The organism is Aliiruegeria lutimaris, from assembly GCF_900099935.1.
Lineage (GTDB): Bacteria > Pseudomonadota > Alphaproteobacteria > Rhodobacterales > Rhodobacteraceae > Tropicimonas > Tropicimonas lutimaris.
Window position 1 is genome coordinate 1 of record NZ_FNEK01000020.1, and the last position, 55404, is coordinate 55404.

57 protein-coding genes, 1 tRNA gene and 4 pseudogenes (1 of these 62 only partly in view) are annotated in these 55404 nt (G+C 58.7%); 32 read left to right on the forward strand and 30 right to left on the reverse strand.

The window, feature by feature from the left end; genetic code table 11:
* On the reverse strand, window positions 1-268 hold a 268-nt coding region (locus BLR85_RS29505), incomplete at its 3' end, for a hypothetical protein (protein ID WP_212635067.1).
* Window positions 269-419: 151 nt separating this feature from the next.
* Between BLR85_RS29505 and BLR85_RS11030 the strand changes: the two genes are divergently transcribed.
* The 4 genes from BLR85_RS11030 to BLR85_RS11045 all read left to right on the forward strand — a co-directional run bounded on the left by BLR85_RS11030 (window position 420) and on the right by BLR85_RS11045 (window position 4462).
* On the forward strand, window positions 420-1025 hold the full coding sequence (locus BLR85_RS11030; protein ID WP_093155465.1) for a PIN domain-containing protein: 606 nt from the start codon (window positions 420-422) through the stop codon (window positions 1023-1025).
* Between the two features lie 571 nt (window positions 1026-1596).
* Window positions 1597-2952 (forward strand): multiheme c-type cytochrome, encoded by a 1356-nt coding sequence (locus tag BLR85_RS11035; RefSeq protein ID WP_212635068.1) that lies wholly within the window; start codon window positions 1597-1599, stop codon window positions 2950-2952.
* Between the two features lie 33 nt (window positions 2953-2985).
* Window positions 2986-3639: a hypothetical protein gene (locus BLR85_RS11040; RefSeq protein WP_093155470.1), complete on the forward strand. Its 654-nt coding sequence runs from the start codon at window positions 2986-2988 to the stop codon at window positions 3637-3639.
* On the forward strand, window positions 3629-4462 hold the full coding sequence (locus BLR85_RS11045; protein WP_093155472.1) for a formate dehydrogenase subunit gamma: 834 nt from the start codon (window positions 3629-3631) through the stop codon (window positions 4460-4462). Before BLR85_RS11040 ends, BLR85_RS11045 begins: the two co-directional genes overlap by 11 nt.
* A gap of 382 nt (window positions 4463-4844) precedes the next feature.
* Here the strand turns inward: BLR85_RS11045 and BLR85_RS11050 are convergent, their stop codons facing one another.
* From BLR85_RS11050 to BLR85_RS11065, 3 genes are all read right to left on the reverse strand, one after another.
* Window positions 4845-5435: a c-type cytochrome gene (locus tag BLR85_RS11050; RefSeq protein ID WP_093155475.1), complete on the reverse strand. Its 591-nt coding sequence runs from the start codon at window positions 5433-5435 to the stop codon at window positions 4845-4847.
* Window positions 5432-6682, reverse strand: coding sequence for a PQQ-dependent sugar dehydrogenase (locus tag BLR85_RS11055; protein WP_093155478.1), 1251 nt, complete (start codon window positions 6680-6682; stop codon window positions 5432-5434). Before BLR85_RS11055 ends, BLR85_RS11050 begins: the two co-directional genes overlap by 4 nt.
* Before the next feature lie 499 nt (window positions 6683-7181).
* Window positions 7182-8105: a DUF6782 family putative metallopeptidase gene (locus tag BLR85_RS11065; RefSeq protein ID WP_139188365.1), complete on the reverse strand. Its 924-nt coding sequence runs from the start codon at window positions 8103-8105 to the stop codon at window positions 7182-7184.
* 433 nt (window positions 8106-8538) lie between these two features.
* On the opposite strand from BLR85_RS11065, the gene BLR85_RS11070 reads away from it, so the two are divergent.
* From BLR85_RS11070 to BLR85_RS11105, 7 genes are all read left to right on the forward strand, one after another.
* Window positions 8539-9141, forward strand: a complete 603-nt coding sequence (locus tag BLR85_RS11070) for a DUF1326 domain-containing protein (protein ID WP_093155487.1) — start codon at window positions 8539-8541, stop codon at window positions 9139-9141.
* A gap of 25 nt (window positions 9142-9166) precedes the next feature.
* Window positions 9167-9913 carry a DUF2182 domain-containing protein gene (locus BLR85_RS11075; protein ID WP_170844542.1) on the forward strand — a complete coding sequence of 249 codons (747 nt, stop codon included), beginning with the start codon at window positions 9167-9169 and terminating at the stop codon, window positions 9911-9913.
* Window positions 9914-10612: 699 nt separating this feature from the next.
* Window positions 10613-11914, forward strand: coding sequence for a tyrosine-type recombinase/integrase (locus tag BLR85_RS11080; RefSeq protein WP_093155493.1), 1302 nt, complete (start codon window positions 10613-10615; stop codon window positions 11912-11914).
* A gap of 7 nt (window positions 11915-11921) precedes the next feature.
* On the forward strand, window positions 11922-12383 hold the full coding sequence (locus BLR85_RS11085; protein WP_093155496.1) for a hypothetical protein: 462 nt from the start codon (window positions 11922-11924) through the stop codon (window positions 12381-12383).
* 343 nt (window positions 12384-12726) lie between these two features.
* A complete protein-coding gene (locus BLR85_RS30460; RefSeq protein WP_170844543.1) occupies window positions 12727-12903 on the forward strand; it encodes a helix-turn-helix transcriptional regulator in 177 nt (58 codons plus the stop codon).
* Between the two features lie 565 nt (window positions 12904-13468).
* A complete protein-coding gene (locus tag BLR85_RS11100; RefSeq protein ID WP_093155505.1) occupies window positions 13469-14374 on the forward strand; it encodes a DUF7146 domain-containing protein in 906 nt (301 codons plus the stop codon).
* Complete coding sequence (locus BLR85_RS11105) at window positions 14352-15875, forward strand: hypothetical protein (RefSeq protein ID WP_139188366.1); 1524 nt, start codon at window positions 14352-14354, stop codon at window positions 15873-15875. The genes BLR85_RS11100 and BLR85_RS11105 overlap by 23 nt, the downstream gene beginning before the upstream one ends.
* A 532-nt stretch (window positions 15876-16407) precedes the next feature.
* Here BLR85_RS11105 and BLR85_RS11110 read toward each other — a convergent pair.
* The gene (locus BLR85_RS11110; protein ID WP_093155511.1) at window positions 16408-19146 is read right to left on the reverse strand and encodes an Hsp70 family protein; all 2739 of its coding nucleotides are present in this window, start codon (window positions 19144-19146) and stop codon (window positions 16408-16410) included.
* A 153-nt stretch (window positions 19147-19299) separates the two neighbouring features.
* Between BLR85_RS11110 and BLR85_RS11115 the strand changes: the two are divergent.
* From BLR85_RS11115 to BLR85_RS11130, 4 genes and pseudogenes are all read left to right on the forward strand, one after another.
* Window positions 19300-19563 (forward strand): annotated as a pseudogene (locus BLR85_RS11115) (IS630 family transposase); the annotation flags it as partial.
* 357 nt (window positions 19564-19920) lie between these two features.
* Complete coding sequence (gene tnpA / locus BLR85_RS30240; RefSeq protein ID WP_093155513.1) at window positions 19921-20331, forward strand: IS66-like element accessory protein TnpA; 411 nt, start codon at window positions 19921-19923, stop codon at window positions 20329-20331.
* Window positions 20325-20492: an IS66 family insertion sequence element accessory protein TnpB gene (gene tnpB, locus BLR85_RS11125; RefSeq protein WP_093155516.1), complete on the forward strand. Its 168-nt coding sequence runs from the start codon at window positions 20325-20327 to the stop codon at window positions 20490-20492. Before tnpA ends, tnpB begins: the two co-directional genes overlap by 7 nt.
* Window positions 20493-20602: 110 nt before the next feature.
* A pseudogene (locus tag BLR85_RS11130) lies at window positions 20603-20800 on the forward strand (hypothetical protein); the annotation flags it as partial.
* On the opposite strand, the pseudogene BLR85_RS11135 reads toward BLR85_RS11130, so the two are convergent.
* The 7 genes and pseudogenes from BLR85_RS11135 to BLR85_RS11165 form a co-directional block, all read right to left on the reverse strand.
* Window positions 20757-21134, reverse strand: a pseudogene (locus tag BLR85_RS11135) (tyrosine-type recombinase/integrase); the annotation flags it as partial. The pseudogenes BLR85_RS11130 and BLR85_RS11135 overlap by 44 nt on opposite strands.
* 20 nt (window positions 21135-21154) lie before the next feature.
* Window positions 21155-21856, reverse strand: a complete 702-nt coding sequence (locus BLR85_RS11140) for an HhH-GPD family protein (RefSeq protein ID WP_093155522.1) — start codon at window positions 21854-21856, stop codon at window positions 21155-21157.
* A 107-nt stretch (window positions 21857-21963) separates the two neighbouring features.
* On the reverse strand, window positions 21964-23418 hold the full coding sequence (locus BLR85_RS11145) for a DNA cytosine methyltransferase (protein WP_212635069.1): 1455 nt from the start codon (window positions 23416-23418) through the stop codon (window positions 21964-21966).
* A 203-nt stretch (window positions 23419-23621) separates the two neighbouring features.
* The gene (locus BLR85_RS11150; RefSeq protein ID WP_093155524.1) at window positions 23622-24377 is read right to left on the reverse strand and encodes an MvaI/BcnI family restriction endonuclease; all 756 of its coding nucleotides are present in this window, start codon (window positions 24375-24377) and stop codon (window positions 23622-23624) included.
* Window positions 24377-26044: a DEAD/DEAH box helicase family protein gene (locus tag BLR85_RS11155; protein ID WP_093155526.1), complete on the reverse strand. Its 1668-nt coding sequence runs from the start codon at window positions 26042-26044 to the stop codon at window positions 24377-24379. The genes BLR85_RS11150 and BLR85_RS11155 overlap by 1 nt, the downstream gene beginning before the upstream one ends.
* Window positions 26045-28372, reverse strand: coding sequence for an ATP-binding protein (locus tag BLR85_RS11160; RefSeq protein WP_093155528.1), 2328 nt, complete (start codon window positions 28370-28372; stop codon window positions 26045-26047). It lies immediately after the preceding gene.
* Between the two features lie 187 nt (window positions 28373-28559).
* Window positions 28560-28762: pseudogene (locus BLR85_RS11165) on the reverse strand (IS3 family transposase); the annotation flags it as partial.
* An 811-nt stretch (window positions 28763-29573) separates the two neighbouring features.
* Between BLR85_RS11165 and BLR85_RS11170 the strand changes: the two are divergent.
* From BLR85_RS11170 to BLR85_RS11180, 4 genes are all read left to right on the forward strand, one after another.
* Window positions 29574-29999 carry a terminase small subunit gene (locus tag BLR85_RS11170; RefSeq protein WP_170844544.1) on the forward strand — a complete coding sequence of 142 codons (426 nt, stop codon included), beginning with the start codon at window positions 29574-29576 and terminating at the stop codon, window positions 29997-29999.
* 192 nt (window positions 30000-30191) lie between these two features.
* The gene (locus BLR85_RS29510; protein WP_212635070.1) at window positions 30192-30503 is read left to right on the forward strand and encodes a hypothetical protein; all 312 of its coding nucleotides are present in this window, start codon (window positions 30192-30194) and stop codon (window positions 30501-30503) included.
* Entirely contained in the window at window positions 30504-31409 is a 906-nt protein-coding gene (locus BLR85_RS11175) for a DUF3644 domain-containing protein (RefSeq protein ID WP_342028785.1), read from the forward strand. It abuts the gene before it with no gap.
* Window positions 31406-31675, forward strand: a complete 270-nt coding sequence (locus BLR85_RS11180) for a hypothetical protein (protein ID WP_093155534.1) — start codon at window positions 31406-31408, stop codon at window positions 31673-31675. The genes BLR85_RS11175 and BLR85_RS11180 overlap by 4 nt, the downstream gene beginning before the upstream one ends.
* Before the next feature lie 269 nt (window positions 31676-31944).
* Here BLR85_RS11180 and BLR85_RS11185 read toward each other — a convergent pair.
* From BLR85_RS11185 to BLR85_RS11210, 6 genes are all read right to left on the reverse strand, one after another.
* Window positions 31945-32019, reverse strand: a tRNA-Gln gene (locus tag BLR85_RS11185).
* A gap of 82 nt (window positions 32020-32101) precedes the next feature.
* Window positions 32102-32935 carry a 3-deoxy-8-phosphooctulonate synthase gene (gene kdsA / locus BLR85_RS11190; protein ID WP_093155537.1) on the reverse strand — a complete coding sequence of 278 codons (834 nt, stop codon included), beginning with the start codon at window positions 32933-32935 and terminating at the stop codon, window positions 32102-32104.
* A gap of 19 nt (window positions 32936-32954) precedes the next feature.
* Window positions 32955-34538, reverse strand: coding sequence for a KpsE/RkpR family capsule polysaccharide export protein (locus tag BLR85_RS11195; RefSeq protein ID WP_093155540.1), 1584 nt, complete (start codon window positions 34536-34538; stop codon window positions 32955-32957).
* On the reverse strand, window positions 34522-35175 hold the full coding sequence (locus BLR85_RS11200; protein ID WP_093155543.1) for an ABC transporter ATP-binding protein: 654 nt from the start codon (window positions 35173-35175) through the stop codon (window positions 34522-34524). Before BLR85_RS11200 ends, BLR85_RS11195 begins: the two co-directional genes overlap by 17 nt.
* A gap of 178 nt (window positions 35176-35353) precedes the next feature.
* Window positions 35354-36394 (reverse strand): permease, encoded by a 1041-nt coding sequence (locus BLR85_RS11205; protein ID WP_093155546.1) that lies wholly within the window; start codon window positions 36392-36394, stop codon window positions 35354-35356.
* Window positions 36387-36731 (reverse strand): ArsR/SmtB family transcription factor, encoded by a 345-nt coding sequence (locus BLR85_RS11210; protein ID WP_093155549.1) that lies wholly within the window; start codon window positions 36729-36731, stop codon window positions 36387-36389. The genes BLR85_RS11205 and BLR85_RS11210 overlap by 8 nt, the downstream gene beginning before the upstream one ends.
* 84 nt (window positions 36732-36815) lie before the next feature.
* Between BLR85_RS11210 and BLR85_RS11215 the strand changes: the two genes are divergently transcribed.
* From BLR85_RS11215 to aspS, 3 genes are all read left to right on the forward strand, one after another.
* Window positions 36816-37409, forward strand: a complete 594-nt coding sequence (locus tag BLR85_RS11215; protein WP_093155552.1) for a uracil-DNA glycosylase family protein — start codon at window positions 36816-36818, stop codon at window positions 37407-37409.
* Window positions 37406-38200: an SseB family protein gene (locus tag BLR85_RS11220; RefSeq protein ID WP_093155554.1), complete on the forward strand. Its 795-nt coding sequence runs from the start codon at window positions 37406-37408 to the stop codon at window positions 38198-38200. Before BLR85_RS11215 ends, BLR85_RS11220 begins: the two co-directional genes overlap by 4 nt.
* Window positions 38201-38542: 342 nt before the next feature.
* Window positions 38543-40324: an aspartate--tRNA ligase gene (gene aspS, locus BLR85_RS11225; RefSeq protein WP_093155557.1), complete on the forward strand. Its 1782-nt coding sequence runs from the start codon at window positions 38543-38545 to the stop codon at window positions 40322-40324.
* Window positions 40325-40405: 81 nt separating this feature from the next.
* Here the strand turns inward: aspS and BLR85_RS11230 are convergent, their stop codons facing one another.
* Window positions 40406-41125 (reverse strand): response regulator, encoded by a 720-nt coding sequence (locus tag BLR85_RS11230; protein WP_093155560.1) that lies wholly within the window; start codon window positions 41123-41125, stop codon window positions 40406-40408.
* 157 nt (window positions 41126-41282) lie between these two features.
* Here BLR85_RS11230 and mce point away from each other — a divergent pair, with 157 nt between their 5' ends.
* The 3 genes from mce (at window position 41283) to BLR85_RS30245 (ending at window position 42335) form a co-directional block, all read left to right on the forward strand.
* Entirely contained in the window at window positions 41283-41690 is a 408-nt protein-coding gene (gene mce / locus BLR85_RS11235; RefSeq protein WP_093155563.1) for a methylmalonyl-CoA epimerase, read from the forward strand.
* Between the two features lie 104 nt (window positions 41691-41794).
* The gene (locus BLR85_RS11240) at window positions 41795-42094 is read left to right on the forward strand and encodes a DUF1467 family protein (protein ID WP_093155566.1); all 300 of its coding nucleotides are present in this window, start codon (window positions 41795-41797) and stop codon (window positions 42092-42094) included.
* On the forward strand, window positions 42054-42335 hold the full coding sequence (locus tag BLR85_RS30245; protein WP_280138477.1) for a putative hemolysin: 282 nt from the start codon (window positions 42054-42056) through the stop codon (window positions 42333-42335). The genes BLR85_RS11240 and BLR85_RS30245 overlap by 41 nt, the downstream gene beginning before the upstream one ends.
* Here BLR85_RS30245 and BLR85_RS11250 read toward each other — a convergent pair.
* Genes BLR85_RS11250 through BLR85_RS11260 form a run of 3 tightly spaced genes read right to left on the reverse strand, consistent with a single transcriptional unit; the run spans window position 42322 to window position 44743 of the window.
* Window positions 42322-43044, reverse strand: a complete 723-nt coding sequence (locus tag BLR85_RS11250; RefSeq protein WP_093155569.1) for an EI24 domain-containing protein — start codon at window positions 43042-43044, stop codon at window positions 42322-42324. The genes BLR85_RS30245 and BLR85_RS11250 overlap by 14 nt on opposite strands.
* Window positions 43029-43607, reverse strand: coding sequence for a nitroreductase family protein (locus tag BLR85_RS11255; protein WP_093155572.1), 579 nt, complete (start codon window positions 43605-43607; stop codon window positions 43029-43031). Before BLR85_RS11255 ends, BLR85_RS11250 begins: the two co-directional genes overlap by 16 nt.
* Window positions 43608-43636: 29 nt before the next feature.
* Complete coding sequence (locus tag BLR85_RS11260) at window positions 43637-44743, reverse strand: class II histone deacetylase (protein ID WP_093155575.1); 1107 nt, start codon at window positions 44741-44743, stop codon at window positions 43637-43639.
* A gap of 62 nt (window positions 44744-44805) precedes the next feature.
* Here BLR85_RS11260 and BLR85_RS11265 point away from each other — a divergent pair, with 62 nt between their 5' ends.
* On the forward strand, window positions 44806-45063 hold the full coding sequence (locus tag BLR85_RS11265) for a DUF167 domain-containing protein (protein ID WP_093155578.1): 258 nt from the start codon (window positions 44806-44808) through the stop codon (window positions 45061-45063).
* An 8-nt stretch (window positions 45064-45071) separates the two neighbouring features.
* On the opposite strand, the gene BLR85_RS11270 is transcribed toward BLR85_RS11265, so the two are convergent.
* The 3 genes from BLR85_RS11270 to BLR85_RS11280 form a co-directional block, all read right to left on the reverse strand.
* The gene (locus BLR85_RS11270; RefSeq protein ID WP_093155581.1) at window positions 45072-46145 is read right to left on the reverse strand and encodes a 5-(carboxyamino)imidazole ribonucleotide synthase; all 1074 of its coding nucleotides are present in this window, start codon (window positions 46143-46145) and stop codon (window positions 45072-45074) included.
* Complete coding sequence (gene purE / locus BLR85_RS11275) at window positions 46138-46626, reverse strand: 5-(carboxyamino)imidazole ribonucleotide mutase (protein ID WP_068311559.1); 489 nt, start codon at window positions 46624-46626, stop codon at window positions 46138-46140. Before purE ends, BLR85_RS11270 begins: the two co-directional genes overlap by 8 nt.
* A 69-nt stretch (window positions 46627-46695) precedes the next feature.
* Window positions 46696-46914 carry a YdcH family protein gene (locus BLR85_RS11280; protein WP_068311557.1) on the reverse strand — a complete coding sequence of 73 codons (219 nt, stop codon included), beginning with the start codon at window positions 46912-46914 and terminating at the stop codon, window positions 46696-46698.
* Window positions 46915-47082: 168 nt separating this feature from the next.
* On the opposite strand from BLR85_RS11280, the gene BLR85_RS11285 reads away from it, so the two are divergent.
* Window positions 47083-47496 carry an Hsp20 family protein gene (locus BLR85_RS11285; protein WP_068311555.1) on the forward strand — a complete coding sequence of 138 codons (414 nt, stop codon included), beginning with the start codon at window positions 47083-47085 and terminating at the stop codon, window positions 47494-47496.
* 10 nt (window positions 47497-47506) lie between these two features.
* Window positions 47507-47740 (forward strand): DUF1150 family protein, encoded by a 234-nt coding sequence (locus BLR85_RS11290; protein WP_093155584.1) that lies wholly within the window; start codon window positions 47507-47509, stop codon window positions 47738-47740.
* Between the two features lie 150 nt (window positions 47741-47890).
* On the opposite strand, the gene BLR85_RS11295 is transcribed toward BLR85_RS11290, so the two are convergent.
* From BLR85_RS11295 to trxB, 3 genes are all read right to left on the reverse strand, one after another.
* Complete coding sequence (locus BLR85_RS11295; RefSeq protein ID WP_093155588.1) at window positions 47891-48229, reverse strand: hypothetical protein; 339 nt, start codon at window positions 48227-48229, stop codon at window positions 47891-47893.
* 227 nt (window positions 48230-48456) lie between these two features.
* Window positions 48457-50481 carry a bifunctional sulfate adenylyltransferase/adenylylsulfate kinase gene (locus tag BLR85_RS11300; RefSeq protein ID WP_093155699.1) on the reverse strand — a complete coding sequence of 675 codons (2025 nt, stop codon included), beginning with the start codon at window positions 50479-50481 and terminating at the stop codon, window positions 48457-48459.
* A 250-nt stretch (window positions 50482-50731) separates the two neighbouring features.
* Window positions 50732-51673: a thioredoxin-disulfide reductase gene (gene trxB / locus BLR85_RS11305; protein WP_093155591.1), complete on the reverse strand. Its 942-nt coding sequence runs from the start codon at window positions 51671-51673 to the stop codon at window positions 50732-50734.
* Between the two features lie 206 nt (window positions 51674-51879).
* On the opposite strand from trxB, the gene BLR85_RS11310 reads away from it, so the two are divergent.
* From BLR85_RS11310 to BLR85_RS11320, 3 genes are all read left to right on the forward strand, one after another.
* On the forward strand, window positions 51880-52380 hold the full coding sequence (locus BLR85_RS11310; protein ID WP_093155594.1) for an Lrp/AsnC family transcriptional regulator: 501 nt from the start codon (window positions 51880-51882) through the stop codon (window positions 52378-52380).
* Between the two features lie 394 nt (window positions 52381-52774).
* On the forward strand, window positions 52775-53203 hold the full coding sequence (locus tag BLR85_RS11315) for a type 1 periplasmic-binding domain-containing protein (RefSeq protein WP_093155597.1): 429 nt from the start codon (window positions 52775-52777) through the stop codon (window positions 53201-53203).
* 104 nt (window positions 53204-53307) lie between these two features.
* The gene (locus BLR85_RS11320; RefSeq protein ID WP_139188367.1) at window positions 53308-53865 is read left to right on the forward strand and encodes a hypothetical protein; all 558 of its coding nucleotides are present in this window, start codon (window positions 53308-53310) and stop codon (window positions 53863-53865) included.
* Here BLR85_RS11320 and BLR85_RS11325 read toward each other — a convergent pair.
* A complete protein-coding gene (locus BLR85_RS11325) occupies window positions 53862-54671 on the reverse strand; it encodes a division plane positioning ATPase MipZ (RefSeq protein ID WP_093155603.1) in 810 nt (269 codons plus the stop codon). The genes BLR85_RS11320 and BLR85_RS11325 overlap by 4 nt on opposite strands.
* A gap of 143 nt (window positions 54672-54814) precedes the next feature.
* Complete coding sequence (locus BLR85_RS29110; protein ID WP_170844541.1) at window positions 54815-54964, reverse strand: hypothetical protein; 150 nt, start codon at window positions 54962-54964, stop codon at window positions 54815-54817.
* A gap of 172 nt (window positions 54965-55136) precedes the next feature.
* Between BLR85_RS29110 and BLR85_RS11330 the strand changes: the two genes are divergently transcribed.
* Window positions 55137-55404: the start of a GNAT family N-acetyltransferase gene (locus BLR85_RS11330; RefSeq protein WP_170844545.1), read on the forward strand. It continues 596 nt past the right edge of the window; the window shows 268 of its 864 coding nt (coding positions 1-268); its start codon is at window positions 55137-55139; its stop codon lies beyond the right edge, outside the window.

A 55404-nucleotide genomic window follows, 5' to 3' on the forward strand; every position in this document is an offset into this window, starting at 1 on the left:
ATACTGACAAAACGAGAAGAATACCGGCAGCCAATCGCCTGATGCTGCCAAGAGATGCAAGACGCTTGATGTGATGATGCGAAATGAAGTCAACCAAAAGTAAGGACACTCCGTCGAACGGCATGGCCCTCGAGGTCGTTAAGCCGATTGGAACCTTACTTGCGGAACTCATCAAGGCCAGTGGCAACCGCCACACTAACAGGCCGGACACACGACTGTACTGACAGACCATCGCGACCACAGAAATCTCTTGCAATGCAGGAGCCATCCACACAGGCCACTCGCAACCGAGACAGAGAACGGCAGTAGCGCGCCCCAAAGCGGGCACAGCGGCTTCACATAGGGTTAGCAGAGAAACCAGCCGTCTTGACTTAATCCAACGTTCCGTTTTGCATCGGGTTCGAATTGGAGCATACCCTTTGAAAAACAACTACATCCTAATCGACTTTGAGAATGTTCAGCCCAAGAACCTCGAGTTACTTCGAGGGCATCCCTTCACGTTGATGGTATTCGTAGGGGCCAACCAAAAGAGTGTGCCTTTTGACTTTGCCAAGGCACTTCAAGATTTGGGAGAAAACGCTGGTTATCAGAAGATAACAGGGAATGGCTCGAACGCCTTAGACTTTCATATCGCGTTCTATATGGGAGAAATCGCAGCCAAGGATGCCAATGCGTACTTTCACGTGATTTCTCGTGACAAAGGCTTCGACCCACTGATTGTACATTTGCGAGAAAGAAAGATCCACGCGCTCCGTCATGTTGACCTGTCCGAGATCCCATTCGTCAAAATCTCTAACGCCAGCTCTCTGGACCAAAAAATCGAAGCGATTGTTGACAGCTTGAGGTCGAGAGGAACTGCGCGTCCAAGAAAGATCAAAACCCTCAAAGGAACAGTGAATGCGCTTTTCATGAAGACCTTGGACCAAGATAATCTGGAAGCGTTAGTTGATGAGTTAAAAAGACGTGGTCACGTTGTCTTGAATGAACAGTCCGTCAGCTATGGCCCTGGCATTGCCCGACATTGACCGGTTGTTGGGCTCAGGGTTGGCTCGTGACGGATGACCGTATTGTCCGTTGACCCGCCTTCTCTATGAACCGCCGCCAAGGTCCAGTTCTCGTTCAGCCTGCCGGAAAGGATGCGGCGAGACTTCAGTTGCTGCGATCGGTTGAATCGGCACGGCAAAGCTGCCGTTAGAGCAGCGGTCGGCGAAGTCGTCGGCTGCGCGAGCGGTACAGGTCCGCTCACTGCGCATAGCGGACACTGGGGTTCCGAGTGCATAGTCCGCTGTGAGAAACTTCCGGACCTTTGTCTCGGATCATTCAACCGTCGTGACTGGCACTGACCTGGTGTTGCACGGGCATCTCCCAGGCCGCGCTGCCGCATTTCGAATCCGGTGCAAATAGATGAGCGCAACGCGCGAAGTTCTGATCGTTTACGGCAAATTAAAATAGCAACTTGGGATGCGTATTTCCGTGCTGTTTCTGGTACCAGGGCCAATAATCCAAAAAGAATTTGAGGATTGACTCGCCTGCAAAATAAATATCTCCCAAGTGACAATTCCGACAGTCCAAAGGAATAGCTACAAATCGCCCCGAGTGAGAAAAATCGGTATTTTTCTGGTATTTATCAGTGTGGGTCCGATCCGGGCCTATATACTTGTAGCTATGAAAATGCCCGCAGGCACGCGGACAGGCAAAAATGGGGAGAGGCTCATGCAAGCCCAGAAACTACCCCTGATCGCCGGATTTGCAGCTCTCGCAATGACAAACCTGGCGATAGCTCAGGCGGAATTCGATCCGGACACAGCACTGGAAAACCCGAAAGAATATGTCGGTTCGGATGTGTGCCGAACCTGTCACCTGGAACACTTCGATTCCTGGAAGCGCACGCTTCACAGCAAGATGCTTCAGGACGCCAAGGCCAACGAGGATGTCTTTGTCACCGAACTTGATGAAGCGACTATCCGCGCCGATTTTGCCAAGCTGGAAGACAAACTGAGTGTTCCATCGGCGGAAGTCTACGTGCCGACCAAAGACGAGGTACTCTACACGATCGGCAGCCAGTGGAAACAACGCTACTTGGTCAAGAAGGACGGCACTTACTTTATCGCTCCAACTCAGTTTAATATCGATACCGGCCGTTGGGTGAACTATCACGAGGGCGATTGGGACAAGCGGCCCTGGCTTCTGAAATGCGGTGGCTGCCACGCCACGGGCGTCAATCTCGAAGAAGAGTCCTTTGTCGAGCCCGGTGTCGGCTGCGAGTCCTGCCACGGTCCCGGCTCCCACCATGCAGCTCTTCCGTCGAGCGAAACGTTTGAGAAGCGCAGCACCATCGTGAACCCCGGCAAACTGACCGGCGGAATCGCCACGCAGATTTGCGGCTCCTGCCATAACCGCGGCACGGCGACAAAGCATGAGGGCGCCGGCTGGCCGGTTGGCTATATGCCCGGCAAGGCGCTTGAAAGCTACTACGCTTCGATCCAGCCCGGCGACAAGCATCTCTATTCGAACGAGTTCTCGAAGGGACACCACCAGCAATACATCGACTGGACGAAGTCGAAGCATGCCGATTCCGGCATCGACTGCATCTCATGCCACGTTGTGCACGAGTTGGGGAACCCGCAATTCGAGGGTAAGACCAAGGTTCAGGGCGATCAGCTCTGCCTGTCCTGTCACGAACAGGTTCAGCAGGTGGGCGCGCATTCGGTGCATTCCTTCGGGAATTGTGTCAGCTGTCACATGCCGCGCATCGCCAAGAGTGCGGAATCGGGTGACATTCGCAGCCATGTCTTCGACGTCCTGCTGCCGCAGGCGACAATCGACGAGGAATTGCCGAACTCTTGTCAGGCGTCTTGCCACGAGGATGATGAACCGGCCGAGCTTCAAAAACGCTGGGATGATCTGACGGTCCGCGAAGCCGTCATACCGATCAGCAAAGTGTTGGAGTGACCTCCGGTCGAACCTGAAAAAACGGAGGTCATCATGCTCATTCGCCTGATAGTGCGGGCGGCAATACTGGCCCTCTTGTTCGTCCAACCACTGGCGGCGCAGACAGCGCCGCCAACAGAAAGCAACCTGAAAGGTTCGGGCTACTTCCGCGATCAGGACACTCTGCCGGGGTCCTACCGGTTGTACCTGCAGCAGCCCAGTAAACTGGATTGGTTGTCTTCTGTCGGTCCAGTCCAGGAAAAGGTGAAGAAGTCATCTTTCACGACAGACGCGCACGAGGGCGTCGCCAACTACTCTCCGCGCCGCCAGTGCACGGAGTGCCACACGAACCATTCGCGGGATCTGCATGTCTCGCGCATGGAGGTGCGCTGTACCCAGTGTCACCGCGATACCCCCATCGCCGGGATATACCACTATTACTCGGCAATGAACCCGATCCGGCGCCACGCCTACGTTTGCGCCAAATGCCACGAGGGCGCGACGCCTTCATTTGCATCCTACGTGGTGCATGAACCGAACCCACTTGCAATGGAAACCCGGGAAAGCTTCCCGGCCCTGTTCTACGCAACCTGGTTCATGGTGATCCTCGCGGGCGGCGTTCTTGCCTTCTTCGTACCCTTGGCGGTGCTCTGGGGATTGCGGGAGTTCATCTCGGTCGTGAGAGGGAGGTTCAGTCATGGCAGCTGAAGCCAAGCGTCTAAAACGCTTTTCTATCGCCCAGAGACTGTGGCATCTCGCTCTCGTCGTGATCTTCTTCCTGATGGGGATCACGGGGCTTGCCTGGATGTATATCGAGACAGGCTGGGGCAGGATGCTTGCTGCCCCCTTCGGCGGCTGGCAGGGGGCCCTCGAGTGGCACCGCATCGCGGGCCTGGTCCTTCTGGCGTTATTCGCCCTGCATATCCTCTACTCGTTGATGCAGATCGAGTGGCGACACCCGTTTCGCTGGCTGGCGGGGCCTGACTCTCTGATGATGCAGTTCGGAGATGTGAAGGGCTTCTTCCAGCACCTCGGCTGGATCTTCGGGTTGCGTGAGCATCCGCGCTACGACCGCTGGAGTTGGTACGAGAAGTTCGATTACTGGGCGGTCTGGTGGGGGTTCATGATCGTCGGAGTGACCGGGCTTGTGCTCTATAACCCGGTGCTTTCCTCAGATTACATGCCGGGCTGGCTGATCAACGTTGCCCTCTGGATCCACCGGATCGAAGCGTTGATGGCGATGGTGCACATCTTCACCGTGCACTTCTATCTTGAGCACTTCCGACCCAAAGCGCTGCCATTCAATGCCGCGATGTTCGACGGAACGATCCCGATGTCAGAGGCGGAGGAGGCACATGGAGCTTGGGTGGACCGTCTTGAAATGGAAGGAAAGCTCGAAGCCCACCTCGTGCCAGAACCGCCAGTCGCATTGCGGATCGCCTATTTCATCGGTGGTTACGCCCTGATTGCCTTGGGAATCTTCCTGTTGGTCTTTGCATTTGCAAATGTTGCTGCCGTTTCGCTGTTCTGACAGGGAAGATGCGTTCTAATCCAGCTGGCCCGGAGATTGCCGGGCCAGCTGTTTGGGGGCCTATAGTGAGAGCGGCCCGTCCGCGACGAGAATATACATCCTTGCACGACGGCTTACAGGCGCCAAGCCGTCATCCGAGCGTTTTGATCGGATGTCTCCAAGGTCGGCAAACTTGCCCTTCAGGCATCAGCGGTAGTGCCGGTGCGCCTTCGACGAGGCCGACGGCAGCTTCCTGCGCATTCCGGACGTTGCGCCTTATGCAGCGTTTCGCAGATGCAGCAACAGATCGCCGCTCGTGAACGGCCCATAGCCGAAAATCGACAACGAAGCAGCAAACGGCAGTCATGAGCCTGTTGCGGACAATGGCTTCATCCGGGAAGTGTCACTCGACTAGATCGATCCCCAATCCGATGTTTGCATACCACTCCGCAAATTTCCGTATCTCTTCGTCGGTTAGATCTGCCGCAATCCCCGACATGATCTCGTGCGTGCGCTTACCGAGCCGGAACGCTTTCAATTGCGCATCGATATATGGTACCGACTCTCCTGCAAGATTTGGGGCGTCCTCGACTAGCGCTATACCATCCTCTCCGTGACAGCCGATACAGTCTCCTGGTGCATCTATCGGATCGGCTTTTAGCGACGCCGTTGCCGTATGGCCCGAATACCAGGCGCCAAGGTCGGCAATCTGTTCATCGCTCAGCGACTTGGCCACGACGCTCATGATCTCGTGCTCACGCGTTCCTTCGCGAAACGCGGTCAGTTGGCGCGCGATGTAGGAGGCCGGCTCCCCGCCGATGTGGGGCGCAATCGGTATTAGAGCGAACCCCTCGAGGCCGTGGCAAGTACGACACTGGCCAGATAGTTTGCGACCCGCCTCGCGATCTCCAACAAGCTCCTGCGCACAAACAGGCGATAGGGCGGAGTTGGCGAGGAATATCCCGCCAAGCCCCATTGCGAGTAGCCGCTTCACTGCGCGGGCGCTGCGTAGCTGATGCGATAGAGCGCCCCAGCGAAGTCATCGGAGACAATGATCGATCCGTCGCCAAGCTGCGCGATGTCGACCGGACGGCCCGTATATTCGCCGTTTTCGTCGATCCAGCCTTCGGCGAAGGACGTCATCGTTGCGTTGCCTTCCTCATCGATCGTGGTGACCATGACCCGCGCGCCAACCGGCGTGGTGCGGTTCCAAGACCCATGCTGGGCAGAGAAGATGGCATTTTGGTATTCTGCCGGGAACATCTTCCCAGTGTAAAACATCATGCCAAGGTCAGCTGCGTGAGCCACTGTTTCTACTGCCGGATTGATCACGCCGTCGGGAACTTCCTCATCCATGTACTCGTTGGTTCGAACCGTACCACCGCCGTACCATGGGAAGCCGAAGTTCTGGCCCATTGCAGTCTGGTGGTTGAGTTCGCCTGGCGGGATGTCGTCTCCCATGCCATCGACTTGGTTATCGGTAAACCACAATTCTCCGGTTTCGGGGTGGAAGTCATGACCAACCGAATTTCGGACGCCCCGAGTGTAGACCTCGCGGTTGGAACCGTCACGATCCATTCGGATGATGCCGCCGATGCCCCACTCGTTGTATAGATCCATTTTCTCTTTAGGCGGTACGTTATGGGGTTGACCAAGCGAGATGTAGATCTTGTTATCTGGCCCGATCTTGCAGACGCGTGCGCCATGGTTGAAGCTTTCTTCCTCCGGCGGGATAAGCTCGCCCTGCGGGACGACCACATCGACCGCTACATCCGGGTTCTCCCAGAAGAACTCTGCCGCCGGGTAGACAAGGACGCGGTTTGCTTCAACGCTGTAAAGGAAGCCATCCTTGGAGATGCAGACCCCATTGGGGACATTGTAATCAATTGGCGACGCGTAAGGTTCGACCTCATCAGCCACGCGGTCGCGGTCACGGTCGGTGACAGTGTAGATTTCGGTCTTCCGCGTGCCTACCCACATCACAGTGCCTTGGGGTGCAACGGCCATGTGACGGGCGTCGGGGACAATTGCATAGAGATCGATCTTGAACCCTTCGGGCATTGTGATTGCCTCAAGGTTCCTGCGAAGTTGTTCGGCCTTATCGCCACCTTGTTCAATGAATTGAGGACCAAACGAAGTGCCGGTCGTCTGGACGCCCCTCATCTTGTCTAGGTTCGATTGTGCGGTGGCCGCTCCTGCAATAAGAGCGAGCACCGCCGCCCCGGCTGGTAATGATTTCATGTTCTTCCTCCCTTTCAGCGCTCTTGCTGAAGGAATAAAGATCACCGAGTTCGGGACCTCGGTCAACGGAATTCATCTGTCTGCAGTTTTTGGTGTTAGAAAAATCGAAGGACGCGCGCGATCCAAGGGCTTTGGCAAGCTGGCCCGCGGTCTCAGACGCGACATAACAGTAAGGGCGTTTCAGACAGGCATTGCACCGTCAAGTCTCTTGCGCGCGAAGAGCGGGATGTACATTAGGCAGCGGTTCATCCAGCGGCGATTTGCCCGCCCTGCCGCCGTAGAAATGGCGCGCGGTGAATGGCGGGTTTCTGCTCTTCGCGACCGGCGTCAGTCCTGCGGGTTCTGATTTCTCGCGCTCGCAGCGAATAACCGCTTGGTCGGCAGAGCCGCAGTTCAAACTCAACCACACGTGATTGATCGCATCTGTTTCCACTAGCTGGGCATTCCTGCCAATGGTTCTGTTTGAGTTGATGTCAGCTCTTCAGATGGCGTGAACTCTTCACCACGGGTTCAATTCGGTGGGAATGACACAGTTGTAGTTCTCACCGGTGGGCAACGTGCAGATTCGGTCGAACATTTCTGGGGAAGCCAATCCATACTTCGGGAGTGCATGTGTCGCGTCTTGGATATCAAGGTAGTCACTACAGGCAGCCAGGTAGTACTCTTCCCGACGCCAGTCGGAGATATACCATTGCGCGAATGCTTGAGCTGTGGCTCGTGCCACGTTCTCGCTTGCGTCCATCTCCTTCTCGAATGCATCGGCAATGTCGGAATGCGTGGGCCAGGCAGCAAGTGCGTTCCATGTGTCCGGGTTTCCGGATTGTTTGAGGTCCCACGCGAGTTGAAGGCTTACAGCGCTTGCGTCAGCTTCCATCGCCAAGGTCACCCGAGCGGTTTCATGCATCGACAGCATTGGCCCCGGGCAAACCCCGATACGAACCTGATGTATGTGACGCAGTTCATGAATGAGAACGGCTTGCATCATGCCTTTGGACAGGGTGCCATCAATTACAATCTTGCCGTCGTAAACGTCGAAAAACCCTTCGGCGCCAAAAACATAATCGGCCAGACAAATCTCGGGACGAACCGTATCCAGGGCACGCAAAAGGTCCGAGCTTTGATCAACAGACACTCGCAGCCAAAGCAACAACTCGCGAATTCGACTGTCTCTAACGCTCTCGGCTTGATCGTACGGATAAGAAAGACACTCAACCTCCTGTCCGTTTGCTCCCTGTGCGGCTAACATCGCGCAAGATGCCATTGCAAGCGCGACAAACCGCAAACCTTGTGCCAGCGCCTTGATCGCGCCGATGACCGCAAAAGTGGAGTTGGTTCTGCTCAACGCACCCCCCAGGATTTCGTGAAGATCAAAGATCTCCGTCCTCGGAACAGAAGGCATTGCATAAGCCTCGGATGCCAGCATCTGACCTCCTTGGTTGCAAAAATAGTTCCACAGACTGCACTGCACCATGACCCAAGTCATAACAGAGCGACGTTGGCCAAGGAGGCGTGCTCTCGCCAACGAAACTCAGTCGCGAAGTGCTTGCGAGCATTCGAGGCGCGGGATCGGGCATTCGTTCTTTTCGCCCCAACATCGGCAAGGTCGGCAACGCCGAAATGGCCGCTCGGTGTCTGTGTGCTCGGGCCTACAGGTCCGTTTTCTGCGCATTGGCGCCGTTCACTGGTTTTCTGCCAATGCGAGCTGCAAGTGAAGCTAATGCTTTCTGCGCCGTTGGATTTCATATCTTGCAGGCTAACAAGATTGCGAGCCCAGATATCTGCCAGTAGGCTCGAACTATGACCGGCTCTGATCTGGTTTATTGCCATAAGATGTTCAGCGAGGAAACGAGACCAAGATGGACCGAGCAGCAGAATATCGAATTTCCGGCAGTTATTATGAGGCTTGTAACTGCGAAGCTATCTGTCCTTGTCGGCGTCAGGGAGACATTCCAGGTGGAAGGTCCACTTACGGTGACTGTGATTTTCTGCTCTCCTGGCGAATTCAGGAGGGCTATTTCGAAGAGATCAACCTGGCCGGGCTCAACGTGTCTATTGCAGGAACCTACAATGACGATGTTGGCGACGACATCTGGTCGGTCTTCATCTACATCGACAAGAACGCAACGAACCTGCAGTTCGAGGCTCTGTCCCGGATCTTCAAAGGTGAGGCCGGGGGTAACCTGGGGGTCACGGCAAATTTCTCGAAAATACTTGGGATCAAGCCAGCTGACATTCGTCTCGATCACACCGCCGGGGTAGAAAACATCAGCATCGACTCTCTGGCTGCGGCCGACGTCGTACGCAATTACCGACACAATGGCCGCGTGTCATGTGGCATCCCTGGACACGATCATCCCGGTCAGGAATCGGTTTCCAACCTTTCCGTTAATGATGCACCGCTGTCGTTCAGCTATTCCGAACGCTGCGGTTTCGCGACCGACTTCGCCTACTGGAACTAAGAGAGAGGTTCGGGTTCTCCTCAAGATGCAAACCTTTATCGCTATAGAGCAACGTAGAGGGGTCGTTTTCCTTCTTTGCCTTGCAGCGCTCGGGTGGGTTCTCATCTTCTGGTCCTCGGCAAACATGTCATCGCCACTCGTGGCACTGACCATGCCGATGGATGCGACGTGGGCTCTCAGCGAGATTGTCGCGGTCTGGTTAATGTGGGCGGTGATGATGGGAGCGATGATGCTGCCATCGGCAATTCCGATGCTAATGGTGCATCGCCGCGTTGCATCGAAGAAAGACCCGAACACAAAGAACTCCCATCACTGGTTTCTCGCAGGCTATCTGGTGGGCTGGGCCGTCTTCAGTGCTGCTGCGGCGGCTGCGCAATGGGGCTTTCAGCGCGCGGATATCCTCTCGCATATGCTAAAGCTCCAAGACCCGGCTGTTGCAGGCGTCATTCTAATCGCCGCAGGGATCTTTCAATTCACACCAATAAAGGCTGCCTGCCTGCACAAGTGCCGAACGCCGATCGGGTTCCTGCTGACGGACTGGCGCATGGGTCGCTCCGGCGCATTCCTTATGGGGCTCAACCACGGCAAGTTTTGTATTGGCTGCTGTTGGGCGCTCATGATGGTGCTGTTCGTTGGTGGTGTAATGAGCCTGACGACTATTGCTGCCCTGTCCAGTATCGTGTTGTTCGAAAAGGTCCTTCCACGGGGCGAAACAGTCGCAAAGCTCGGTGGTATAATGTTGGTCCTTTGGGGCCTTTACCTTTTAACCTAGTTTCCGGTTAACACTCTCCCGATCCTAGGGCTTTCAACTGTGACGTTCGACCGTTCTGGGTTCAAAGTAGTCATCTGATTAAAATGGTCGGATGACTGTTGGGTCCGCTGAGTCGCCCTTGGAGCGATCCGCCGCGAACGTCCGGTTCTCACCTGCCTTGCCAGACACCAGGTTAGGATGGTGGGGAATGCTGCGCTGGCAGAGAAGGTCGGCATCGTCGGCAAACTCGACCTTCGGCCACCGAAAGTAGTGAGGTCCGACGTCGATCGGGTTTCAGAAGACTGCTTGGCGAACTTCTGATTTCTACCAAGCGGAAATTGGCATATCCGATGCGGTCGCCGCTCTTAGACTCCGATTATTTGACCCGCCCCTGGTGCCCTGCTTCAGGCGGTGGGCGTCGGCGCATTTTCACTGGTGCGATTGAGAGACTGAAACTTGTCCGTTGGTGGGAAAAATGGTGGGAATGATCGCAGATTCTCTGGAAAAATTCTATTAAATTCAAATTATTATATGAACTCACTGGCTGGGGTGGTACCGGTATAACTCAGGCTCGCATGAGGTAACACCGGATCACGGGAGATATCATATATGATATTAAAAACAAGGGTTTGATTGAAATTTCGTCAAATTAGGCGTTGCACTGGGTAACATGGCATTACATACAACATACACGCTTGTTGGTAGGTAGGAGGGTAAGTAATGCCAAAGATCGCCAAAGAGATGACAGCCCTCGACCTGAAACGCCTCAAATACCCGCTGGAGGAAATGCAGTCGCGTCGCAAGGAGGGCGACAACCGCCCCTTGCCGCCCGTAGTGCAGTTCGCGGGCGGTGTGGCGGGGCTACAGGTCCAGATCACGGCCAGCGGGTCGAAGAGTTGGCTCCTGCGCACCACCATTGCGGGTAAACGCCGGTCTGTGGGGCTGGGCAGTTACCCGGAGGTGAGTTTGGCCGAGGCCCGTGACCGGGCGCGGGAAATGAAGAAGCTGATCCTTGACGGGGTGGACCCGATTGAGGAACGCAAGAAGAAGGCCAAAGCGGTTCGCCTTGAGCAACGTCGGGGGCTGACATACTCGGAGGCCATCGACGGGTGGATGAAGATCCACAAGTCCAAGTCAGAAAAGAACCGACAACTGACCCGGAACCGTCTGCGTACCTACAGCGAGGAAGCAGGACTAGGAAAGCTGCGGGTCGGTGACATCGACAAGCACATGGTCAAGGACGTGCTGGACCCCATATGGGCCACTAAAACAAGCACTGCTACTAGGCTACGTGAAGACATGAAACGCGTGTTCGCGTGGGCCATCGGGAACGACCATATGGCAGGCCCGAACCCGGCGGAATGGGTCGGCAATCTCGAATTCATGATGGAGGCCCCCGACACGAGGAAAGAGCATTACCCGGCGGTGCCGGTTAATGAGGCCCCCCGGTGGATGCAGGAACTGCGGAAGCGCGATGGCAACGGTAGTCGCGCCCTCGAATTCCTGGTGCTGACCGCCGCGCGTTCCGGTGAAGTCCGTGGAGCGCGTTGGAGCGAGATCGACCTTGAGGAAGGTTTGTGGACTATTCCGGCTTCGCGGATGAAGATGGGTCGGGAACACCGGGTGCCACTGTCTTCAGACGCCGTGGGCCTGCTGAAGAGCATGAACGGTGACGGCTCTGGTTTCGTGTTTTCGGCTGTTCGTGGTGGAGAACTTAGCAACATGACCCTAAGCGCGGCGATGAAGCGTATTCACGCGGATGACGAAAAGGGCTTTGTTGACGGCACCACTGGCAGGCCCGCTGTCCCTCACGGCTGGCGGTCGACCTTCCGCCAGTGGACTGCGGAGCGGGGTTTTGCCCGGGACATGGCGGAGATCGCGCTGGCACACGACGTTGGCTCCGAGGTTGAGCGCAGTTACCAGCGGTCGGACATGCTTGAACGTAGGCGAGCGATGATGGAGGAATGGGCCGCGCACCTTTTAGGGACTGTCGCCGGGGGCGAAGTTGTTCCACTTCACTGAGGATCGCATGGCTGAATTGGACCCCGAAACCCTTGAGCGACTGCGCAAGACGAAGCCGTGGAACCCCGACACGGCCACGCCGTTGGACTGGGCCAAGCGATTCTGGCACGATCCAACAGGCATAGACCTTGAGTTCGCATGCCAATTGGCCGAGCACGATCCGAAAGTATGGGAACAAGTGTGGGAATGGGCAAAGAACGAACCCGACCTGCCGGATGCCGCGAAGGTGCGGTTGTTCGACTTGCTGGTGGTGCAGGGCAAGCCCGGCGCTGGGCCTGGTCGCCAGCGTGAAGTTCTGCGTAACCTCCTATTACGCCGCATCGCTGATTGGCTTGTAGACAATTGTGGCCTGACCCTTACCTGTAACGCGGCAGGCGGGGTTAGCGCAGCCTCCATATTGGCCGAACTTGAAGGTACGCCCGGGGAGCGCGCGATCGAGAAGGTACTTCTGGCTAAGGAGCAGCGATAGCCCATACTCTCCAAAGGTGCTTTCAGGTGAGATTGTCTGAACCACTCTCGGTCGCCCTTGGGTCAGGGAAAGCAGACGAAAGGTGCCGCACCGGCTGCCTCTAGGCCATCATATAAAGGCTTTCCAGTCGCTCCGAAGTTGGACGTTCACACGTCAATATCTACGTCCGGCACGTCTGCTGTGATTGATAATTCCATATGATTTTCTTGGTTTCGACGGATCCATCCGGTCAAGGATTTGCCTCGGAGTCGTACCCAATAACTCCCCTATTATTGGGTACGACAACACCCGGTATAGTACCCTAGTTTACCCCCTGTAACTGCTCACTCCGGAGGGTAAAAACGTGCAATATGAAACAATTAAGCAGATTGCGGCTCGCTGCAACGTAACCGTCGTGACCATCTATAGGTGGCGCAAGACGGAGAAATTCCCGGCCCCGTTCAAACTCGGTCCCAACACCACCCGCTACAGCATCGACGAAGTTGAGGCTTGGCTGAAGTCGCGGAGGGCTGAGGTATGAGGCGCCGCCTGACTCTTCACGCATACCGAGGGAACCAACTACCGGCTGGAGTGATGTTGTCGAAGGGGCTGCCTTTAAAAAGGTCCTACGAGGTTAGTGTTGATAATCAGAACAATCGAGCTGGTCACCGGGCTGCTGAGGCTATCGCGCGAAAGAAAAAGAAATGACCGACCATAAGAAACTGATCTACGACGCTGTGCGCGCCGGGGTGCAACTGGCCGTGTTTGAATACCTTGGGCGGCAACCCATACCGCCCATGGGTGGCGCCACAGCGGCGTTGGAGTCCACCGAGGTAGTACCCCCCGCCGGTACCCTGCTCCGAGCCACAGGTGGCGCTAAAACCTGTGCCTCCGCCCGCCCTAAGCCCCCATGGTGGAAGGAAACCCTCGCACACAGGGCTGTGAGCGGGGGCTGAGAGGCGCCACCCAAAGAGAAAATGGCAAGGCAAGAAAGTAAGGTGCCCTTACCATTTCGAAGAGGTAGTGCAAACGCCGATCTCAGAGGAAATATGCCTTATATCAATAAGATGCGTTTATCCACCTTTCCACCTTAAAGGAGAAGCCAGATGCTAGAACTTGAGGACCTATGTGATGCGTTAGGCGGTAAGTGGTTCAACGACTATGGTGTTGCACCGTGTCCTGTTTGTCAGCCATACGGCCCCGGTCACGGCAACATTGGCGCGATGCGGATGTATTACGGCGAGCGCAAAGGCACCCCGGTCTTTAGCTGCTTCCGCGACGGCTGTCGGTGGGAGGATATCACCGCCCAGTTGCGCAAGATGAGTCTGTGGCCCCTGCGTAAATTGGAGCCTTGGGAAGCGGAAGAACTCAGCGCCCGCCGTGAAGGAAAACAGCGCGAGCGCGAAGTTGTAGCCGCCCGGATCTGGAATGAGACAAGCCCAGTTCCCGGTACGGTGGTCGAGACCTACTTGCGGCGGAGGGGCATTGACTGCGCTATCCCCGAGGCAATCCGATACCACCCGAACTTGTGGCATTCGCCTTCACAGCAAAAGTTTCCCGGCATGGTGGTTCGCACCCCTAAGGGCATACACCGGACGTACCTGACTCCAATGGGATACAAGGCGGAGGTTGACCCTGCCAAGATGATGCTTGGCCCCCCCGGACCGGTGAAGTTGGCGCAGAACAGCGATCGGGTTCTGATCGTAGCCGAAGGAATTGAGACCGCTCTGTCTACTCTGTCCGGTCACCTGTTGTCCCACTTCGGACCGGCCACGGTTTGGGCGGCGCTGAGCACTTCAACAATGGTGGGTATGGCCCCGCCCCAAGCTGAACCGGGTGACACGCTTGTGATCGCCGCTGACGGCGACCCAGCCGGGTTGGCGGCCGCCGATAGCCTAGCCCAAATCGCAACGGAACGGAAATGGCGCGTGTTCCATAGCCCGGCGCCGATGGGTCAGGACTGGAACGACGTGCTTAGGATGATGAGTTATGAAAAGCAATTCAGCCTTTGAAGAATTGTCCGCACAAGCCGATCGTGCTCTGCAACTGAGCGCTATTGGTAAGGCGCTGGACGAGGCCGAAAAGAGTGACCCGCTTGAAGCTATCGAGGTGGCGGATAGTGGCTGTGAGTTTTCCAATCTTCCTTGGCCAGGAGGAGCGCTGGGGCGCGTGGCCTATTGGATCTACACGGACGTTATGGTGGACCCACAGAAAGACATGGCGATTCTCGCAGCCTACCTGCTTGCTGCCGCTTTTAGCGGCCGCAAAGACAGTCTCAAAAGGAACCCCCCAGTGATCCAGTGTCGGGTGCTGGCGCTTAACGGTACCGGCAAAGACGCGATTCGGCAGGCACTTGAGATGATCATTGAAGCCATTGCTTATGGTGAGAACGCCATTGCGGGTGCTCTGGTGTTTTCTGGTGTTTCGCAGACTTTCGGCACAAAGCGGATGATCTTAGATGACTTGGCCACCTTGTCAAACGTGAGGATCATCTCTGAGGCCGGTATCGCGAAACGGTCCAATGCTGGCGACAAGGAGAACGTTAGGGCGGCTATGATGCAAAACTTCGGGCAGGACGCCTATTCTCGCCGGACCTACCCCGGATTCGCCCAGGCGCTACCACCTACCTTTGGAGTGAACACGTCTGTCTACGAGGAAAGCACGAAGGAGACTTTTCTTGCCACCATGCAGGGGCAACTCGCCACCGGCGAGGCTGCGCGTATGATGTCGGTGCGAATTGACGCCTCCAATGTTGGGGACGCGAAATTGCAGGATCATAAACCGGTACCAGATTCCATTGTGGGTATCTTTCGGACGCTGGCCAACGAGGCCTTGCGCGGTGAGTCAAAGGACCCGGAGACAGGTTACTACTCAGGCAAACCGGTTCCGCAGGATCTACGTCGGGTTTTCCAATTATCAGACGACGCGCAAGGGATACTGGACCGCCTACTGGCGGAGCGGACAGCGTTCAAGCGTAGCAACGTCAGCAACGTTGCGTCTTTGGAGTGGGCGCAACGAGTACGTTACGAGCAGCTTGTGCTTCGGGTGGCGTTAGTCATCGCACGCACAGAGAACCTGTTTGATCAGCATGATCCGAAAAGCGTCTGCGTGACAGGTGAGCAGTTGCAGCAGGCCATCGCCTTCGTTGACGAGTGCCGCCGGACGGAACGTGCGAACGGGGGCGACTACGAGGACCCTCTCACGCGGTTGATCGAGGCGATGTACAAGTTCGCCTGTGACCAGTTTAAGAACCCGAACGCTACATACCTGCGAAAACACCCCTCAGAGCAGGACCGCAAGGATCGCAAGATCAATACCGCCGTGTTCACCGGGGGTAACTGTGCCCCGCGTTCTTTGGCCAAGGATATCGCGAACAGCGAGGACAACCGGCACGGCGACACCATACCTCGGGTCATGGCCAAGGCGTACGAGACCGGAGCGGAATTGGGATACTGGCACACATCCCGAAAGGGCAAAACTACCATGCTGAAACTTGCGGCTCGGATGGAGTAAATACTCCAAATACTGGGCACTTAGTCGATCGTGGCTGAATTTTTTGCTTATTACCAATGGGTTACGGGAAAAATACGTAAATACAAAATATACCGGTACGGGCGCGCGCATGCATTTCGGGGCGCCTGTGGGGGTGGGTGTGTAGAAGTAAGTATTTATGTGTTTATTTACATATATATAAACTAAAGAATTGTAATAACACAATAATTACAAATACCCGACGATGTATATAAGGGGTGAGTGGTGTAGTTATTCGTGAGCGTTTAGTGAGCCCGACCTGCCGGTTTTGAGCCTTGTCAGATATTGTCCGCAAAAAAAAAGAAGTGGACACTACTCCATGGACAGGAAGCGAGGCCGGCGGAATTGCCCTCACGATTTCAAAGCAAGCGGTGTCTGAACAGCACGGCACCTTAAGCTTGACGGCTGGAGGTTCCAGGGCAGTAGGTCGTCGATACGGTTTTTCGGATAACCTGCGGAGATCGCTTCGATTGTAGATTTCAAGTGCGTACCATCAAACCACGGGATCAAACACCTAGGCCCTCTTGCGAGATCTCAGTTCGACGCCTTCGACTGGTTCAGGTGCCCAACTTCCTTTAAAGAACAGAGACGTGGCCTCAGCGACCTCAGCGGTATCCGAATGCTCATGGGGAGATACTGGTTCTCCAATCTTCACCTTCACATACCTAACCTCATTCTCTCGACCAAGATTGACGTCAAGAAAATAGAGGTCTTCCCCATTCATCTGTCCCGCCAATGATCCAAGGCCCCAAATTAGGAGCGGTGTCAAAGAAAAAGCCCGTCCTGTTTCCAAATTCACAACATAAACAAATTCTGGAGAAAAATCACCCTCACCGGAGTAGTCATACAACTCTGAAAATGGTTGGCTGGCGCCCTTGAACTCACGGAAAATTCCGGAGTGGCGACCAGAAAATCCGATTTTCCGTAGTGACTCAAAATTCCCAACCACGATATTTCTATGACTGTCTTGAACCAAGTTTCCAAGAAAAATCAAAACAGAACTAAAGTCGATATCTGCTGCCTGTCCGTGTTTGCCGCGGGCGACTCCCGATACGGTTGAATCAATTTGCTGATAAATGGGGTCATCTAGAAAACTCAACAGTCTCTCTGATAAGAGGCCTTCTTTTCCGGATTTTTTCAAAATTCTTGCCAGTTCTCGGATCTCTCGGAGCAACGGTCCCGCCGACCTTCGGAAGTTTCGATCAAGTGATACAGATCCCAGATCCATCTCAAGTGACCTAAATTCGCAGTAGCACACGAAACAAATGTAGGTAAGAAATGCCTCAAATGAATGCCTCCCACACTCCTTCAACTGGTGTTGATCTGTTTGCGCAACATAGTCACGCAGCGGACTGGAAAGGCAGTAGGGAAGGGCTTGTATCAACTCATTCAAATCTAGCCATGATCTATCAAATGCACGGGAAGATAAGGCTCTGACGTCGGCCTCACTAACCGACGAGACAGAGGATGTCGCGGTTCCAAAGTCTATCCCCAAGTATCCTTCAGCCAGGTTCGGCTCGGATGCAAAAGTCATGTCAAGAAAAAACGGTGCACCGACTACCCGCTTTTCTGAATCCTTCCCCTTGCCGTAGACAAATGTCGGTGATGCCGTTCCATCCTCCCGGACAACAAGCTCGACCTCTATAAATTGGCCGTGTTTTGTTCCACGCGGCGTGTAGACCTTTTGGTCAAGAATGTTTTGAACACAGTCTGTGTCAGTCGGATCAAAGCTGGATTTTAGAAAGTGATACTCCAAAAACTGAGTGGGACCGGAGTTCATTCGAGCCTTCCAATGCATAGGAGTATCGATGAAGGCACGAAGCCCAGACGCCGACGGTAGTAAGGTTCCTTTGTCTCCAGGAGTGGGCAGGCCGTCCGTTTGCGGCTTGAAGCTGCACCACTCAAGTTTCTTAGAGTCGGGTCGAAGTGACAAATTCAATCGGTTGTACGTCACAGCACCGAAATCGCCATCGTGCTGCTCCGTATAGAACCTTCTGGCACATTCTATTGCAAGGCCCTTTGCAACCACTTCTTGATAGTTGTCAGAAATTTCAATAATTACCGCAGCACCCAACAACCGGCGCAAATCCGAGTCCACTAGTTCCTTAGTCCACCCGATGTTTGTGGATCCTCCAGAAAGGAGAACTACTGCAATTGGTTGCCCCTTCAGCTCATTTTTTGCTCGCTCTAAGCCTTCGGTCACCGCTTCTTGGAGATGGGCACGCCAAACTTTCTGAACAAAAATCTCCCTCAATCTATTCGCCCTTAATGATACCTCGATCCACGGCGAATCCGTCTCAAATGGTTGTGTTGGCACATTCACTAAGTATGAAGGTGCCCGCTCTAGGTTTGCAGAGAGATCCCAGCTCAGTATCGAATTGCAGATACTAACTTTTGCAGACTCCACCTCGTCGACTAGCCGTCCGAAATTTCTTATGAAATTGACCTCTGCCGCAGTAAACCTTTGTTCATCCGTTTCAGTAAGACTTTGAAAGGAATCTATAGCACCCAAAAGCTTTCGTGAGTTCTTTTTTACCCATTTATCTTCGATTGAATTAAACAGAAGATCTTCGGCAATCATTCGATTTATAAAAAAACCGCCAATTGGGATTGACTTTGCTGACAGTGGTTTTGAGTTCTTTCCGCTGAGGCTTATGTCGCCCTCCACTGTGGTTTCAATTACCGACACATCAAAAGTGCCTCCGCCGAAATCAAGGACTAGAGCTACGTGCTTTCGACCGGCGGTGAGTAATGGATGGCGGAAGCCGTATCTATAATACTGGAAGACTGCAAACGGCTCCGGCATGAAACCGACGTTTTCGAACTTATGTCCTAGTATCGTCTGTAGCGCGGAACGGTAATTGCTCAGCCATTGTCCGGATGCCTTTCCTTCCTCCTCTATTGAAAGAGGTTCAGCGATCAAAACGTGTGACGGCCTAGATCCACCTTGGCGGTCGACGTACGCTTCGACATCTATTAGTAGCCCCTCTATGAAATCCTTCGACATTCCCAAGACAGATCTCTTGTGAGATGACGACACCTGCTGTTGGCGCATTGATGCCTGCTGCCTAGTCTGTCTACCAAGTTCGACTTTGAAATTCCTGTAGACACGCTGTCCATTGTTGTTTTCCTGAGCATCCCATCCGATCAGTGGTTTCTTGCCGTCGTATGCCACTGCGGTTGGAACTGTGGGCGCGTTTTGTATGGGCACCGATTTGACTTGATTGATTACGAGGTTCTTTTTGGCCGACATGTTGTTGTGTTTTTCCTTAGTTCCGAGGAGGATGTTAGAATTGCCTACGGCAGGCGCAACCATCTTCGGCAGCGCGACGCATCGTTGAGACAAAAAGTGTCACATCAGATGAGCCCAAGGCGTCAGAGACGCGCTGTATGGAAACGGACCTATCACGCGACGATCCGCCGGATCTGAAACGCTTTCGGCCTGCAACCACATCGTTCGGAGACCTTCAAACTCTCCACCGATCCGATGTTCGACGACAAGGTGCACGACGTCGCCGAGCTCTACATGGCACCACCGAGCAGGGCTATCGTCTCGTGCGTGGATGAGAAATCCCAAATTTTGGCTCTGGACCGCGAGCAACCCGTCCTGCCCATGGCTCGCGGTGTGGCCGAGCGGCGCATCCAGCTTTTCCACCAACGCTCAACAACCAATCAATCATCCCGTGAAGTAATAGACGCGGACGCAACCACTTCACGTGGGACAGGTCAGCCCCGCCACCCATGGGTTAGAATCCTGTCCGACCAGTCTTCAGCGACCTCCGATCAGCAACACAGCAAGCCCAACCATTTTCTAGAGAACAGTTCGTCACCAACCTACCCACCAAAAGCTCAAGTCACTGACGCCGAAATGCCGATCGATGTCGTAGCAAATGAAACTCATGCACAGATCATTAAACCGTCAATCCGATCAATCACACCGGTGTAAGCGGCGGTTCGGCCCCACGTTGTGGTGCCTGCGGCGCGCTGCGAGATCTTCTCCATCTCATGATGGGGAGTGCGTTTCGCAATGTGTTCGAAGAATTCGTTTCTCAGATCGGTGGGCGTCGAGATCTATGCGTCCGGGCACCGGCGGTGGCCGGATGACGTGAAGAGGCGGGTTGTTGCGGAGACACTAGAACCCGGCGCGACGGTGAATGCCGTGGCGGAGCGTTTCGACCTTCAGCCGAACCAAGTCTCGGCGTGGCGGCGGTTGGCGAAGCAGGGAAAGCTGGTTCTGCCGGCGCCAGAGGTCGAGGAGCCGGTCTTTGCGCCGTTGGTGGTGTGTGAGGTGGAGCCGGAGGAACCGCCCCGAGAGATGGTCCATAACGATGAAGGCATCCGGATCGTGGTTGGCGAGGTCAGGATCGAACTGGTGTCCGACACGCCCGCCAGACGTATTGCGGAGATCGTCCGTGCGCTCGGTTATCGGCCATGCTGATGCCATCGCAGGGCGTGCGGGTCCTGGTGGCGTCGAAGCCGGTGGATTTCCGGAAAGGGCATGACGGGTTGGCGGCGCTGGTGCAGTCGGTGCTGCAGGAGGATCCGTTCACTGGCACGGTCGACGAACTGCTTCCATGGAACTTCAAACCGTCAAGTTGAAGCCCCCGTGGCCTGCAGCCGACGCTTACACACCGGTTGTCCGGGCAGCAATTCAATAGCCGGTCCGAAAAAGTATCGGAACCAAGTCCGCGAAGCCCAGAATTGTCTAGCGCGAAGGCATCGCCCCTTCCTACATGACCCGTGTCATGCGCCTAACTCTGCTCACTCCCGACATCGTCGAGGCGATCCTAGATGGGCAGCAGGGACCGGAGTTGACGCTGGTGCACGTACTGGAGCCGTTTCCGTCGGAGTGGAGCGAGCAGATCAAGCATCTTGTCGGTCGCGATGCCGATACCGGCCGTTCGTGAACCGAGTGGCCGAGTTGAACACCCGGTTCAAGGAGCGTGGCGACATCGGCTCGACCCGGCTTTGGCCGGGGAATAGCCATCCCTGTGGTCGAGCTTCGCGCCAGTAGTTTCTCAGCAGTTCCAGCAGGGAGGGAGACAGCATCACGACCCGATCCTTACCGCCCTTGCCGCGCTCGACATGGATCAGCATTCGGTCACTGTCGATGTCCCGAACCTTGAGATTGGTAACCTCTGAGGCACGCAATTCCGCACCATGGCCAATACCAAGCGCTGCACGGTACTTGAGACCGGGCCCTGGTGCCGAGGCCAGAACCGCCGGGACCTCATCAAAGCTCAGGCCCACATCAATACTCGTTACTCGAGGTGCAAGTTGCACGCAAAATTGCACTTCTTCTTGAGACAACAATCCTGGCAAAGCGGATTTCTTGTCCTGCAGCTTAACGCCGCGAAATCCAACGTAGCCCAGTTAACTTGTACTGGCTCGTCACACCTCACTAACCAATGGGCCGCCTCTTGCAGCCACGGATCATGACGAATGTCCGCGAGTTTTCGAGGCCGTAGGTACCGCTCGATTACCCGAGCCATGTTAATGTCTACCAGCGGCCTCGGCTGACCGTGCTGGAAAAGAAGTATGGCGTTGGCGACGTATTGCCCGACGGCTGGCACCTGGGCGAGCTCGCTGGGTTCGGACGGGAATTGGCCGTCGTGCTCGGCGGCATAGGATGCCAACGCGCGAATAGAACGCGCTCTTCTCTTCCACAAGCCAATGGGTTTCAGAACACCCTCGAGCTCCCCTACCGGCGCTAGCGCAATCGCGTTCCAGCTTGGAAATTGAGCGAAGAAATTTCTATACATGCCCGCCACGGTTTCGGCGCGCGTTCGTTGTAGTAGAACCTCGACGCAGATCTTCTCGTAGTCGCTTGCACCAGGGGAACGCCAGGGCAAGTCGCGTCCATTCTCTACAAACCAATTCAATAGCCGACTGCGAAGGTGCGAAATTCTTAACTTCTCGGACCTAGTTAGTTCGCTCGACTTCGAGAATCTAGCGCGCGGCATTTCTTGGCTCTTTTCATTTACCGGTTCCTCCGCGCTCTCAAGCGTCGACGTCTCGAACTTGAACTAGCTTGGCTGATCACCGAATCTTATTCACGCGAAATCGCCAATCAACCGACGGCTTCCTCCAGTATTCGTCGAAAGTGGGCGCTGACAGCTTCTGCAAGACCGACAGGGACTGCGTTTCCGATCTGGGTGTACTTCGGCACTTCCCGGTCAAACACGCCCTCACGAGGGTTTCCAGCGCGCCGCAGCCCCCCGGTCGTGCGCTTTCCACGAAACTGGTACCAGTCGGGGAAAAGTTGCAGGCGCGCCCACTCACGAACCGTCGGAACGCGAGGTTGCGAGAAGTGAACATAGTCATCCGGGAGCGATGTCGCGGTTATGGTCGGCTCACCATTTCCCCAGCTGGCAGGGAGCAGCTTCTGGGCGAATTTCTTGGTCTTGAACTCCGCAGGTATCTCCCCGTTGTTTGCATGCATGGCGATGAATTTTGCAACGACTCGCCGATTGTGCCTGCTGTACTCCTGCTCCGTGAGCACGAGCTTCTTCCCACGCATCCAAGACGGCTTGGCCCGGAGACGGCGCTGGATACCCGTAAGCGGTTTCGGCGATGGGTAGGCAAACGTTTCGAGCTTTCCACGTGGATACTCGCCGCTTCGTAGGAGCGCATCCACCTCGGGATCCACCAGGTCGCCAAGCAATTCTTCAAGGTGCGGGAACGAGTTTGCGCGTGGCGCCGGCAGAAACCCCGCTTCCACGGCATCGCCCTTGCGCAAAACATCCGCGCCGTTGAAAGTCGTTGGTTCCAGGAAACTGCAAGCTTCAAACACGTCGTTGCGTATCCCAACGACGAGAACCCTTGGCCGGTTCTGGGGAACACCGTAATCCTTGGCGTGCACCAGCGACCAGCGAACCTCGTAACCCGGGATTGCGCGGAAGCATTTCAGCACGTCGGGAAAGATTAGCTCGCCGCCCGACTTCGTCCACTTGGCATGCAAAAGACCTCGGACATTTTCAAAGAGGAAAATGCGCGGTCGCAGTTCCTCGATGATATGCGCCATTTGCTCGTAGAGCTGGTTTGAAGGAAGCTCTTTTTTGTCAACGTCGTATGACCTGCGTATGCCTATTCCAGAGAAGCCTTGACACGGCGGGCCACCGGCCAGCACGTCGATGTTGCTCCCGCCTCCCTTGGACCAAGTCCTCGCGCGCTCCTTCGAATAGCCGAGCTCGGGAAGCGCCGCCAAGTCCGCCTCCAGTTTGCACAGGCGGTTGTCCACCAGCTCGTGAGCATCCTTGCAATGCAGGTCTTCGTTTTCGGCGAAACGCATGCCGCCGAGACTGTGGTGACGGTTCGCCAAGTAGGTTGCCCGGGCATCATCGTTGAGTTCGTTTACGAACACGGGGGTAAAACCCGAGTTCTCGAATCCAAGCGACAGGCCACCGCAGCCGGCAAAAAGATCCACCATCGAGAGCAGGCGATCTCCACCGCCTTCGCGCGTCGGGTTGTCGGCGTCATCGACCTCGACACCTTGGAAGGAAGTATTGTCTGGCAAGTTGTTCACATTTCCCCCTGGGTCTCGGCCGATTCCCTGACCTCTGACCATATATGCCTTAGCCGCGCAATCAAACTACCAATTGTTGTGCTGGCGGTCCAGGCCCGAGAACCGCCAACAAGGCAAAATTCTCGAGAGTAAGCCGGTATTTTCGTCAAGACTACACTCCACCTCTTAAAGAAAAATCTCGCTCACGGACGCTCCGGAAGCCGCTAGATTCTCAGGAGGTCAAGGCTAGGCGAAGATGGAAAAAGCGCTTCCACGTTACTTGGCTTGATCTTGAACAGCGGGCCTTTTTCAACGGTCTTTCCACCGCGGTCGGTGATTAGGTGATCGACCGTAACGGTTCCGGTCTCTAGCAAGCGGCCCAATTCACTTGCACGTGGCCGAGCCGTGAACGTGACATACCGGTAGTGAAAATAGTCCTGGCCATCGTGTTTGCTGGGAACCGCAACGATCCATGCCGATGCTGGTTGCTTTTGGATCAAGCGTTGCTCGAGATCCGACATGTTCCAAGCAACGAGGTCTCGCACTCCCGTTTCTGGCAAACTTTGCTTTTCGCGCAGCCAACCATTGGCATGGTCCACCTCGAGAAACAGGCCTTGGCTGTTCGGTATCCTTGCACGTACCGTGCAATTCAAGCGTCGCTCCCCGTCTCGATCGTATCCGCACCGGTCAAGTAGTTCTCGGGTGCTCTTGCAAGCACTGATGCCCCAATCCGGGACCTTTGCAAATAGGTTGACCCGGTTCAAATCCTTGGCCTTGCTACCCCGCCTAGCGGTTATCACGATTCCCTTGTATTGGGCTTTTGAAAGCGATGTCATCGGCACGTCGAGATCGTGGAGCAAGGTCACTCCCACGCTCGTGTCGCCATGGCCCATTGCTGGCACCGGCCCCTTGCCAGCCAAGGACTTCAGCTTTTGGAGCAACTCCTGTGCCTCGGGCTCAAGCGATCGAATTTCTTGCATTAAAAGTCCTCTCCACCCGGGAAGCGCAAACGAGCACCGTCTTCGGCGTCTTCAACGTCCGCGACATCCGCGAGGTACTTGTTGAAGAATTCGGCGGGTTCATCGTTATCGAACTTCACGATTTCGCCGTCTCGGTACCGCACGATCTCTATGCCCGAACCTTTTTCCTCGGCGTCGCGGTTCATCGACAAGCCAGCGGCAAGTCGCCGAATGTCAGCAACGAAATCGAGCACTAGAACCCGGTCCTTTTTATCGTTCACCCTCAGCCCGCGGCCGAGTTGCTGTAAGAAAATACGCCGACTGTGGGTTACCCGCATGAAGGCCACCAAGTTGACATCCGGCACGTCGATGCCTTCGTTGAGCATCTCGATCGAGATCAGCAGGTCGATCTCACCCATGCGGAACGCCGAAAGGTTCTTGAACCTTTGTTCACGTGGCAACCTGCTATGCATCAGCGCGGCTCTTATTCCTTGCGCAGAGAATAGTGGCCTAAGGCGCTCTGCGTGCTCAATGGAGCGGCAAAAAGCCAAGGCGCGCGGGTCCGGCATTTCAGCCATTTTCTCGCAAATGGTCTTGACCATCGCGAGGTCGCGCTCCGGAACAAGCAGTTTTTGGTTGAGGTCCTTTATAGTGAAACCTTGCCGAGATGCCCGGGAAACTTCCTCCCAGTCGATCCCGTCGGTGAGCATCCGGTAGTCGACTTCCGCCAAGAACCCGCGCTGCATGCCATCAACGATGTCCATGGAGAACGCCGGGTCGCCGAACAGCTCGGTGATATCCCTGTTATCTCCGCGCCAAGGGGTCGCTGTCAGCCCGACGAGGAAGTTTGGTTCCAGCCTTGCAATCAGGCTGCTGAAGCTCTCGGAGGGAGCGTGGTGAGCCTCGTCCACGATCACCAGGCCAAATCTACCGGCTAGGTCATCACCTCGAGCGATCGCCGAGCTAACCGATTGCCACGTCGCGAATACGACGCCGCCAGGGTATGCGGGTCGCTCGCCATCCGTCCAAACGTGCGTAGAACAGTCCTTGGGCAGCTGCGCCCAACTCGAGACTTCCAATTGCTTAACCAGGTCACTCATGTGGGCCATGACCAAGACTTCTTGCCTTGGGTTCCTGGCGAATTCCTGCGCGACGAGCTGGTTGGCAACCATGGACTTTCCTAGCCCCGTTGCCATCAACACGAGCGCGCGGCTGTCGCCCCGTCCCCTCTTAGCCTCTACCGTGTTGATCGCCTCGTGCTGGTAGTCCCTCGGTTCGCGCCTCTCCATCGAAACCGATGGCAGTTGATCGTAGAATTGCAGCAGGTGGTTTCCATTCCAGGCACGCAGGTCGATGCCGGCGTTTTCCTGCGCTTTAATGAAGTCGTAGGCGCCCGGGTAGAATTCCTGGTTGGTCGCCGCGACCGCCGTGACCGCGTCGTACTTCCCGAGGGCCCATGCGGCTTCTCTTGCGCCTGCCTCGTCGACACTTCCGTGCGTGCGGTATTTCGCTTGGAATACCCACCTTTGTCCCTCCATGACACCCACGACGTCTGCGCCATGGTCGCCCGAACCGCCGACGAGGGCCACGTCCTCGAAGCCAGCGTGCTTCGCAAGTCGCGCAATCATGCGCTCGAATGCCTGCCACGGCCCATACGCCAATCTTTCAACGCTTACGAACCCGGGCATCTACGCCTTCCAGGACTCGAGCAGCTTGAGCGAAGCGAGCGCACGCGCGAACCTCAAGCGCCAATCAAGGTCCTTGTTCAGGGCGGATGCCCCGTCGTCCACCAGCCACGTCGCGTCGTTTAGGCCCTCTATGACTTGCATCACCGAGTCTTCTCTTTGGTCCGGCGAGAGGTGTTCGTAAGGCCGGTCGAAATACGCGCCATCCATGACGAGCTTCGGCCATCCTCGAACCAGTTCGGCCAAGTAATCCTCGGAAACGAAGCGGGCGAACTCGCCCTTGCGGACAAGTTCCTCGACCTCGCCCGGCGAAAGGGAAGCAGACTTGTATGCGGACCGCTTGATGTTTTCTAGCTCATGCTGTGACAATTGACCCGGTTCGATGGGCGCGGCGCCGGGGAGCTTCTCGTCGAGGAAGAGCTTCAATCCTTCAAGGAGGTTGGACGCGGCACTAGTGGCACGCGACACGTCACCCGCCTCTTCGGGGAAGTATTTTTCTCGCAACATTCGGCTTACCCGCGAAACTGGAAAGTTTCTCGGCGTTTCGGCGGACAAGGTTAGAAAGTGATGTGCCAAATCGACCAAGAGGTAATCAGCGGGTGTAACCACGCTTTCTTCGAAGTAGGGGGATGACGCGTTGTAATCGAATCGGAAAGTGTACCCGTCCGGCTTCACGCGGAAAGGCTGGCCATCGAGGTCAGCCTTGTGGCGAAAGGCCGAAACCTTGACGACGACATCACCGGGCAATTCAGAAAGCTCGTAACTCTGGGAGAGCGATAGATCCGGTTCAGGTTTCGACGTGCTTGGCTGCTTGCCGTCTACCGGTGCATCCCCACCTCCCTGTGGATCGGGCTTTCCGCCCGGATCGTCGATGTCGGTGGTTGTCTTTTTCCCAGCAATCGGGAATTTGCCGGCGAACTTGTCGGCACCACTTCCACCGCCTCGCTTGGCCCTTTCCGCTTGCTCGACGAGTTCGTACCACTTGTCGTCTTCCTGGAACTCGGGATCACCCTCGTAGAACTTGTCCACGTACTCCTTGATGAGGCCTGAGTTGAGCCCGGTTCCCTCGGCTGTTCCCGGGACAAGAGCCGCGAGGCCTGCAGTGCTTTTTCGATAACCCGTGAACAGGCGCGCCATGGGGCTATCGTTCTTGGCCATGCCCATGCGAGTCGCGACTTGAGGCTGCATGGGCGATGTCCCGCGGACGAGCTCGACAACTTTTTTCCACTCGGGATCGAGCTTGTCGAACGAATCCTTCTGGTGCGATACGCGAACGAAATCGATCTCGAGTTCACCAACTATACGACCACCCCAGTGGATAGCGTCGATCGGGTACTCCAAGAAAGAGCCCCCGTCGACACCGCGAAAAGTGAAAAAGGACTTGTCCAGTTCCTCGATTACGCGCCCGTTTCGTATCAGGTCGATCCCGAATTTTTCCTTGTCGAAGTACCTCTGGATCCCGAGCCATCCTTTCAACCGCCTGGTTCTCTTGACGACGTTCTCATCGTGTCCACAGGCCGAGCACTCGTCCTCGTTCTCGAGTAGCCACACCCAGCAATTCGAGCAGAATTTCCGGGAGTCGAGCGTCTTGTCGATCTCGATCCTGGCCGGGACCCTACCAAAGGCTTGTGTTTCAACCGACCTTGTCTCGCTCCAGACGCAGTGCTTCATGGGCTTCACGACGTCACCGTCGTAGTTCAGCTTGATATCAAGCCGCTGCATGACGCGCCCGTAGATCTTGCCGAGCCGGTCGCGCGTTCTTTTCTTTCCGATACCCCAGATTAGCGGGCGGACCCGGTCTGCCTCGAGCCTCGAGATCTTGATCTCGGTACCGTGAACACCGTCCGCAATTTCTTTCTCAGACTTGGCTCGCGTTTGAACCGGGGCAATAAATGTCTTTTGCTTTTCCAAGAGGTCAAAGTCTATGACGAGGCCAATCCACTCGGGATCTTCCGGCCGCGTCGTCCAGACCTCTGTTCGCCTGCCCATCCGCGCCGTTGAAATGTTGAAGCCCATCCCGAACAGGCCCATTTTCTCGACCGGGTCGTTTCCCGAGTACCCTGCCCTAACGGCGTCCTGCAGTGTTTCAATTGACATGCCGATGCCGTTGTCGAGCACGGAGATTTCCCCATTACCGGCCTTTAGCTCGGGATCGCTGGGCAGACGGATCCAAATCCGCGGATCAGTGGCGGGCTTGCCATCGCGGGACTGGTCGATAAACGCGTCTATTGAGTTGTCGACGAGTTCTGCCAGGCACTGCCAAGGAGCAAAGTCAATTTGCCCCAGCATCCTGAGAACCCTCGGTGACGGCGTGATATCGACTGTTGTCATTGGCTGCTCCCTCTCGTGGCGTGTTTTCAATTTCTTATTGTGGCGGCCAATGGAACTCTAGGCCGACCAATCATTTTATGGTTGCACCAAGTTTCCAGCTCGCTGGGCTTCACGGGGTCGGCCTGTCAATGCATATAGATTGCCGGGAATGGACCTGTCACGGTTTGATGCCGCCCCAAGTTCTCATTTACGCGGCCTGAGCTTCGAAGGCCAAGGGGTTTTTCCAGCCGAGGGCTGAGTGTCGCATGCGCGGATTGTAGAACCCGTTGATGTAATCGAAGATCGCCAGCTCGGCCGATCGGCGGGTGGGCCACGGCCGCTGCCACAGTGGTTCAGCCTTGATCGTTTTGAAGAAGGTGTATCGACCGTCGCGTTGTCGTAGCAACCCGAATTCGGCGAAGCGCTCTTCTACGCGCGTCGTCCCGACGACGGCCCGGTCCTACCAAATATCTGTGACGCTGACGGCATGGCCGATGCGCCGCCTCTCGCATGAACATAACGAGAACGACACATGCTCTCTCGTCGCGTTCGTCGCTCATCGAGGGCCTCAAAGCGCCTGAAGGCGACGCCACAGATCCAAACGCGATTCCCCTGGGAACATCGAAGGATGCCGCTGACAAGCTGGTCAGGGGTATCAAGCGGAAATCACGCAGTGCGACTGAAATCAATGCATCCTGACACCTATTCAGAACTCGTGGCGCCTCTTGTGGAGACGTGTCACCTCCTCAAGAAGTGCTCGCCAAAAGGCTGCCGCCTTTTCGTCGTCCTCGACCTCGCCCAGACGCTATCTTGTCTTTGCAATAGCACCGTTCCCGAACAACTCGATTGTCGCCCCCGGCGCCATCGCAACAGTGCGCTGTTCAGGTCCCTCTGATGCTTTTTCCCAACCAGTCATATGATTAGAATATCCGACAGACAGGCCATACACGAGTTATACCAGGTTCTAGCGGGGACCCGCTAATTACGAATGACGTGCTCTACCAGTTGAGCTACAACGGCTTACCGGGCCCTGCTAGGTCTACTCTCCCTTGGCCCAATCAGGTTGATTTTGAGGCCATTCTCGTGGGCAGCCGCCAACTATGGAAGTTCTGCTCTGCTTGCTACCTATTGATCAAAGAGAGACACATTTACTTTTTACCTATCAAACTGGAAGTTTTTTAAGCCTTAACTTGTCTACGGGAGCATTATTTGGAAAAATTACTTGCTCGCGGAAAAGGGGTATTCTTCTGTGGCATGCCAAAAAAATGAAAACAGATCACGCCCACCATGGCGACCGCGAAAAATCGGCACACCTGAGCAGTTAGCGATTAAATTTGCAGAATACGCTCAATTCGTCGATAGCAACCCTATCCTATTGACGAAAGCATTTCGTATAGAAGATGGGCGTATAATTTATGCGGATCAACGAAAATGTCGTCCGATGACAGTTGAGGGCTTTTCTGCATTCCTCGGAATCGCTCCACGAACATGGCGCTACTGGCGAGCTAATCGGGAGGATCTAGCTGAAATGATCGAAATGATAGAGGACGCTATATTCGATCATTTGTTCTGTCTAGCTGCGGCAAACATCATTAAAGCCAACCTAGTAAGCCGCAAGCTCGGACTTGGCCAGGGCGAACAGAGCTAACAACAACCCCGGACACCGCGCCGGGGCTCTTCTTTTGTCGGTCACTTTCGTTCTAGCTCATCTACCGACTTTCCGCTCCACGATGGCGTATACCTTCTCTCGTGTCGGGTTTTTCACTGGCCCTACACCAGCAGATCGAATTTACTGCCGACGGAAACGCCGCTGACAGGCAAGCGCCAGAAAGAAAGACAGATGGCAGTAGAGGCCAACGGCGAGAAGAAACCTACGAATCCCAAGCGCCGTAGGGGCCATAAGCTGGAAAAATGGGAAGTTTCTTTGGTCAAGGCCATGATCGCCCGCGGAGAGAAAAGCGACCAAGACATCTTGGCGTATTTCACGAGGCCAACGCGTTCGGTGAACCAGGGCAGGATCTCCGAGATTCGGAAAGGAACGAAACATAAAGCTGTAAAGGCGGCCTCCGACCAAGACCTCGAGGATTTCCTTGCTGCATGGCCAGACATCGACCATGAGACCGGCTTGAGCGTTCTTGGCGACGAACTCTAGATCAAAGCCCGTGAAGCCATGATCGGCGCCGTCCACATCTTCAACGCCGCTGGGCTGACCTTCCGCGCTGAGCTGTTCGTCATGACGGCAATCGTCGCCTGGACCTACTTTCTCCACGCATATTTCAAGCGAGAGGGCGTGAACCACCAATACAACGACAAAAAGACAGCCCAAGGAGCCGTCAAATACTGGGATCTATCAAAGTGCATCTCGACCGGTCACAGCCCGATCTCATCGGGGGCCAAACTGAACCTGGAGTTCCTTATCGAGCTTAGAAACGAAATCGCCCATCAATCTACGAGCAGGATCGACGATGCCGTCGGAATGGAACTTCAAGCTTGCTGTATAAACTTCAACGATGAGTTGAAGAAGCATTTCGGAAACCAGTACGGACTTGAAAAGCGACTGCCATTGGCCCTCCAGTTCGTGTCGTTTGGCCGGGATCAGCGGAGCATCTTGAAGGAGGCCTTCGCTCTTCCACCCCATGTGTCGTCATTGATTCAGGCGTTTGAGAGCGGGTTGACCGATGATCAGGTAAGCGATCCTGCGTTCCGTTACAGAGTGGCCTTCGTGCCGATATCCGCCAAGAAGTCGTCAGGCTCTGATGAATGCGTTGTGGTGATTAAACCTGGCAGCGAGGAGGCCGAGCAGATCTCAGAAGTGATTTTCAAAGAGGTGAACAGGGCCCGCTACATTCGCCGAGATGTGTTGACGAAGGTTCGCAAGGCCGGGTTCCCCAAATTCGGAGAAGGCGACCATACGAAGATCATGCAGCAACTGAATGCCAAGGATCCGTCGAAGGGTTATGGCTGCAAGGGGGACTACAAGGGTTCCTGGGTTTGGTTTGACAAGTGGATCGAGCGTGTGATCGAGCACTGCCAGGAGAGCGGGGAGAAATACCGGTGACTGAAAGGACAGTGACGCCGCCCCGAATACCGATCGACGACAAGACGCCATTCCGCCGTCGGATGTGGACGGAGTGGCTGCTGGCAGTTGACGAGGAAGAGCGGGAGGAATGGCTCAACCAGTTCCCACCGAAGGTGAGGGATACTTGGCGCCACCATATGTCCAACTACAAAGGGAAGCGGTCAAGCACCGTTCCTTCGCCGCCAGAAGAACCGCGAGAGTTCACTTCGAAGGAGTTGAGGAAGATCGACTGGGACTCGACGTAGCTGTCGATTGAGGACCGCCTCGCCGCCATATCCACGCCAACGCCACCCCAGGACAAATCAACGACACGACTACCGCTGCCAGCGACTGCTAATTCAGCGCACCATAGCTTTCGGCTGTTCCTGCTGGATGTCGTGCGGCGGTGAAGAAACACAGACAGCCCCCGGTGGCTATGCAGCGGAGGCCTAGTCTTTGGGTTGGTAATTAGGTTGGTGAGTGGCGCACCTACTAAACCTTAAGTCACTGCAAAACTTCATGTTTTGTGGTGAAATGGCTGGGGTGGTAGGATTCGAACCTACGATACACGGTACCAAAAACCGCTGCCTTACCACTTGGCTACACCCCAGCAGCGGAGCGCTGTTTACTTGCTGCCGTTGACCCTCGCAAGCCCTTCTTCGAAAAAAAACCTACAAATCGTCCCCGGTGACTCAAAGGCGGATCGGGCTGGCCTTGGCGATACGGTCGATGGAGGCGAGAATGCCCAGGAGTTCCGGCATCTGGCGCAAGGGGATCATGTTGGGTCCGTCAGATGGGGCCTCGTCAGGGGCGTCGTGGGTCTCGATAAAGACCGCGGCTATACCGAGCGCTGTGGCGGCGCGGGCCATGACGGGAGCAAATTCGCGCTGGCCGCCGCTGGAGCCGCCGAGCCCTCCGGGCTGTTGCACGGCATGGGTTGCATCCATCACCACGGGATAGCCGGTGCCCATCATCTGCGGCAGGCTGCGCATGTCCGCGACAAGGGTGTTGTAACCAAAGCTGCTGCCGCGCTCGGTCAGCAAGATCCGGCGATTGCCGGTCGAAGCGACCTTGTCCGCCACGTTCTGCATGTCCCAAGGGGCGAGGAACTGGCCCTTCTTGATGTTCACGACTGCGCCGGTTTCGCCGGCCGCGAGAAGCAGATCCGTCTGACGGCACAGGAAGGCCGGGATTTGCAGGATGTCCACCGCCTCTGCTGCGGGGGCGCATTGCTCCGGGCTGTGGATGTCGGTCAGAACCGGGCAGCCGACCCGGTCCCGGATCTCTGCCAGCATCTCCAGGCCCGACTTCAGGCCGGGTCCGCGACGACCGGAGAGCGAGGTTCGGTTGGCTTTGTCATAGGAGGCCTTGAAGACGAAACCGAGTTCTGCCTCGGCGCAGGCGGCGGCCAGGGTGGAGGCGATCATCAGCGAGTGATCGAGCGATTCGAGTTGGCAGGGGCCGGCTATTACGGTGAGAGGGCGATCGTTGCCGATCACCAGATCACCGACGGTCACGTCGATCATGGAAACCTCCGTCAGTCCGTCAGGACGAAATCTGTTCTCGCAGCACCGAAGCGGTCAGCGATATCATCAGATAGATACCCGCAAAGATGAGGAATGCCAGCAGCGTATTTTCGAAGGCACGCGGATAGGTAGGCTCGTCCGGTGCGACGGGCCGCACGCCAATCGCCATGTAGCGCACCTGTCGGTTGGCCTCGATCCGGGCCAGTTCGAGCTGCTGCGCGGCTTGCTGCAGCAGGAGCTGCCGAGTTGCCAGTTCGGCCTCGGCGATGCGCAGCTGCCCGGTGATGCGCGCAAGCGAGGCCTCGCCGGTGCCGCTTTCGGTCATGGTGGACCGCAGGTGCGCGATCAACGCGTCCAGTCGCGCAATGTCCCCTTGCACACCGCTCATGCGCGCCGCGTTCGGTCGCGAGTTGGCCTTCAGCTGCTCAAGCTGCAGTTGCTTCTCGTAAAGCTGCATCTCGAATTTCGTGATCTGCTGCATCAGTGCGCCGGTCTCGGTCGCCGGGTCGATCACGCCGAGTTCCTCCTGCAGCGAAAGCACTTTCTGTTGCGCGTCGCGCACATTCTGTTCCGCAGCCTCGTAGCTGTCCTGAGCGCCGGACATCTGGTCCTCGCGCAGGCGTTGGGACAGGTTGTCGACCTGTTGCTCGGCATAGCCGATCAGCGCCTCGGCGAAATCCTGGCTGACCGCCGGATCCGCCGCGACAACTTCCATTTTCAGAATGCCCTCGGTCGGGTCATAGCCGACCTTCACATTGCGCTGGTAGAGGCGATAAGCGGCCTCGTTGGTGGCGTCCGGTTCAAGGCGTTGGATCGGGTCGATCCAATCCTGCGAAAAATGCGCCTTGAAGCCCAGTTCGTCATCCAGCCGCATCATCGCGTCGCGCGATTGCAGGTAGGATTGCACCGTCGTGCTGTCCTGAATCACCGTAAGGCTGGCGACCTGGGAGAGGCCTCCGAGGCCCGACGACGCGGCGGAATCGGCCTGTTGGATCACGAATTCGGTTTTTGTCGCGTACATCGGCGTTGCGCGAAACGCGAAATACCATCCCGCCAGAAGTGCCGGCAGAAGGACGAAAATGCTCAGGCGGACCAGGAGCAAAAGGCTCTTGCGCCGACGGCGAGAGGCAATGTCGCGCTGGATCCGGAAGATTTCCTCGGCCTGGTCGGCTGGGGGAACAACGGTGTGGCCGGGAAGGGCCGGCGGCGCGGAGCGCAGTACCGTTTGCGGCAGTTGGATCGGGCTTCCCGATGCGGGACCGTTCTGGTTAGAGACCAGTTCGAGCATGGGCGCGCGGCGGAACGGGTCGATCCCCCCGGCGCGCAGCAGGCGTACCGCGTCGAAATCCGAGGTCGGCGCCAGCCCGTGTTTCTGCGCCGTGCGGCGGGCCATGCGGAGCTGCCGGCCGGTCAGGCCTTCTTTTCGGATCGCGGCAATGTCTGTCTCGGAGGCGACTTCCTGAGGCGTTTCAACCTCTCCCGATTGAGCGGGCCGGGAAGCCTGCTCGGCGGTGGCTTCCTGCGCGGCGGCAGCGACCGTTTCACCGGCCTCCGCAAGCGGAGCACCCCGTCTGAGGCGATATTTCTTAGCCTTTGTAGTCATAAAGCTGTGCTGCCTCTTCCAGAGTGTCGAACATGTGAAGCTTGCCACCTCGCAGCACCGCGGCGCTACGGGCGAATTTTTCAAGGGTCCGGGGCTGATGCGACACGATCACGATCGTTGTCTTGGTCAGCCGCTCGCGCAGGATGGAGCCGGCCTTTCGGTTGAATTCCGCATCGGTGGAATTGGGCATCCCCTCGTCGATCAGGTAGATGTCGAAATCCAGCGCCAGCAGGAGCGCGAAACAGAAACGCGAGCGCATACCAGTGGAGTACGTGCCCACGGGCATGTCGAAATACTCTTCCAGACTGCACATCCAGCGCACGAAGGCTTCCACGTAATCCGGGTCCAGCCCGTAGAGCTGCGCGATGTAGCGGGCATTCTCCGTGCCGCTATGCCGGTTGACCACGCCCCCCATGAAACCGAGCGGGAAAGAGACGCGGCTGGTGCGCCGGATTTCGCCCTCGTCGGGCTTCTCCAGCCCGGCCATCATGTTGATGATGGTCGTCTTGCCGGTGCCGTTGGGCGCGAGGATTCCAAGTGAGCGGCCAATTTCCACCCGCAGGTTGGCGCGATCAAGAATCACCTTGCGCTGCGTGCCCGTCCAGAAGGACTTACTCACGTTGTCAAACTCGATCATTTACCGGTTCCGGCCTGCCTGGCCGTCACTTTCGACCCGACGGCATTTCATTGCGGTTAACTATGGCCCTGATTTTTGGCGCCATTATGTCTGGCTAATCGGGAATACTGCAAGAATTTAGGCAAAATACGAGCAATGCGACCCAATGGCCGCATTGCGAGCGGTCGCTCCAGCGGCCTCAGGCGATGGCGCCCCAACTCAGTCCGGCCAGCAAGGCGCCGAGCATCGCAAAGCCCAGATAACCCGCGAAGACCCGTGGCTTGACCAGGGCCCAGACGGCCACAGCCGCCGGGACACAGCTGATGCCACCGGCCAGCGCGAAGGACATCGCGGCCCCGTCGGCCATGCCCTGTTGCAGCAGGGCGTCGATCAGCGGCACCGCGGCGTAGCCGTTCAGATAGGCCGGTGCGCCGACAATGGCGCCAAGCAGGATAGGGCGGATCCCCTCGCCGCCGAGCAGCTGCGCGATGGCTTCTGCCGGAATGTATTCCAGCATTAGCGCCTCTAGCAGGTAGGCCAGCAGCAACCATTTGAACAGGAACGGGCCGTTTTCGCGGATCGAGGTCCAAAAAGCGGCACGCCGCTCGGGGTCCGGCCAGAACTTCCAGACTGGTTTGCCAGAGAAGGGTTTGCCGCATCCACAGCTGCTGCCACAGCCGGTTTGAGGCTTCGTGCGCAGCGGATCGGCAAAGACAGGTGTGTTGGCAAACAGGCGCACGCCGAAGCCACCGAGCAGGCCGAGACCGATCGCCGCGACCGTCTTGGCGAGCGCGAATTCCCAGCCCAGCGTGCCGGAGGTGATCAGGAACATGGCCGGGTCCATCAACGGAGAGGAGAGCCAGAAGGCCATGACCGCCGAGAGCGGCGCGCCGAGTGCCAGCATGGCGGCGATGAAGGGGATGACCTCGCAGGAGCAGAAGGGCGACAGGCCCCCCGCCGCAGCGGCGAGGAAGATCATCCGTACCTCGCGCCCCTCGAAGGCCCGCGCCAGAAGGTTTTCGGCTCCGGTTGCCTTCAGCAGCGCCACGGCTAGTACGGCAAAGAAGATGAACGGCGCGGTATGGCCGAGCGCGCCGAGGGCGAATTCGATCGTCGGAAAAGTCTGTGGCGTGTCGAACAGCGCGACGGCGAGCGGAAGCGCGAGAATGAACAGCCATACCTTGTCGGTCCGCCGCCAGAGGTCGGGCAGGCGGGGTGGAGTCTGGGTCGTGTCACTCATGGTTGTGGCCTACGGCAGGCGCGTCACAATCGGCGCAGCATTCGGAAAGGAGGAATTCGGAGAGCGTCCGGATCTCGTCATAGGCAACGGCGGCACAGATCACGCTGCGCCCCTTCTTGCTCTGGTGGACAAGCCCGGCCTGGTTCAGGATCTTGACATGGTGGGTTAACGTGGAGCCCGTAACACCGCTGCGTTCACCGAGCTTGCCGATGGGCAGCCCGTCCGGCCCTGCGCGCACGAGAGTCCGAAGCACCAGGAGGCGCTGTTCGGAGCCAAGCGCAGCAAAGGTGGAGGCGGCAAGTTCAAGGGGAACGGGACTGGGGGTATGGTTGGTCATGGAAAAATAATTCTATATTTCTAGAAATATCGCAATATAAAAAACCCACTGTTATCAGTGGTCCGTTGCGGAGTGTATGGCGCAATGCCTGTTCAAGAGCTGGTCCCAAGGATCCAATCCTGCCGCCTTTGCGCGCAAAGATTCGCACGGACCGAGACGGCGCATGAGCCCCGGCCGGTCGTCTGGTTTCGGCCCGGCTCGAGGATCCTGATCGCGGGACAGGCACCCGGGGCGCGGGTGCACGAAGCGGGCATTCCCTTTCACGACCCGTCCGGCGACCGGCTGCGGGAGTGGCTCGGCCTCGGGCGCGACGCGTTCTACGACCGCGACCGGGTTGCGATCATCCCCATGGCCTTCTGTTTTCCCGGCTACGCCAAGGGAGCGGACCTGCCGCCACCAGCGATTTGTGCGAAGACCTGGCGCGCCGCGGCGCTGGCCCATGCGGGGCCGTTCGCGCTGACCATCCTCGTCGGCGGCTACGCGCAGAAATTCCACCTGAAAGCGGCCGCTTCGGGCGGTGTCACGCGCACCGTGGCCGCTTGGCGCGACTTTGCGCCCGAAACCTTCCCCTTGCCCCATCCGTCCTGGCGCAATACGGCGTGGCTGAAGAAAAACCCCTGGTTCGAGGCGGAGCTCCTGCCAGTGCTGCGCGAACGGGTACGAGAGGTAATGGCATGAGCGACGAGACAACACCCCTGGACGCGGCCCATGCGGCGATGATGGCCGCGCCGGAAGATGGCGCTGCGCGGCTGCGGTTCTACGAGCGGCTGGCCGATTCCGAGCTGTTCCTGCTGCTGGAGAAGGAAGCGGAAGATGACAGCATCGCCCCGCAACTCTTCCCGCTGGAAGGCGGCCAGGTGGTTCTCGTCTTCGACCGGGAATCGCGGTTGGGGGATTTCCTCGGAGCCCCCGCGCATTTCGCAGCGCTCTCCGGGCGTCAGGCGGTGAAGTTGCTGGCGGGGCAGGGGATCGGGCTTGGCGTCAATCTCGGGGTCGAAGGATCGGAGATCGTCCTGCCCGCCGATGCCGTGGACTGGCTCGCCCAGACGCTGGAGCATGCACCTCAGCAGGCCGAGGAACGCCCTGACGAATTGCTGCCACCGGGCAATGTGCCCGAGGCGCTTCTCGCCGGGCTGGACACCAAGCTCGCCACGGCGGCGGGGCTTGCCAAGCTCGTCTACCTTGCGGGCGTGCGCTACGAAAGCGGTCGGCAAACGCATATGCTGGCTTTTGTCGATGCGGTTCCCGGCGCGGAAAACGCTCTGGCCACGGCAGCCAGCGAAGCGCTGACCTTCTCCGGGCTGGAAGCGGGCGAGATGGACGTGGCCTTTTTCGCCGCCAATGACCCGATCGCAGCGCGGCTGGCACGCGTCGGCCTGCGTTTCGAACTGCCGGAGCCGCCAAAATCGGAGATGACCGAAATCACGCCTCCCGGCATGGACCCCGACGAACCGCCGATACTCAGGTAGCACTACGCCCCGGACCCGCCACAGGCGGGCCACCCGCTCAGCCGTCCCCGACGTGCGCGGACCGCATGCATGGGAGAACCAAGAGGGCGCCCCTCCGGCAAGGCAATCTTAGCCGCAAAGTAAAGTGTTTTGGCTTTTTGACCGAAACCGGGGGCTACCCTCCCGTTGTCGCGGCATCGAAGATGCGCTCCTCCCGTCGGGCGTGGCGCGCGCTGCGCGCGCTTGGGAAATCCCGCAAGGAAGTCGCCACATGACGCCGGAATCCGCCAGCCCCGCTTGACATCCCGGCCCACAGGCGGTGTATCGGCGCGAACCGTCGAATTCCGCCGAAAGGGCCCCGATATGCACGCCTATCGCAGCATGACCTGCGCCGAGCTAACCCGCGACAACGTGGGTGACACCGTTCGTCTCTCCGGCTGGGTCCACAGGATCCGCGACCATGGCGGAATCCTCTTCATCGACCTGCGTGACCATTACGGCATCACCCAGGTTCTGTGCGATCCCGACAGCCCGGTTTTCGCCGAGGTCGAAAAGCTGCGCTCGGAGTTCTGTATCCGCATCGACGGCAACGTGATGGCGCGTGCCGACGAACTGGTCAATCCGAAGCTGCCCACCGGCGAGGTCGAGGTCTTCATCCGCGACATGGAGATCCTGGGCGCGTCCGAAGAGCTGCCGCTAATGGTCTTCGGCGATCAGGAATACCCGGAAGAAACCCGTCTGCGCTATCGCTACCTCGACCTGCGCCGCGAGCAGATGCAGACCAGCATGAAACTGCGCTCCGATGTCGTGGCCTCCATGCGCAAGCGCATGTGGGCGCAGGATTTCCGCGAGTACCAGACGCCGATCATCACCGCCTCCTCGCCCGAGGGCGCACGCGACTTCCTCGTGCCCTCCCGCCTGCATCCGGGCCGCTTCTACGCGCTGCCCCAAGCGCCGCAGCAGTTCAAGCAGCTGATGATGGTGGCCGGCTTCGACAAGTATTTCCAGATCGCGCCCTGCTTCCGCGACGAGGACCCGCGCGCTGACCGCTCGCCGACCGATTTCTACCAGCTGGACATGGAGATGTCCTTTGTCGAGCAGCAGGACGTGTTCGACGCGGTGGCCCCGGTTCTGGCTGGCGTCTTCGAGGAGTTCGGCGGTGACCGCAAGGTCGACGCCGCGGCGGACTGGCCGCAGATCTCCTATCGCGATTCCGCGCTCTGGTACGGCACCGACAAGCCGGACATGCGCAACCCGATCAAGATGCAGGACGTCTCCGAGCATTTCCGCGGTTCGGGTTTCGCCATCTTCGCCAAGCTGCTGGAGCAGGAAGGCACACAGATTCGCGCCATTCCGGCCCCCACGGGCGGTTCGCGCAAATTCTGCGACCGGATGAACAAGTTCGCCCAGCAGGAAGGCCTGCCGGGGATGGGTTATATTTTCTGGCGTGAAGGCGCGGACGGCATGGAAGCGGCTGGCCCCCTGGCCAAGAATATCGGCCCGGAACGCACCGAAGCCATCCGCCAGCAGCTCGGCCTCTGCGTCGGCGACGCAGCATTCTTCCTTGGCGGCAAGCCGTCCGTTTTCGAGAAAGTCGCAGGCAAGGCGCGCGATGTCATCGGCAACGAGCTCGGTCTGACCGAGAAAGACCGCTTCGCCTTTGCCTGGATCGTCGATTTCCCGATCTACGAGAAAGACGACGAGACCGGCGAGATCGATTTCGAACATAACCCCTTCTCCATGCCGCAAGGCGGGCTGGAAGCGCTCGAAGGCGACCCGCTGGAAGTGCTGGGCTATCAGTACGACCTGGCCTGCAACGGCTACGAGATCCTGTCGGGCGCAATCCGGAACCACAAGCCGGAGATCATGTTCAAGGCCTTTGAAATCGCGGGCTACCCCAAGGAAGAGGTGATCAAGCGCTTCGGCGGCATGGTCAACGCCTTCCGCTTCGGCGCCCCGCCGCACGGCGGCTGCGCGGCCGGGATCGACCGGATCGTCATGTTGCTGGCAGATCAGGAAAACATCCGCGAGGTCATGCTTTTCCCGATGAACCAGCGGGCCGAGGACCTGATGATGGGTGCACCTTCCGAGCCCAGCAACGAACAGCTGCGCGAACTTTCGCTGCGGATCATCCCGCAGGAATAACGCCTGACGTCAGGCACGGTGGGATGCCTGTCCCGCCGTGCCTCACCACGTTCAAGACAACCGTTTGCCGAAAGTTCCTGTTCAGCTCGGGCCGGTTCCGGTCAGCCGTGTATCCACGAGATCGCTGATCTCTCCGAGCGCATTGCGCGGCGGAAGGCGGTTATGGACCGCCGATTGCAGCGCGACGGCCGCTGAGGCAAGGTCGGAATCGCCGGCGCTCTGGGCGACCGAAGACAGGAACTGCGCCACATATTCTATCTGATCGCTGTCCATCGGATGCGCGATCACCGAGGCGATATGGGAGAGGTCGTCGCGCAAGGCGATCGGGTCCGGATCGATCCGGTCCGCGCTCACCATGCGGGGGCCGCGCGGGTGCTCGTCCGGCGGCAGGTGGGCGAGAACGGCCTGCTGGAAGCTGGCCAGGCTGGTGATGGGCTTTTCCAGAAAACCATCGGCCCCGGCGGCAAGCGCGTCTGTTTCCGCGGCGCTTTCGCCGCTGGTCCCCAGAATGACGGGAACGCGCTGATCGGACTCGGCCAATTCCCGGATCAGGTCCGCACCGGAACCATCCGGCAGGCCCATATCCACGATCACTGCGCTCGGCCGGTAGACAGCGAGGTGACGATGCGCGGAGGCAATACAGTCTGCCCGGCGAATGCGTGCCCCGCTGCGCAGGCAGAGCAGGCGAATGGCTTCGCAGGCAAAACGACTATCCTCGACCACGAGCACGGTCAGACCGAGCAGCGGGCGCTCCGGAGTCGGTCTGCGCGCATTCAGCCGGGAGGTGAGTTCATCCGTCATTGTCCTTCCCTTTCCTCGATTGCTCCCAATTGAGGGTGATTCTGCCTAACAGCGGGTAAACGGACGCTGCGCCGCAGGCGACAAGCCTTGCGAAACCTGCCCAAGCGGCGCGATAAGGCGCGCGAAACGCTTTTCACCCCCTCTAAGGAGTCGCAAAATGATCGGACGCCTCAATCACGTCGCCATCGCCGTGCCGGACCTCGAAGCCGCCGCCGAGCAGTATCGCAATACGCTGGGTGCCAAGGTCGGCGAGCCGCAGGACGAGCCGGATCACGGTGTGACCGTCGTCTTCATCGAGCTGCCCAATACCAAGGTCGAGCTGCTCTACCCGCTGGGCGAGAAATCTCCGATCCAGGGTTTCCTGGACAAGAATCCCGCCGGCGGCATCCACCACATGTGCTACGAAGTGACCGACATCATCGCCGCCCGCGATGCGCTGATGGCAAAGGGCGCCCGCGTGCTCGGCAATGGTGAGCCCAAGATCGGCGCGCACAAGAACCCGGTGCTCTTCCTGCACCCGAAGGACTTCAACGGCTGCCTGATCGAACTCGAACAGGTCGGCTGAAACGTTTCCCGTTCAGATCGTAGCGGCAAAGGCTGCCTTTCGCCTTTGGCTCCCGCGCATTTGCCGCTACATGCTGATCTGGAATAGAACGGGAAACGCTCTGAATGGCCATTACCTCCGCGATCGTCCTGCTTGCCGTGATCTGGTTCATGGTGTTTTTCATCGTGTTGCCGCTCCGGCTGAAGACGCAGGGCGAGGCGGGGGAAGTCGTTCCGGGAACGCCAGCCTCGGCGCCGACGAACCCGCAACTCAAGCGCAAGGCGCAAGTCGTCACGATCATTGCCCTGCCGCTCTGGGCGATTGTCTGCGCGATCATCCTTACGGGCACCATAACCGTTGACGATTTCGACCTCTTCAAGAGGTTTGGCCCCGACAGCGATACCCGGTCGTCTTCGGAGAACTGAGATCAAAGCCTTTTCTAGCCTCGCCTTCGCGCTTTGCGTCTGTCCGGTACTGGCCCACGCAGCAGGCGACGTTGGACTGGCCAACCCCGCCTCTGTCTTCTGCGTCGAAAATGGCGGTCAATCCGTGAGCGAGACGGAAGCAGACGGCCAGCGCGGCTATTGTATCCTGCCCGACGGCACCAAGGTGGACGAGTGGGACTATTTCCGCGAGAACTGGGACAAGGTTCCTAGCGAGAAGTAACTGCCGCGCCCTGCGTCTCCAGTCGGTGATACAGGTGGGTGAAGGTTGCCGCGCCGAGGATCGGCACGAAGAGATTCACGATCGGAATCGATAGCGGTGCGGCCATCAGGGTTCCTGCCAGCCAGATCGTGGGCATGTGACGCCGCCGCGCGGCGCGTGCGCCTTCGCGCCCGACCCGGCGCATGGCGACGAGCTGGAAGTACTCCCGACCGAGCAGGAAGCCGTTGACCATCCAGAACATGATCGGCGCGAAGGGCCCGACTATGAAATAGAGGATCAGCGCGACCAGGTTCACGGCGATGATCACGCCGAGGAAATTGACCGAATCCTTGAAGGCTTCGCCCCAGTGGACCGTGTCCGCAGGCGGCAGGAAAGGATAGTGGCGCGACTCGACCGCGTCGGCCACTTCGTCGAGGAAGAAGCCGGTAAAGGCCGACGCAACCGGCACCATCAAGAAGATCGAGGCGACCAGCATGACGCCAATGGTCGCCGCCGAGAGCAACGCATCCGGTCGGCCGAAGCCATAGCCGAAGATGGTGAAGCTCTCCGGCACCAGCCCGCCGACCAGCCAGACCATGCCCCAGGTCGCGGCGGCCAGCAGCGCGATGGTCAGCCCGACACCCATCACGAAGACACGAATGAAGCGCCGGTCCGAGAGCTGGTTGATGGCCTTGGCGAAGTCGGAGAGCACGTTCACGAGCGAACCCATTCGGTAATGGCCTCGATATTCGGGCGAGGGCGTTCCGGCGGTGCGATGGTCTCGGTGCCGATATGGAGGAAGGCCGCCACGAATTCATGGGGCTTCAGCTTGAGGCCGGCATCGACAAAGGGACGGTCGAACGCAGCCCATCCGGTGAGCCAGTTCGCGCCCCAACCGGCGGCCAGTGCAGCCGCCAGGAGGTTCTGGCAGACGGCGCCCACGGAGAGGACCTGTTCCATCTCCGGAACCGCATCGTCGGGCCGCGGTGCGCCGACCACAGTCACCACCAGGTCGGCATCGGCGAATTGCCGAACCATCTTCTCGGCCTTCTCCGGGGCGATCCCGAGCGCCAGCGCGCGATCCGAAACCAGCATTGCGAGCCGTTCGAGCGCCGCTTTCTCCAGCACGATGAAGCGCCACGGCTCCAGTTTCTTGTGATCGGGGGCGCGCGCGGCAATGGTCAGCAACTGGCGCAGCTGGGCCTCGTCGGGCACCGGTGTCGTCAGCGTCTTGGCCGGGCGGGAACGGCGCGTGGCCAGGAAATCGAGAACGGCCTTGTTGGATTCGGGCATGGAAACTCCTTGGGGTCTTTCGTCCCTAGTTAGGGATTCCTGAACAGATCCTCCAGATCCGACAGCAGTTCCTCGACCATTCTGTCATGGCGCGGCCCCGGCTGGCGGGTGGCGACGGTGTCGGCCATGGGATCGGGAGCCGTCACCGGGGAATTTGACAACGCCTCCAACGCGGCGTGGCCGCAGAAAGGTACGTAAACCTCGGAATAGCCCCCCTCATGGACAAGCAACAGTCGGCCGTCGCACAGATCTTCGGCGACCTCCTTCACCCGCGCGGTCAACTGGCGGAATGTGTCGGCGCTGGCCAGCATCTGGGCCAGCGGATCGAAGGCACTCGCATCGTACCCGCAGGCAACGATGATGCAATCGGGGCGGAAATCCTCCAGCGCTGGAAGCACCAGCCGGTCGAAGGCGGCAAGATAGCCACTATGCCCGGTGCCCGGCGGCAGGGGGATGTTCATGTTCGCCCCTAGCCCCGCTCCGGCGCCACGATCCTCGGCATCGCCGGTATCGAGCGGGTAATTCCGTTCCTGGTGCAGCGAGATGGTGAGCACTTCGGAGCGGTCATAGAAAATCGCCTCCGTCCCGTTGCCGTGATGCACATCCCAGTCGACCACTGCGACACGCTCGGTCAGCCCCTCGGCCAGCGCGGCCTCGATCGCGACGGAGATATTGGCCAGCAGGCAGAACCCGTTCGGAAACCCGGGCAGGCAATGATGGCCCGGCGGGCGGGAGAGCGCATAGGCGTTGTCGACCGCGCCGGTGAGAACGTCGAAGAGGGCCGTTCGGGCGAGGCCAGCCGAAAGGGCCGCGATCTCGTAGCCGTCCTGGCCGAAGGGCGCGCGCAGGCCAAGTTCACCGCCGCCTTGCGCGGAAAGGGAGCGGAATTCGGACAGGTAAGAGCGCGGGTGAACCCGGGCGAGTTCTGCCTCCGTGGCAGGTTCCCCGCCACGCATGGATAGGTGGCGGTCGATGCCGGTCACACGCATCAGGTTGAGCAGCCGCCGCTTGGTTTCCGGATTTTCGGGAAGCCCGCCGAAGGTTGGCTGGACCAGCCCCCCCACCGGCAGGGTCAGCGCGTAGTTACCGCCACCATGCCAGAAGCAGCGTTCATCCCAGTAAAACCCTGTGGTCATTGTGGTTCTCCCTTCCGCCGGATGCTACCCTAGGAGCACAAGGGGCCAACGGGAAGAGGTTGATGAAGAAGGGCGCGCTAAGCGAGTTCGCAGTGCCGGGGGGCGAGATCGCGGTTCGGGTGACGCCGAAGGCCTCGCGCAATGCGATCGAGCAATCGCCCGAAGGGTTGAGGATCTACGTCACGACCGCGCCCGAGGGCGGCAAGGCCAATGCGGATGTGCGCAAGATGCTGGCCAAGGCGCTTGGCGTGGCGCCCACCAGCCTGTCCCTGATCCGCGGGCAGACCGCCCGCGAAAAGGTCTTTCGTCTCGAAGAATGACGCGTGCGTCAGGCGCTGCGCGGACCGATCCGATTGGCATGGCCCATCTTGCGGCCCGGACGCGTCTCCGTCTTGCCATAAAGATGCAGCGCAACCGTGTGATCTGCCGCCAGCGCGGGTACCCGCTCCATGTCGTCGCCGATAAGGTTTTCCATCACCACGTCCGCATGGCGACTTCCATCGCCCAGCGGCCAGCCGGTGACGGCGCGGATATGCTGCTCGAACTGGTCCACGGCGCAACCGTTCTGCGTCCAGTGACCGGAGTTATGAACACGTGGGGCGATCTCGTTGACCACGAGGCCAGCGCTGGTGACGAACAGCTCGACGCCCAGCACGCCGAGGTAATCCAGCTCGTTCAGGATCCGGCCAGCCATCAGCACGGCGTCGGTGCGCAGGCGGGCAGGGATTGGTGCCGGCACGGTGGTACGCCGCAAGATGCCGCCCTCGTGCAGGTTCTGGCCGGGATCGAAACAGGACACTTCGCCCGAGAGCCCGCGCGCGGCGATGACCGAGATCTCCATCGAGAAATCAACAAAACCTTCAAGCACGGCCGGGGCGCCCTTCATCGCGTCAAACGCCTCTTCGGCCTGCTCGGGGGCGGTGATGCTCACCTGACCCTTGCCGTCATAGCCGAGCCGACGGGTTTTCAGGATCGCGGGGCAACCGATGGTTTTAAGTGCCTCGGTCAGGTCCTCAAGGCTTTCGACATTGGCATAGGGCGCGGTTTGCAGGCCCAGGCCGGAGAGAAAGTCCTTCTCGGTCAGCCGGTCCTGGCTGACGGAGAGCGCCTTGTGGTTGGGACGCAACGGCTTGATCGCTTCGATCCGGTCGAGCGCCTCGGCGGGGACGTTTTCGAACTCGAAGGTCACCACGTCCACGCTGCGGGCAAAAGCTTCCAGCGCTTCGGTATCCTCGTAGGCGGCATGGGTGCAGGCAGCGGCGACATCGGCGGCGGGGGCCGCGCCGGGCTCGAAAATATGGGTCTTGTAGCCAAGCCGCGCGGCGGCAACCGACAGCATGCGGCCGAGCTGACCGCCGCCGAGAATGCCGATGGTGGAGCCGGTGGGCAGGTGCTCAATCATCGACCGGTTCCTCCGGGATCGAGGCCGAGAGCGCCGCGCGCCAGGCGTCCAGCCGCTCGGCCAGTTCCGGATCCTCGTTGGACAGGATCGCTGCAGCCATCAGCCCGCCATTGGCCGCCCCCGCCGCGCCGATGGCCATGGTGGCAACCGGGAAGCCCTTGGGCATCTGCACGATGGAATAGAGCGAGTCGACGCCGGACAGCGCGCGGGTCTGCACCGGCACGCCGATCACCGGCACGCGCGTCTTGGACGCGACCATACCTGGCAGGTGGGCCGCCCCGCCGGCACCCGCGATAATCGCTTTCAGCCCGCGCTCCGCCGCGCTCTTGCCGTAGGCCCAGAGACGGTCGGGTGTTCGGTGGGCCGAGACGATGCGGGCCTCGTAGGGCACGTTCAATTCATCGAGAATTTTCGCGGCTTCCTTCATGGTCGGCCAGTCGGACTGGCTGCCCATGATGATTCCCACCTTCGGCTCCGGCATCATACTCTCCTGCTGAACGGAGCGCGCACCATATCAGCCGGCAGGGCCGTTGCAATCGCCTGTGTTGCCTCAGGCGATGATGTCGGGGGTTATCTGGTCTTCCAGCACCGCGATCCGGTCTTTCAGGGACAGTTTCTGCTTCTTGAGCCGACGAATGGTAAGGGGATCGGCGGTGCCGGTCCCTTCCAGTGCCGTGATCGCATCGTCAAGGTCGCGATGCTCCCGGATCAGAACCCGGAGCTTCACGTGTTTGACCTCAAGTGGATCCATTTCGGTGGGTGCGTTCATGCCGGCCTTGCGTCAACTTTGCGCGATAACAGAACGAACATAGTGCCTTGGGGGGCGTTCCGCCAAGCGCAACCTTGCGCCCCGAGGCACCTGATCCCATATTCTTCCTCGGGTGCCCGGTTTTGGGGCTCGAAAACCGCATGGTCGCTTCATGAAAGGACGTGCCCCATGACAAAGACCTCTTTGGGTTCCCATCCCTTCCTTTTGGGATTCGAACAGTTGGAACGGCTCGTCGAACGGACGGCCAAGGCCGGAAATGACGGCTATCCCCCCTATAATATCGAACAATCCGGGCAGCGGTCCTATCGGATCACGCTTGCCGTGGCCGGCTTTGCCGAAGAAGACCTGTCCATCACCGTCGAGGACCGTCAGCTCGTGGTCCGCGGGCGGCAGGCCGAGGAGGCCGGGGAACGCGTTTTTCTCTATCGCGGAATCGCCGCAAGGCAGTTCCAGCGCAGCTTCGTGCTGGCCGACGGCGTGGAAGTGGCCGGTGCGACGATGGAAAACGGCCTGCTCCACGTGGACCTCAAGCAGGTGCAGCCGGACACGGTCGTGCAGACGATCGAAATCAATCGAACGTAAGGAGGGGCAAATGGACTACAAGCTTCCTATCGGCAACGAGGAACGGGGCGGGCGGCCCATTGTCTATGTGCGCCCGGTCGAGGTCGCGGATCTTCCCCAGGAAGTTCGCGAACAGGTTGGTGACGAAGAGGTTCTTTACTCGGTGCATGATGCGAACGGACAGCGGCTCGCGCTGGTGAAGGGCCGCCGGCTCGCCTTCGAACTTGCACGCCAGAACGACATGGAGCCGGTCAACGTCCACTGAGAGCAATCGGGCGATCCGTTCAGCCTTGAGGTGTGTCCTGTAGCGGCCGTGACTGCGGGCGAGGGGATGTCGTGAACGCTAGGTGGGCCTCGGGCCCAGTGATCAGGAAGACGACCGTATCCTCGACCGGCTCCGGTAGTTCGCTCAAGTTCACCCGGCCGGTCCATCCAGTTTCGGAAGATCCGAGAGGTTGACGACGGGCACTCTGGCCGCGACCGGCAATTGATCCAGCTTCACAACGGAGGCGTTTCCGAGATCGGGATCGCGGACACGCATCCGCGCCTGGAGCACGACCGAGCGCCCGGTCCTGTCCAGATTTGTTTCATGCAAGGGCTGGACGAACGCGTAGAGCCGGTGGTTGATCCGTGCCCGTTGCTGCGGCCCGCCGAAGGCATAGACGGCGGTTGCGATCAGGATCGGCAGGGCCAGGTAGCGCAGCAGCACCCAGATGCCGGTCGTCCAGAAGCTCGAATGATCGCTTTTGGTCATGACTACACACAGTATTGAACTCGTACAGCTTCAACCTGCCGGCAGAAGCGGGCGCGAGTGGAGGCGGAAATCGGATATTTTGTAGAGAATCCCATTGAGCTGCGGCGGCGCCCGCGAATATCCATGCTCTGGCCGGTTCCCGCCGGCTTGCGCGGTGCCAAAAGCAAACGCCCGCCACAGGGTGTGACGGGCGTCGTGTCGTGTCTCGATCGGAGCCGCGCGCTGGATCAGCTGCCGGCGATGAGGCCCATGCTTTCGAGCTTCAGCAGCACCTGCTGGGCGCAGTAATCGACGTCGACCGTCTCGGTGTCGAGGCTCAGCTCGGGGTTCGCGGGCACATCATAGGGGTCCGAAATGCCAGTGAATTCCTTGATCTTGCCCTCACGCGCGAGCTTGTAGAGCCCTTTGCGGTCCCGCTTCTCGCATTCCTCGATGGAGGTCGCGACATGGACCTCCACGAAGGCACCGTACTGCTCGATATCCTCACGCACGGCGCGGCGCGTCGTGGCGTAGGGCGCGATCGGCGCACAGATGGCGATGCCGCCGTTCTTGGTGATCTCCGAGGCGACATAGCCGATGCGGCGGATGTTGAGGTCGCGGTGCTCCTTGGAGAAGCCCAGTTCGCTCGACAGGTTCTTCCGCACGATATCTCCGTCCAGAAGCGTCGTCGGGCGGCCGCCCATCTCCATCAGCTTGACCATCAGCGCGTTGGCAATCGTGGATTTGCCGGAGCCGGAGAAACCGGTGAAGAATACGGTGAAGCCCTGCTTGGAGCGCGGCGGCTTGGTGCGGCGCAGTTCCTTGACCACGTCCTTGAAGGAGAACCAGTCCGGGATCTCCAGTCCTTCAGCCAGGCGGCGACGCAGCTCGGTGCCGGAGATGTTGAGGATGGTGACCTTGTCCTTGTCGGCGATCTCGTCAATCGGCTCGTACTGGGCACGCTCCTGCACAAATACCATATGCTTGAACGGCACCATTTCGATGCCCATCTCGGCCTCGTGCTCGCGGAACAGGTCCTGCGCGTCATAGGGGCCGTAGAAATCTTCACCGGCAGAGTTCTTGCCCGGGCCGGCATGGTCGCGGCCAACGATGAAATGCGTCACGCCGTGGTTCTTTCGGATCAGCCCATGCCAGACGGCCTCCCGGGGGCCGGCCATGCGCATGGCAAGCGGCAGCAGGCTCATGGTCGTAGTGGCGGCAGGGTACTTGTCCAGAACGGCCTCGTAGCAGCGCACGCGGGTGAAGTGGTCCACGTCGCCCGGCTTGGTCATGCCGACGACCGGGTGGATCAGCAGGTTGGCCTGGCATTCCTTGGCGGCGCGGAAAGTCAGCTCCTGGTGGGCGCGGTGCAGCGGGTTGCGCGTCTGGAAGGCGACGATCTTGCGCCAGCCGAGCTTGCGGAAATAGGCGCGCAGCTCGTTGGGCGTGTCGCGGCGGGCGCGGAAATCGTAATGCACGGGCTGCTGGATGCCGGTGATCGGGCCACCGAGATAGACGGGGCCGGCGACGTTGTGCAGGTAGTTGACGGCGGGGTGCGCCTCGTCATCGGAACCGAAGACCTTCTCGGCCTCGCGCGCCTTGTTCGGCAAAAACTTGTCGTCAACCGACAGGATGGCGAGGATCACGCCTTCCTGGTCGCGCAGCGCGATATCCTGACCCGGCTCGATCTTGTCGGCGAAGCCCTGGGAAACGTCGAGCGTGATCGGCATCGGCCAGAGCGAGCCATCGGCAAGGCGCATGTTCTCAACGACACCATTATAGTCTTCCTCGGAGAGAAAGCCCTTGAGCGGGCTGAAGCCGCCATTCATCAGCAGTTCGAGATCGCAGATCTGACGCGGGGTCAGATCCCAGGAGACGAGATCCGCCGCCTCGACCTTGAGCTTCTGGGAGCTCTCGTAGGAGACGTAGAGCTCGGATATGGGAGCCAGGTTGTTCTGCATTGGGTTTGTCCTGTGTTGGAAGGGGTTGAGACCGCTGGACGTACCGGTCAGTTCCGCGTGCAGAGCGTCGTACTCTGCGAATTTGCGGGAGAGGAATTTGTCGCGCAGGCGTAATTGCTCGGCTGCCCCGCGAGAGGTGATGGAATAGGAAAAACGATGTCGTTTGTCGGGGCCGGCGCGTTCGCCGATCGTGACCAACCCGGCCTCCACTGTCGCACGCAGAAGCGCATTCAGGCGACCGAGGGAAATTCCAAGTGCCGTGGCGGTGCTTCGCTGCGAAGCCTCCGGCGCCAGGTCGAGCTGGCGCAGCATCCGAAAGAGCAGATCCTCTTCCTCCGGCGTAATGGGTTTTTCCTCAGAGAAATGCACTTGCGACTCAGTATATGTTCACGCGTGAACACATTGCATGTTTCGCTATGTCAGAAAAGGAAAATCTTCGGGATTTTGTGAAAGTGGTTAATCGCGCTCTGTCAGGTTCGACACAGAAAAAACGACCGGCAACGCAAGGCGGCCGGTCGAAACTGTCAAATGAGCGCTCTCGTGCGAACATCGTTCGGCGGGATCACTCCTGTTCGGCGAGGAACCGTTCGGCCTCCAGCGCCGCCATGCAACCCATCCCGGCCGAGGTCACGGCCTGGCGATACTGGTGGTCTGTCAGATCGCCCGCGGCAAAGACCCCCGGAATCGATGTCGCCGTCGAGTCCGATTTCGTCACCACGTAACCACCCATATGCGTCTCCAACTGGTCCTTGACCAATTCCGAGGCTGGGGCGTGGCCAATGGCAACAAAGACCCCGGCTGCCGGAATGACACGTTCCTCGCCGGTCTTGACGCTCTTGACCCGCAAACCTTCGACGCTGAGCGGGTTCTCGGAGCCGACGATGTCCTCGGGGGTGGTGTCCCAAGCCAGTTCGACTTTCACGTTCTTGAACAGGCGATCCTGCAGGATTTTCTCTGCACGCAGGGAATCGCGGCGATGCACCAGAGTCACCTTGGAGGCGAAATTGGTCAGGAACAGAGCCTCTTCAACGGCTGTATTGCCGCCGCCGATCACGATAACCTCCTTGCCGCGATAGAAGAAACCGTCGCAGGTGGCGCAGGCAGAGACGCCGAAACCCTGGAATTTCTGCTCGCCGGGCATGCCGATCCATTTCGCCTGCGCACCGGTCGCGAGTATCACCGCATCGGCGCTATAGGTCGTGCCGCTGTCGCCGATCGCCGTGAAGGGGCGCTTCGACAGGTCGATGGAATTGATGTGATCGCCAATGATCTCAGTGCCGACGGCGCGGGCATGTTCCTCCATTTGAACCATGAGGTCGGGACCCTGCACCTCGACCCGCCCGGGCCAGTTCTCCACTTCGGTGGTGATGGTCAACTGCCCGCCCGGTTGAATCCCCTGAACAAGAATGGGATCCAGCATGGCACGGCTGGCATAGACCGCCGCGGTGTAGCCGGCCGGGCCGGAGCCGATGATAAGAACCTTCGTATGACGAGTGCTGGACATTCGAGTCTCCAATGAGCAAAAAGCGGTGCCGAGACGGCGTCCCGCTGGATATAAGCAGGCTTTGCCGATACCGGAAGCCCTGCCTTCCCCGCGACCTTCGTCGAGCTATGCGCCCTGAACAAACCGGACAAATGTTGCGCGATTGCGAAACATTGTTGCGCTTTTGGGGTGGTCTAGCTACAGTTCGCGAAATTCAGGAGGGCTGCATGCCGGGTTCCAAACTTGATCCGATCGACCGCCACATCCTCGCCGAGCTGCAGGCTGACGGTCGAATGACCAATGTCGAGCTGGCCCGGCGAGTGGGAATTTCGGCGCCGCCATGCCTGCGGCGCGTCCGCACGCTCGAGGAATCCGGCTTCATCCGCGGCTACCATGCCGATGTCGATCCGCGCGAGCTGGGTTTCGAGGTCCAGGTCTTTGCCATGGTCGGTCTCAGCAGCCAGGCCGAAGCGGACCTTTCGGCTTTCGAACAGAAATGTCGTGAATGGCCGCTCGTGCGCGAATGCCACATGCTCAATGGCGAGATCGACTTCATCCTTAAATGCGTCTCGCCGGACCTGTCGACATTCCAGAGTTTCCTGACCGAGCAATTGACCGCGGCCGCCAATGTGGCGAGCGTCAAGACATCGCTTGTTATTCGCGGTGCCAAGAACGAACCGGCCGTTCCTTTCGAGGTCCTTGAAGAGCGACTTAGCCAGACCCCCTGATCTGCGACAGTGAATGATACCTGAAATGCGCGGGCCTTGCGTTCTTGAGCTGCGCCGTTATCCGAGCCGTATGTCGCGCGTTGGTCGGGGGCTTTGCCCCGAGCGCTCTGACGAGCGCTCCCCCCCGGGATACTGGACGTCAGAAGAAATCCTGGTCCGCACGCCTTCATCTTTCCAAGGAATTCCTCCGCCGGAGGTACGATCCGCAGGGTCGATTGTACAGGCTCTGAAACGTGATCGACGTCCAGGGTCCAAAACCGGGTCTCTCAATTTTCTTTCCGGATTCAGGGGCTGTAGGAAAAGCTCGGAACGACCTAAGTTTCTTAAGATACGTGGAGAATTCTGTTTCTTTGAAGCCTCGTCGACTTGTTTTCCCAGCGAATGAAATGCGCCGATGATCGCTCCGCCGCTGGCGCAGAGCTACAGCCGGCACATGATCGCCGGCGCGCGGCTGGAAGTGCTTGAAGGCGGCAACAGCCATGACGTTCGGGCCAAATTTGGCGCCGCGCCGGACCGGCGGTTCCAGTCCTCGAAACCGATTGATGGCATTATCACGCCTTTAACCACATCGGCCATCGTGTCGGTGGTCTCGCTGGAGCGGGCAGGGCGGCGGCTTGGCGAGGATATTGACCTCGTCTCCAAGGAACCCTCGCCATTTGTGAAGACGTTCCGCGCTCCGATCATGGCTATCCGGGAAGAGCCGATGATTGCGGGGCGCTTCCTCGCAGAAGCGGTGATGCGCGCGATCGAGTGTCCTGAGATGCCGCCTTTGCGCGCGATGGAGATGGCCCGCGAACCGGAGTCGCAGGATCCCCATTCCTGAACGGGTCTGCCGTCTTAATCTATTTGTCCGTCGTGCCGGTATGCTGCCACAAACGGGCCGCGTTTTCCCGCTACCGTAGAACAGGATAGCTTGGGAGACGCCCTGTGACTACTGACGCACCGCACGCAACTATCGGCCGCAGAATGGCCGTTCCGATGATCGGCCTTGGGGCTGCCTGTTGCAGTTCGGTCGAGTTTGTGAAGCTCAACTGGCCGGACCTGGCAGCGTTTCCGGGCGCGGCGGGGTCTATCTGCGCGATGTTGGGCGTGCTGTTGCTCTTTCGCAGTCAGCTTCGCGCGGCAAAGGCGGCGCGGGCAAACCGCGACGGCTGCATTCGCATTTCGCCCTATGTGCCTGAAATGGCGGATGGTTCCAACGGAGCCGAGACGCTCAAGATCATTCTGACACCCTCGCCGCAGGTCGTCGTTTCAACGGCTTTTTCGATCGATGCACCGCATGCCCCCGAGACGCAGGAACAGGGGCCGGCTGAAGAAACCAAACCCGAACGCCCGTTCGCCCATGCGAAACGGCTCGTCTCCCGCCCGCTGGCCACGGCACAGGAAATTGGCGCCGAGTGGTCGCAGGACGTGCAGCTGTCGGGCCGCGCTCAGGAGCGCCTTGAAGCGGATCCCTTCGTTCGACGGCTGGCCCGGTTGGGTTAGAATTTCACCGTTACACCCGGCAGGTTCAGCGTCTTGATAAGATCGCGCACCTCCTGGCGGGCGGCGATATTGGAGAGGTTCAACCGGTCCGTGCCGGTGTCCCGCAGATCCAGCAAAGTCAGGCCACGCGGGAACAGTTCCCGGAAAATCACCCTTTCGCTGAAGCCCGGCGCCACGCGGAACCCGATCCTTTTCGACAGCTTCCCGAGCGCTTCGCCGACCTTGCGCTTGTTGTGCATCTGCTGTGAGCCAAGGCGGTTCCGGGTGACGATCCAGTCGATCGGGGGCAGGCCCGCCTGCGCGCGGGTCTGGCGCGCCGACCAAACCATTTCCGAGTAGACCGAGGGCCCGAGAATGGAGCCGTCTTCCGGTCGAGTTCGTGCGAGCAGGTCGAAATCGACGAAGGAGTCATTGAGTGGCGTGATCAGCGTGTCTGCCATGGCATGGGCCATCTGGCTGAGGCGCGTGTGGGAGCCGGGACAGTCGATCAGGATGAAATCGGACTCCGGTTCCAGCGATTGCACGGCGAGCGCAAGCCGGTGGTCGTTGATATTTGTCCCCTGCGGTACGTCTTCGGGCGCGATATCGGGCAGGTTCACATAGGCCGGAATCGCCAGCGCGAGGCCTTTCTTTGCGCAGAAGGCGTGCCGATTCTCAATATAGCGTCCCAGGCTCTGCTGGCGCAGGTCGAGGTCCATCGTGCCGACGCGATGCCCCATCCGTGCAAGTGCGGTGGACACATGCATGGAGGTCGTGGATTTGCCCGACCCGCCCTTTTCATTTCCCACGACGATGATGTGCGCCACGTTGCCTCCTGCGGTCTCCGTTCCGCCTTGCGGACCTGCAATGCCACGTGTGAACCGACATTTCCGTGACAGGCTGGTCAGAAGCCGGAGCCTGTGGCTCTACTGCCGGATCGGGGGAAGGAAAAGAGCAAAAACCGCGTCGTTCAGAATGCCCAGCGGACGAGGTAATCCAGCAGCGAAAGCAGCAGGTAGGCGGGAAGCGACAACACGCAGGCGAGCCACAGGGCGCTGCGAAAAGTCGGGCGGGGCGGCGGCGCTTCGATGCCGCGAACGGGAGCAGGCTTCTGTCTCATACAGGCATTAACCATACGTTAGGTTTGCATATGGTTGATGCTGGTCATGGAGCCTCGATGGATTGAAATATCCCGCCCGTGTCTGCCCGAGGGCGTGCCCGTTCCGATGCAGCAGCATCCGACATACGGCGCGGCATGCGCAACGCTTGGGTCCAGCTTGCGGTATTTCGAAATGCGCAACCATGCCGGCCGGTTGCTTGGAGCCGCGCAGGTTCTCGAACGCCCGGTTCCCCTGCTTGGGCGTGCGGCGTTGCTCTCGCGCGGGCCGGTCTGGGCCGAGTTGGTACCGCCTTCTGTCCGACGCGATGGTTTGTTGTCCCTGCTGAAGCGACTCAAGCAGGATCATCGTATCGTCGCGGCCACGCCGGAGCCCTGTGAAGGAGCAGATCCGCTGGCAGGGAGCGGTTGGCTGAAGGCCGTTACCCCCTGCCACCTGGCGC

Coding starts and splice junctions, on each gene's coding strand:
- BLR85_RS11040 (WP_093155470.1), top strand. CDS start 2,986: ATGCTCATTCGCCTGATAGTGCGGGCGGCAATACTGGCCCTCTTGTTC.
- BLR85_RS11045 (WP_093155472.1), top strand. CDS start 3,629: ATGGCAGCTGAAGCCAAGCGTCTAAAACGCTTTTCTATCGCCCAGAGA.
- BLR85_RS11055 (WP_093155478.1), bottom strand. CDS start 6,682: ATGAAATCATTACCAGCCGGGGCGGCGGTGCTCGCTCTTATTGCAGGA.
- BLR85_RS11065 (WP_139188365.1), bottom strand. CDS start 8,105: ATGCTGGCATCCGAGGCTTATGCAATGCCTTCTGTTCCGAGGACGGAG.
- BLR85_RS11070 (WP_093155487.1), top strand. CDS start 8,539: ATGGACCGAGCAGCAGAATATCGAATTTCCGGCAGTTATTATGAGGCT.
- BLR85_RS11075 (WP_170844542.1), top strand. CDS start 9,167: ATGCAAACCTTTATCGCTATAGAGCAACGTAGAGGGGTCGTTTTCCTT.
- BLR85_RS11080 (WP_093155493.1), top strand. CDS start 10,613: ATGCCAAAGATCGCCAAAGAGATGACAGCCCTCGACCTGAAACGCCTC.
- BLR85_RS11085 (WP_093155496.1), top strand. CDS start 11,922: ATGGCTGAATTGGACCCCGAAACCCTTGAGCGACTGCGCAAGACGAAG.
- BLR85_RS11100 (WP_093155505.1), top strand. CDS start 13,469: ATGCTAGAACTTGAGGACCTATGTGATGCGTTAGGCGGTAAGTGGTTC.
- BLR85_RS11105 (WP_139188366.1), top strand. CDS start 14,352: ATGAAAAGCAATTCAGCCTTTGAAGAATTGTCCGCACAAGCCGATCGT.
- BLR85_RS11110 (WP_093155511.1), bottom strand. CDS start 19,146: ATGTCGGCCAAAAAGAACCTCGTAATCAATCAAGTCAAATCGGTGCCC.
- tnpA (WP_093155513.1), top strand. CDS start 19,921: ATGTGTTCGAAGAATTCGTTTCTCAGATCGGTGGGCGTCGAGATCTAT.
- tnpB (WP_093155516.1), top strand. CDS start 20,325: ATGCTGATGCCATCGCAGGGCGTGCGGGTCCTGGTGGCGTCGAAGCCG.
- BLR85_RS11140 (WP_093155522.1), bottom strand. CDS start 21,856: ATGCCGCGCGCTAGATTCTCGAAGTCGAGCGAACTAACTAGGTCCGAG.
- BLR85_RS11150 (WP_093155524.1), bottom strand. CDS start 24,377: ATGCAAGAAATTCGATCGCTTGAGCCCGAGGCACAGGAGTTGCTCCAA.
- BLR85_RS11155 (WP_093155526.1), bottom strand. CDS start 26,044: ATGCCCGGGTTCGTAAGCGTTGAAAGATTGGCGTATGGGCCGTGGCAG.
- BLR85_RS11160 (WP_093155528.1), bottom strand. CDS start 28,372: ATGACAACAGTCGATATCACGCCGTCACCGAGGGTTCTCAGGATGCTG.
- BLR85_RS29510 (WP_212635070.1), top strand. CDS start 30,192: ATGGCAGTAGAGGCCAACGGCGAGAAGAAACCTACGAATCCCAAGCGC.
- kdsA (WP_093155537.1), bottom strand. CDS start 32,935: ATGATCGACGTGACCGTCGGTGATCTGGTGATCGGCAACGATCGCCCT.
- BLR85_RS11195 (WP_093155540.1), bottom strand. CDS start 34,538: ATGACTACAAAGGCTAAGAAATATCGCCTCAGACGGGGTGCTCCGCTT.
- BLR85_RS11200 (WP_093155543.1), bottom strand. CDS start 35,175: ATGATCGAGTTTGACAACGTGAGTAAGTCCTTCTGGACGGGCACGCAG.
- BLR85_RS11205 (WP_093155546.1), bottom strand. CDS start 36,394: ATGAGTGACACGACCCAGACTCCACCCCGCCTGCCCGACCTCTGGCGG.
- BLR85_RS11210 (WP_093155549.1), bottom strand. CDS start 36,731: ATGACCAACCATACCCCCAGTCCCGTTCCCCTTGAACTTGCCGCCTCC.
- BLR85_RS11215 (WP_093155552.1), top strand. CDS start 36,816: ATGCCTGTTCAAGAGCTGGTCCCAAGGATCCAATCCTGCCGCCTTTGC.
- BLR85_RS11220 (WP_093155554.1), top strand. CDS start 37,406: ATGAGCGACGAGACAACACCCCTGGACGCGGCCCATGCGGCGATGATG.
- aspS (WP_093155557.1), top strand. CDS start 38,543: ATGCACGCCTATCGCAGCATGACCTGCGCCGAGCTAACCCGCGACAAC.
- BLR85_RS11230 (WP_093155560.1), bottom strand. CDS start 41,125: ATGACGGATGAACTCACCTCCCGGCTGAATGCGCGCAGACCGACTCCG.
- mce (WP_093155563.1), top strand. CDS start 41,283: ATGATCGGACGCCTCAATCACGTCGCCATCGCCGTGCCGGACCTCGAA.
- BLR85_RS11240 (WP_093155566.1), top strand. CDS start 41,795: ATGGCCATTACCTCCGCGATCGTCCTGCTTGCCGTGATCTGGTTCATG.
- BLR85_RS11250 (WP_093155569.1), bottom strand. CDS start 43,044: ATGGGTTCGCTCGTGAACGTGCTCTCCGACTTCGCCAAGGCCATCAAC.
- BLR85_RS11255 (WP_093155572.1), bottom strand. CDS start 43,607: ATGCCCGAATCCAACAAGGCCGTTCTCGATTTCCTGGCCACGCGCCGT.
- BLR85_RS11260 (WP_093155575.1), bottom strand. CDS start 44,743: ATGACCACAGGGTTTTACTGGGATGAACGCTGCTTCTGGCATGGTGGC.
- BLR85_RS11265 (WP_093155578.1), top strand. CDS start 44,806: ATGAAGAAGGGCGCGCTAAGCGAGTTCGCAGTGCCGGGGGGCGAGATC.
- BLR85_RS11270 (WP_093155581.1), bottom strand. CDS start 46,145: ATGATTGAGCACCTGCCCACCGGCTCCACCATCGGCATTCTCGGCGGC.
- purE (WP_068311559.1), bottom strand. CDS start 46,626: ATGCCGGAGCCGAAGGTGGGAATCATCATGGGCAGCCAGTCCGACTGG.
- BLR85_RS11280 (WP_068311557.1), bottom strand. CDS start 46,914: ATGAACGCACCCACCGAAATGGATCCACTTGAGGTCAAACACGTGAAG.
- BLR85_RS11285 (WP_068311555.1), top strand. CDS start 47,083: ATGACAAAGACCTCTTTGGGTTCCCATCCCTTCCTTTTGGGATTCGAA.
- BLR85_RS11290 (WP_093155584.1), top strand. CDS start 47,507: ATGGACTACAAGCTTCCTATCGGCAACGAGGAACGGGGCGGGCGGCCC.
- BLR85_RS11295 (WP_093155588.1), bottom strand. CDS start 48,229: ATGACCAAAAGCGATCATTCGAGCTTCTGGACGACCGGCATCTGGGTG.
- BLR85_RS11300 (WP_093155699.1), bottom strand. CDS start 50,481: ATGCTGCGCCAGCTCGACCTGGCGCCGGAGGCTTCGCAGCGAAGCACC.
- trxB (WP_093155591.1), bottom strand. CDS start 51,673: ATGTCCAGCACTCGTCATACGAAGGTTCTTATCATCGGCTCCGGCCCG.
- BLR85_RS11310 (WP_093155594.1), top strand. CDS start 51,880: ATGCCGGGTTCCAAACTTGATCCGATCGACCGCCACATCCTCGCCGAG.
- BLR85_RS11315 (WP_093155597.1), top strand. CDS start 52,775: ATGATCGCTCCGCCGCTGGCGCAGAGCTACAGCCGGCACATGATCGCC.
- BLR85_RS29110 (WP_170844541.1), bottom strand. CDS start 54,964: ATGAGACAGAAGCCTGCTCCCGTTCGCGGCATCGAAGCGCCGCCGCCC.